The organism is Catenulispora sp. GAS73 (assembly GCF_041262085.1).
Classification (GTDB): Bacteria; Actinomycetota; Actinomycetes; order Streptomycetales; family Catenulisporaceae; genus Catenulispora.
The window spans coordinates 57,672-113,788 of the sequence record NZ_JBGCCM010000009.1 but is presented as its reverse complement, the minus strand read 5'-3'; the positions used below and the strand labels follow the sequence as shown (position 1 = coordinate 113,788).

The window sequence follows — 56,117 nt, the reverse complement described above, 5'->3', positions numbered from 1 at the left end:
TGGGAACCGCCATGAGCTGGTCGATCGCGCAGGTGGCGCGCATGTCCGGGGTGACTGCCCGTACTCTGCGCCACTACGACGACGTCGGACTCCTCAAGCCCGATCACGTCGGCGCTAACGGCTACCGCTACTACGAGGAACCACAGCTGCTGCGCCTGCAGCAGATCCTCGTCCTGCGCGAGCTCGGGCTGGCCCTGGCCGACATCGCCGAGGCGCTCGACTCCGAGCCGGACACGCTGGCCGCCCTGCGCCGGCAGTACGGCCGGCTGATCGTCGAGCGCGACCGGCTGTCGCGGGTGGCCGAGACCGTGCGGCGGACCATCGTCGAGCTGGAAGGGAAGACAGAGATGTCCGTGCACATCAACCGGCCGGAGAACCTCTTCGAGGGGTTCGACCAGTCGCAGTACGACGACGAGGCGCGTGAGCGCTGGCCCGAGGAGTTCGAGCGGGCCCAGGCCAAGCGCGTGACCATGACCGACGAGGACATGCGGCGCTGGCAGCGTGAGGCGACCGCGGCGATGATCCGGATGGCGGAGTTCATGGCCGCCGGCACCCCGGTCGACGACCCGGCGGTCCAGGAGGAGGTCCACCAGCACTACCAGGGCATCTGCATCTGGTGGACGCCGAACCGCAACGCATACAGGTGCCTGGGCCAGATGTACGTCGACGACGAGCGCTTCAAGGCGAACTACCAGAAGATCGCCGAAGGCCTCGCCGAGTACCAGGCCGCCGCGATGGCCGCCTATGCGGAAGCGCGCCTGAGCGACTAGTACAGAGCGAGTAGTACGGATCCGCTTAGCGGAACAACGCAAAGCGTCCCCTCCGCGGCCAGTGCGGAGGGGACGCCGCTCTATTCTCGCCCGAGCACCAACTCCACGTCTTCCGACTCTTCGTCTGTGCACAGCTCGTCGTAGAAGCGGTCCCTCCTACGGAGCAGTACTACAGCGACGAGAGCGGACACCAAAGACCCGAGCAGCACTCCGCCCTTGGCGAGGTTCAACACGGCCGCGGTATCGGAGAAGGCGAGTTCGGCGATCAGCAACGAGACCGTGAACCCGACACCGGTCAGCGCGGATACCGCCGCGATGTCGCGCCACCGCAGTTCGTCGGACAGCTCGGCTCGCGTGAAGCGCGCGGTGAGATAGGCGCCGCCGAACACGCCCACCGCCTTGCCGATGAACAAGCCGGCGGCGATCGCCAGCGGGATCCGGTCGCTGACCAGACTGCCCAGCGTCTTGCCACCGACGTAGACGCCCGCCGACATGATCGCGAAGACGGGGACGCAGAAGCCTGCGGAGAACGGCTGAAGTCGCCACTGCACCTTCTCCGCCGGTGACTGAGGTCCCTCCTCCTGCTCTCCGGAGTCCGCGTGATCGTCGCCGGTGTGCCCGCGCAGCATCAGGCCGATGGCGACGCCGGCCACCGTCGCGTGGATCCCGCTGGAGTGCACCGCGATCCAGATCCCCAGGCCGAGCGGCACATTCAGCCACAAGCTGGCTATCCGCATCCGTTGCAGTACGTAGAAGGCGACGATCAGCACCGCCGCGATCGCCAGCGCGACGGTGTCGATCTTGGCGGTGTACGCGATCGCGATGATGATGATCGCACCGAGGTCGTCGACGACGGCCAGGGTCAGCAGGAACGCGCGCAGCGCCGACGGCAGGTTCTGGCCGACGACCGCCAGGACCGCCAGTGCGAAGGCGATGTCGGTGGCGGTGGGCACGGCCCAGCCGTCTCCCGCGTTCGCGTGTCCGGCGCTGACCGCGAGGTACACGCCGATCGGGACCACCATGCCGCACAGCGCAGAGACGACCGGCAGCACCGCGGCGCGCGGGTTCGACAGCTCGCCGGCCTGCAACTCGTGCTTGAGTTCGATCCCGGCCACGAGGAAGAAGAACGCGAGCAGGAAATCGGCGGCCCAGTTCGCCAGCGAAAGGTCCAGATGCCACAGGTGCGGCCCGATGACGGTGTTCTTGACGGTGTCGTAGGAGGCGCGCCAGGGGGAGTTCGCCCACAGCAGCCCGACGATCGCGAAGACGATGAGCAGTGCGCCGCCGACCGTCTCGGTCCGCAGGACCGCTGCCACGTGCCTGCGCTCTATGCGCTTCAAGCGCGCAAAGACGCGTATAGGTGCGGCGGGGCGTTCCGGGGGCGTCATCAGGCGTCCTCATGGCTCGGGGGTCGGCGTCGGACGGGTGGTGATCAACGGACCACTACCCATGCCGACCAGACTTCCCGGCGCTCCTAGGCTGTTCAGGCTACCGGAATGTGAGGAACCCGTGTGCGACCGTCCGGCTCCTGAGAACGCGGAACCGCCGGGTGCACGGGCCCTGAGGCCAACACACCCGGCGGTCGGTAACGCGCCCGCGGACGGGAACGGACTGGATCAGTCCTCGTTCGCGTGCGGCAGCTTCGCCTTGATCAGGTCCATGACCGTGGAGTCGGCCAGGGTCGTGGTGTCGCCGACCGCGCGGTCCTCGGCGACGTCCTTCAGCAGCCGCCGCATGATCTTGCCGGAGCGGGTCTTGGGCAGCTCGGCCACGATCTGGATCTGCTTGGGCTTGGCGATCGGGCCGATCTCCTTGGAGACGTGCGCTTTCAGCGCCGCGTCCAGGTCCTCGGTCTCCTCCTGGCCGGCGCGCAGGATGACGAAGGCGACGATGCGCTGTCCGGTTGTCTCGTCCTTGGCGCCGACCACTGCGGCCTCGGCGACCGCGGGGTAGGAGACCAGGGCCGACTCGACCTCGGTGGTGGAGATGTTGTGGCCGGAGACGAGCATGATGTCGTCGACGCGGCCCAGCAGCCACAGGTCGCCGTCCTCGTCCTTCTTCGCCCCGTCGCCGGCGAAGTAGTACCCCTGCTCCGCGAAGCGCGCCCAGTAGGTGTCGACGAAGCGCTGCTGGTCGCCCCAGATGCCGCGGGCCATGGAGGGCCAGGGCTGGTCCAGGACCAGCAGACCGCCGTGGCCGTTCTCGACGATGGTGCCGTCCTTGTCGACGACGTTCGCCGAGATGCCCGGCAGCGGCCGCATGGCCGAGCCCGGCTTGGCCTCGGTGACGCCCGGCAGCGGGGAGATCATGATCGCCCCGGTCTCGGTCTGCCACCAGGTGTCCACGACCGGCGTCCGGTCCCCGCCGATGTTCTCCCGGTACCAGATCCAGGCCTCGGGGTTGATCGGCTCGCCGACCGAACCCAGCAGCCGCAGGGAGCTGAGGTCGAACTTCGCCGGGATGTCGTCGCCCCACTTGGCGAACATACGGATCGCGGTGGGCGCGGTGTAGAGCAGCGTGACCTTGTACTTCTGGACGATCTCCCAGAACCGGCCCTGGTGCGGGGTGTCTGGCGTTCCCTCGTACATCACCTCGGTGGCGCCGTTGGAGAGCGGCCCGTAGACGATGTAGGAGTGCCCGGTGACCCAGCCGACGTCGGCGGTGCACCAGTAGACGTCCGTCTCCGGCTTCAGGTCGAACACCGCGTGGTGGGTGTACGAAGCCTGCGTCAGGTAACCACCGGTGGTGTGCAGGATCCCCTTCGGCTTCCCTGTGGTGCCGGACGTGTAGAGGATGAACAGCGGGTTCTCGCTGTCGAACGCCTCCGGGGTGTGCTCGGTGCTCGCGGCGCCGACGGTGTCGTGCCACCAGACGTCCTTGGCGCCCCACGCGGCGTCCGCGCCGGTGCGCTTGACGACGAGCACGTGCTCGATGGTCTCCGCGCCCTCGGCGGCCTCGTCGGCGTTCGCCTTGAGGTTCACGGTGCCGCCGCGGCGGTGGTAGCCGTCCGCGGTGATGAGCAGCTTGGCGCCGGCGTCCTCGATGCGCGCGCGGAGCGCGTCGGGGGAGAACGCCGCGAACACCACGGAGTGCACCGCACCGATGCGCGCACAGGCGAGCATCGCTACAGCGGTCTCCGGGATCATCGGCATGTAGATCGCGACCCGGTCGCCCTGGCGCACCCCGAGCTCGGTCAGGGCGTTGGCGGCCTTGGAGACCTCGTCCTTGAGCTCGGCGTAGGTGATGGCGCGGGAGTCGCCGGGCTCCCCCTCGAAGTGGATCGCGACACGGTCGCCGTTGCCCGCCTCGACGTGGCGGTCCACGCAGTTGTAGGCGACGTTGAGCTTCCCGCCGACGAACCACTTCGCCACCGGCTTACCCGACCAGTCCAGCACCTCGCTCCAGGGGGCGCCCCAGGACAGGCGCTGGGCCTGCGTCTCCCAGAACGCCAGCCGGTCCGCCTCAGCCGTCGCGTACGCGTCAGCCTTGACGTTCGCGGCGGCGGCGAAGTCCGCGGGCGGCGCGAACCGGCGGTCCTCACGGAGCAAATTGGAAAGGGCCTCGTTCGACACCGTCTCTCCTCGTTCGATGCATTATGACAGCGGTCACACTTTATCCAGGCAGTAGCACACCAAGGGACGGCCCGGAACACAAGGCTTTCAGCCCTATTGGTATAGACCTTTTACCTGGAGACACCAGTACGCCGCCCACCGGGACCCGTTTCGGTGGGCGGCGTGCTCAAGGTGCCGCTTGATGATCAACGCGTGATGGACTCTTGAGGGCCCTGGGTTCACCGTAAGTAATCGCTGTCAAACTACGACAGAGGGGATAAGGGTTCGATCCCCGGACGGTCCGCCCGAGGCGTTCAACGGGTGACCAACGGAAGTCGAGCGGTCGGAGCCGCGCGGTCAGCGGTGACTGAGCCGTTCGCGCACTTCACGGGTGTGCCGGCGGGCCACGGGGATGGACGTCCCGCTGACGATGACGGTCAGGTGGCCGCTCTCCCACCGGGCCTCGGAGACGGCGTCCACGCGGACCAGGAAGCGGCGGTGGGTGCGGGCGAAACCGGCGCCTGACCAGTGCTCCTCCAGGACCGCCAGGGGGATGCGGACCAGGTGGCTGCTCTCGGTCGTGTACAAGCGCACGTAGTCGCCCTGGGCTTCCGCGTAGGAGACGTCCTGGCGCGGGACGAAGCGCGTGACTCCGGCCAACTCCACAGGGATGACGTCGTAGGGGCCCGGTTCAGGGGCCATACGCGGTACGGAGGCCGGTGTCATCCGGCGGAGGGCTTCGGCGAGGCGTTCCGCCCGGACCGGCTTGAGGAGGTAGTCGGAGGCGTGCAGGTCGAACGCCTCCAGAGCGAACTCCTCATGCGCGGTCACGAAGACGATCTGCGGAGGGGTGGCGAACTGGTTGAGGAGCGCCGCTATCTCCAGACCGTCCAGGCCCGGCATGCGGATGTCGAGGAACAAAGCGTCCACGGGAGAGTTCTTCAGAACCCTCAACGCCTCTTCTCCGTCATTGGCGGTCCGTACGGAGGAGACGCGATGGTCGCGGGACAGGAGGTAGGCGAGTTCGGCCACGGCCGGGGGTTCGTCGTCGACCACGAGCACGCGCAGGCCGGTCGGCGTCGCGATGGTCATGCGGTCTGTCGTCCCTACTTCTTGGGGATCCGGATCACCACGGTGGTACCCGCTCCGGGCTCGGACTCGATCGCCAGACCGTAGGCGGTTCCGTAGACCGCGCGCAGCCGCTCGTGGACGTTGGACAGGCCGACCGAGGTGCGCGTGCCCGGCTCGGCCGGCGCGAGGGCTTCGTGCAGGACGTCCGGGGTGATCCCGACGCCGTCGTCCGCGACCGTGATGCGGTAGTGGTGGCGGGTCGGTTCGGCGGTGATGGTGACGTGGCCGGGGCCGGGCTTGCCTTCCAGGCCGTGCCTTACTGCGTTCTCGACTATGGGCTGAACGCAGAGGAACGGAACTTCTACAGGAAGCACCTCAGGGGCGATCCGCAGACTCACCTGGAGGCGTTCCCCGAACCGGGCACGTTCCAGCAGCAGGTAGCGGTCCACGCAGCGCAGCTCTTCGGCGAGTGTCGTGAACTCGCCGTGGGCGCGGAACGAGTAGCGGGTGAAGTCCGCGAACTCCATGAGGAGCCCCCTGGCGCGCTCTGGGTCGGTGCGCGTAAAGGAGGCGATGGCGGTCAGGGAGTTGTAGATGAAGTGCGGAGAAATCTGCGCACGCAACGCCCTGAGTTCGGTCTCCATCAGGCGGGTCCGCGACCGGTCGAGCTCGGCCAGCTCGATCTGCGTGGCGACCCAGTACGCGACCTCACCGACGGCCCGCACCAGGGCTACGGAGGTGTTCGAGCTGTAGACCGACAGTGTCCCGATCGCGGTGCTGCTGCCGTCGCGGATCCCCCCGATGCTGCTCGGCGGGATGATCGGGGCGACGACCGCGTGGCGGATCATGCAGGAGTCGCTGCCGCAGTGCACTTCCTCGGGGCCGAGTACGCGGACGGTTCCGGACTTGAGGGCTTCTGTAGAGAGCTCATAGGAGTCCTGAGAATGCCGGTGTTGTCCGGCGCCGTCCCACGTGAGGGTGCGCTCGGTGTCGTTGAAGGCCAGCGCCGCGGTGCCGAGGAGCGGCCGCAGGTGCCGTGCGGCGCGGCGGGTGGAGTCCGGAGTCAGGCCGACCCGCAACGGGGGGCCGGCCAGGGCGACAGCGTGCATGGCCGCGTAGGCGGCGCGCTCGGCGGACGTCCCGGCCAGGCGGTGCCGCTGGACGGCACGGGACACCGCGACCGCCGGGGCGAGGAGCGCGGCCACGATGCCGACGGTGGCGGGGTTGGATGCCACATGTCCCAGTCTGATGCGGTCGGGGTGCGAAGTCGAGGGTATCGGTGGCCTGATGTCGATGCCGGCGGTGGTGACCGAGGCGACCGAGGCGACCAAGGCGATCGCGGCGTGAAGTCGGCGCGGGATCCGTCGAGCGACCGCTTCGGAGCGTGCCGGTCACGCCTGGATTGCGGTGGGGTCGGGTTGGGGTCGCACACTCCGAACGGTCGTGCTATTTTCGTCTCGTGAGCAAGGGCGAGGAGACCCGCAGGCAGGTGCTGGAAGCGGCCGTCGAGGTCGCGGCCTCCAGCGGGCTGGCCTCGCTCACCATCGGCTCGCTGGCCGAGCGGACCGGGATGTCCAAGAGCGGTCTGTTCGCGCACTTCAAGTCCAAGGAGACACTTCAGGTCCAGGTCTTGGAGTTCGCCAGCGAGGCGTTCGTTCAGGACGTCGTCCGACCGGCGCTGTCCGCCCCGCGCGGCGAGAAGCGGATCACGACGCTGTTCGAGAGCTGGCTCGCGGTGTCGCGCGACGGGACCGCGGAGTGCCTCTTCGTTTCCGCGGCCTGGGAGTACGACGACCAGCCGGGTCCGGTGCGGGACCGCTTGGTCCGCATGCACCTGGACTTCAGCGACTCGGTGGCGCAGATGTTCCGGACCGGGATCGCCGAGGGCTTCTTCGCCGCCGACGCCGATCCGGAGCAGTTCGCCCACGACCTGCACGGGATCATGCTCATCTACTTCCAGGCGCACCGGCTGCTCGGTGACGCCAGGGCCGAGGAGCGGGCCCGCCACGCGTTCTCCCGATTGATCGAATCCAACCGCTAGAGGGGGTCATCCCTATGACCGCGTCATCGTCGTCACGTAAAAAAAGCACGACCGTTCGTGCTAAAAAGGCGCTGGGTGCCGGCGCTTTGCGGACCGCGTTCGGGGTGCTGGAGGTCGTCGCGCCAGGACCCGGCGCGCGCTGGGCCGAACGGATCTGGCTGACCGTGCCCAAACGGGCCTGGCGGCCGAAGACACCGATCGCGGTGTCCGCCGGCGAGCCGTTCACGATGACTGTGCGGCGCAGCACTGTGCACGGCACTGTCTGGGGCACGGAGGGGCCGGCCGTCTATCTCGTCCACGGCTGGGGCGGTGTGGCCGAACAGCTCGATGCCTTCGTGGAGCCGCTTCTGGCTGCCGGATGCCGGGTCGTGTCCTTTGACGCGCCTGGCCACGGCAGGTCTACGCAGAGCTTCGCAGGACCTGGGCGCTCCACGCTTCTGGAGTTCTCAGAGAGCTTGTCCACAGCTGTGGACCGCTTTGGAGAAGCGCATGCGGTGATCGCGCACTCCTTCGGCGCTGCCGCGGTCGTCCTGTCGGCCCTCGACGGCCTCTCCATGGGGAGGATCGCTGTAGTCGCGCCGATGAGCGACCCGATCGGGTTCTCCTATGAGTTCGCCAAGATGCTCGGCTTCAGAGAGCGGATACGCAGGGGCTTCCTCAGGGTTCTGGAGAAGCGCGTGGGGATGTCTATAGACAAGTTCGACATCCCGCAGCGGATGCGTTCCGAGGACCTGACCGGCCTGCCGCGGCTGCTGATCGTCCACGACCTCGGGGACCGTGAGGTCCCGGTGGCCAACGGCGACCGTCTGGCGCGGCTGTGGCCCGGAGCGGAGCTCGACACCTGGACCAGCCTCGGCCATTTCCGGATCCTGACGGACCCGGACGTCGTGCGGAAGGTGACGGCGTTCAGCTCTGTGCCGCGAACGCTTCCGGTCCCATGACGAAGTCCGGGTCGACCTGCGCGCCGAGGTCCACGCCGGTCGCGCGGTCGCCCCAGGCCTGAGCGTTCTTCAGGTGGAAGTGGACCGCCTGCTGGGTGAACTTGGCCCAGTCCTGCGGGACGGAGTCCACTTCCAGCTGGAGGCGCGCCAGGGCGGTGCGGTTGGCCGGCTCCAGCGTGTCGAAGCCCTTGTCGCGCCCCTGCTCCTGCGCGCGGACGTAGTGCGAGGCGCCCAGGCAGGCCACGAGGTCGGCTCCGGTGTTCTCGCGCAGGTAGGCGACGTCCTCGGGGCCGGTCACCTTGTTGCCGACCACTCGGATGGTGACGTCGTACTCCTTCGCGTACTCCCGGTACTGCTGGTAGACGGACACCGACTTGCGGGTCGGCTCCACGACCAGGCAGGTCAGGTCGAAGCGGGTGAACAGGCCGGAGGCGAAGGCGTCCGCCCCCGCGGTCATGTCCATCACCAGGTACTCGTCGGGCCCGTCGACGAGGTGGTTCAGGTAGAGCTCGGCGGCGCCGATCTTGGAGTGGTAGCAGGAGACGCCGAGGTCCTTGTCCTCGAAGCCGCCGGTCACCATCAGCCGGACGTTCTCCATCTCGCCGGTCAGCCGCGTCGCGCACAGGCTGTGGACGGCGTTCTCCTCCTCCAGCCGCACCAGGCGCGATCCGCGTCCCGGCGGCGTGGTCTTCACCATGGCCTCGGCGCCGGCGATCCGCGGGTTGTCGCCGCGCAGGTAGTCCTTGATCTCCGCCAGGTGTGCGGACATCGGGGTCAGCGCGGCGGCCCGGTCCTCCGAAAGGCCGAGCGCCACCCCGAGGTGCTGGTTGATGTCGGCGTCGACGGCGACCACCGGGCGGCCGCCGGCCGCCAGGTGCCGGATCAGGAGGGCCGAGACCGTGGTCTTGCCGCTGCCGCCTTTGCCGACCAGGGCGATGCGCATGCCGGGACCTCCTTGCGCCTGGGGGGCGGAGCACGTCGCGGGCCTCCGGGGGAGGTCCGCGACTGATGACAACCGTTTTCAATAAAACGGGTACGCGCCGAGTCTCGACGGCGGCGCCTCGGCGCGTCAACCATGCGTCCTCCGATCGGGTGGCGGCCCCGCTACTGCTCGGTAGGTAAAGTCCCGGGCATGGACACCCGCTCCCCGATCCGCCGCCTGGCCGCCTCCCCGAACGCCGCCGAGGCGGCGGAGACCGCCCGGGAGGCCGTGGACCGCGTGCGCCGGCACAAGGTGCTGCGCAGCCAGTCGGCCCGCGTCACCGCCGAATCACAGCTGCGCGGCGCCCGCGCCTCAGCCGCCCTCGGCTCGCTGACCGAGGCCGGCACCGACTGGCCGCTGGAGGAGGTCCGCCGCCGCACCGACCTCGGCGACGAGGACGGCAGCGGCCTCCTGCGCGGCGCCCTGCGCATCTCCGGCGAACTGGGCACCCTCGCCCCGGTCTGGAAGCGCTCCCCGATCCAGGCCCTGTCGCGGATGCACCTGCTGGCCGCCGCCGGCCACCTCGACGAGGACAAGGTCGGCCGCCCCCGCGACCCCGAGGCAGCCGCCACACTGAACACCCTGGCCAACGAACTCCGCGACCCGTCCACCGCCGAAGTCCCAGCGGTCGTGGTCGCAGCGGCGGTCCACGCCGAACTCCTGGTGCACGAACCCTTCGGCTGGGGCGACGGCCTCCTGGCCCGCGCGGCATCCCGCCTGATCCTGGCCGACCGAGGCCTGGACCCCCAGTCCCTGGCCGTAGTCGAGGCCGGCCACGTGGACCTCGGCGTCGAGAAATACCTGGCCGCCGCCCGCGCCTACGCGACCGGCACCGACGAAGCCCTGGCCGCCTGGCTCGCGCAGTACGCGGAGGCGGTCGCACTCGGCGCCCGCGAGTCGCTGGCGGTGTGCGAAGCGATCATGCGCGGCTGATTCTCTGCCACGCGGCGCCGCGCTCCCCCTCAGCTCCGCGCGAGCGTCGTCCCGCCGTTTACATCCAGCACCACGCCGGTCGTGAAGCCGTTGCCGGCCATGAACAGCACGGCGTCGGCGATGTCCTGCGGCTGCCCGACGCGTCCCACCGGGGTGGCCGCGGCCTGCTGCGCCATGAAGCCGTCGCGCTGCTCGCCCAGGGGGTGCCACCAGGCGGTGTCGATCACGCCGGGGGAGACGGCGTTGACGCGGACCGGGGCGAGTTCGGCGGCCAGGGGGCGGACCGCGGCGTCCAGGGCGCCGTTGGCCGCTGCCAGGGCGGTGGTGCCGGGGAAGGCTGCGCGGGAGCTGCCGGCGCCTATGAAGGTCACCGAGGCGTTCGGTGCCAGGTGCGGGAGGGCTGCCTTCAGGATCCTGAGTTGGGCGAACACCTTGCCTTCGAAGCCTTCGCGGAGGGCCTCGTCGGTGAGGTCGGCCAGGGTGCCCAGGCCGACCATGCCGCCGCTGACCGCGAGGACGAGGTGGTCGATCTGCTTGTCCGCCGCGGCGAACAGGGCGTTCACGTCCTCCTGGCGGCGGGCGTCGGACTGGACGACGCGGACCGGGTGGCCGATGCGTTCGGCGGCCGCGTCGAGGCGCTCCTTGGTGCGGCCGGTGATCAGGACGTCGGCTCCGGCGGTGGCGAACGCGCCGGCGATCGCCTCGCCGATGCCGTGGCTGGCGCCGATGACGTACACGGTCCGGCCGGTGAACTTCCCCTGGGCGGCGTTGGTGGCGGCGTTGGTGGTGGGCGTGCTGGTGGACATGCGGGTCCCCTCCGTCGGATGACTCTTTGTCGAAACGATCCGTCTCGACAATTATTGCCGAGACGATGCGTCTAGACAAATCCGTTAGGCTGCCCGTCATGGAGCGCCCGCACACCGGAAGACGCCGCAACGAAGCAGCCCGCGAGGCGATCATCGACGCCGCGATCGCCCTGCTTCAGGAGGTCGGCTACGAGGGCTTCACGATCGAGCGCCTGGCCCGCGACGCGGGCGTCGGCAAGCAGACGATCTACCGCTGGTGGCCGTCCAAGGCCGCGGTGATCGCCGAGGCGGTGGGCACGCGGGCGCAGCACACCATCCCGCTGCCCGACACCGGCACGCTGGCGGCCGACCTCAGGGAGTTCTTCCAGACCACCTTCCGGCAGTCCGAGGACCCCAAGGTCCTGAGCGAGCTGAAGAGCATGATGGTCGCCTCCATCGAGAACCCCGAGGCGGCGCGGCCCTTCCACGACTTCCTGGCCAGCCGCCGCGCGACCCTGCGGGTCCTGCTGGAGCGCGGTGCGGCGCGCGACGAGGTCGCCGCCGACGCCGACCTGGATTTCCTCACCGACCTGGCCTACGGCCTGCTCTGGTATCGCGGTCTGGTCGGCCATCGGCCGCTCGACGAAGAGGCGGCACGCAAACTCGCCGGCGCACTTGTCGCAGCCGCAGCGAATTCGCAGTAATACCCGCGAAGAGGAACGAAACGGAAAAGGTCAGCGGTGCCGCTGCGCAAGCGGCACCGCTGTTACGAGTGACACCGAGAACGAGTTAACAAGCGTCTCTTGTCCGTAGTCGCCTTCCAGGTCCTCGCTGATCTCTCCGTCTGCCTGGCTGGCTGGCCCCTTAAGGGGTCGGTCTTTGCGTGGGTTCCCGAATCGATGTCGAGGTCTAGCGGCCTTGTGCCAAACCATTCCTTCTCTTTGAGTTGGGAGGTCGCCGGGCCTTGCTTTCTTTCTACGACCGATCAAGGTCGGTGCCAAGGGCTACTGGCCGGTTTTTACCCGTTGTCGCCTGAATGGGGGAGCAATGGCGCCTCACGCTGCACAGTGGTCTCAGACGTGCTCAGCAGTCCCGCTCGGAGCCGCCTGTTCGCCTGGATCCGCCCCTTGTGCACGCCTCTCGCTAGGGTGAAGTCATGCGTGCCATCACGATCGCGGAGCCGGGCGGACCGGAGCAGCTGGTGTGGACCGAGGTGCCCGATCCGGTCGTCGCGGCCGGCGAGGTGCTGATCCAGGTCACGGCGTCGGCGGTGAACCGTGCCGACATCATGCAGCGGATGGGCCACTACTCGCCCCCGCCGGGAGCCTCGCCCTATCCGGGGCTGGAGTGCTCCGGCCGGGTCGTCGAGGTGGGAGCCGGGGTCAGCGGGTTCGTGCCCGGGGACGAGGTCGTCGCGCTGCTGGCCGGCGGCGGGTACGCCGAGCTGGTCGCGGTGCCGGCCGGGCAGGTGGCGCCGTTGCCGAAGGGCATGAGCGCGATCGACGCCGGCGGGCTCATGGAGACCGTGTGCACCGTATGGTCGAACGTCTTCATGCTGGCCGGGCTCACAGCCGACCAGACCCTGCTCGTCCATGGCGGGTCCAGCGGCATCGGGACCACCGCGATTCAGCTCGCCCACGAGCTCGGCGCGCAGGTGATCGTCACGGCCGGCAGCGCCGCGAAGCTCCAGGCCTGCCGCGACCTCGGTGCCGATGTCGCGGTGAACTACCGAGACGAGGATTTCGTGGAGCGGGTACGCGAAGTCACCGAGGGCCGCGGCGCGGACGTGATCCTCGACAACATGGGCGCCGCCTACCTCAACCGCAACGTCGACGCGCTGGCGGTGAACGGCCGGCTGGTGATCATCGGGTTGCAGGGCGGCGTCAAGGGCGAGGTGAATCTGAACACGCTGCTGCGAAAGCGGGCCAGCATCAGTGCAACCACTCTGCGTGCGCGGCCGTCTGAAGAGAAAGCGCAGATCGTCGCGGCGGCGCGGGACGCCGTGTGGCCGCTCATCGAACAAGGCCGCTTCCGGGTCGTCGTCGACCGGGTGCTGCCGATCGACCGGGCGGCTGAGGCACAGCGGGTCGTCGAGGACAGCGGGCACGTGGGCAAGGTCCTGCTGGACGTCGCGGCGGCGGGAAGCGCCGGCTAGCCGGGAATGCCCGTGTGGAAACAGCATTTGAATCTAGGGACGGATACATGACGGGATTGAACGGCGACATCTTCGGAGCGATGAACATGAGCCTGAACAACGACCCCGACGCCGAGGACCACGGCGATCTGGCCGGCCGGGTGATCGTGGTGCCCGCCGAGGCGCACGGGGACGACGAGTCCGGCGAGAACCCGATGAACGTCGCCGAGATGGTCGAGCAGCCCGCGAAGGTGATGCGGATCGGCTCGATGATCAAGCAGCTGCTGGAGGAAGTGCGCGCCGCGCCTCTGGACGAGGCTTCCCGGGCCCGTCTGCGCGAGATCCACCGCTCCTCGATCGCCGAGCTGGAGAAGGGCCTGGCCCCGGAGCTGGTCGCGGAGCTGGAGCGGCTGTCGCTGCCGTTCGCCGAGGACGAGGTCCCCAGCGAGTCCGAGCTGCGCATCGCCCAGGCACAGCTGGTCGGGTGGCTGGAGGGGCTTTTCCACGGCATCCAGACCGCGCTGTTCGCGCAGCAGATGGCCGCGCGGGCGCAGCTGGAGCAGATCCGCCGGGCGCTGCCGCCCGGGTCCGTGCCGCCCGGCCCGGGCCTGGCCCCCGACGGCGAGCAGCCGGGGCGGATCAGCGGCGCGGGGCCGTACCTGTAACCGTCGCGGCGCCGTCCAGGAAGGCGTCCAGGACTTTCGCGTAGTTCTCCGTCCACCACGGCACCAGTGCCGCGGTGGCGGGGAACAGCGAGTCCGCGCGGTGGTCGGTGTGCCGGTAGTGCCAGGTCAGGATCCAGAAGTCGGTCAGACGCTCCCACCAGACGCGGCGTACGGAGTCGGTGAGCTCCCGAGCGGAGAAGTGCGGCCGAGCCGCGACATACCCCCCGACGAACGCCCGGACCAGATCCAGGTCGAGCTGACCTGAGTACTCCCCTGTGAAGAACACTAAAGCGGTGCTCACCACCTCGTCCCCACAAGGTGCGACCGCGGTCTTCTCCCAGTCGACGACCGCCGTGACCCGGCTTCCGGGTTCCATCCCCGACCACATGACGTTCCCGGCGTGGAAGTCGCCGTGGATGTAGCCGACGGTTCCGACGGCGTCGGGGGCCGGGCGTAAGTGGGCGACCTCTGGAATGAGCGCTAAGCGCTCCCGTAATCGGTGCGCGGAGAGCGCGTCCATCTCGCTCTGGACGGCATCGGTATCGGCATCGGCACCAGCGCCGGCGTCGACCAGGGCCAGAAGCTGTTCGGCCTCGGCGATGGCGCGCTGTTCGGAGGTGGTCGCGACGAACAACGGTTGCGGAACCTGCGGAAGAACTCGCGCCAGTCCCGTGTGGATGTCGGCCAGGACGCCGCCTAAGCAGAACGCGTCAATATCCTGCATATGTCTGCCGTGACGGTGTACTCCGTCGTTCCAGGGGAACACTGCAAAAGGGCGTCCCCGTACATATGCGACTGTACGGCCATGTGAATCCCTGAGCGGGGCGACTGCGGGGAGACCCGCCGCCTGTAATCGGATCACGGCTTCGTGTTGCCAGCGCAGTGTCCGGTCCGCGGAGCGCTTGCGGCCGTGCTCGTCAGGGAGCCCGGATCCGATTCCGCGCCAGGGCAGATAGTGCTTCAGGAAGTAGCGCCGGCCGGGCGAAGTAATCTGATATGACCGATTGAGAAGTCCGCTGTCCACCGGACGGAAAGCGGTCGGCGCCGGCAGCCCGAACCGCAGAAACAGCGCCTGGAGTGGCCCTGATGTCTCCGGCATGCGCGCACTCTACATTGCGGATCATCCTTAACCTGCGCTTTATGTGGGGTGACTAGCCTCGAATGAACCAGTGGACATGCGGCGTGCCCTCCGTGAGGGTGGCAGGGCGTGGCAGCGCCCCGGTCCGGGGCGTGGGGAGGCGGACGGACTATGGCGGCGAGCGCGGCGAGAGGACATCGTCGTGCGCCCAAGCGCAGTAGTCGGTCCCCGCTGCGGGCCGTCGCGCTGTTCGTCATAAGCACCGCGCTGGTCGTGGGCTCAGGAGTGGCGTTCGGCTACGCCACGCACCACTTCGGCGCGCATCAGAGCGCCGACGACGCCAGCATCGTCCCTCCCCCGACCGGTCCGCTCGACGAATCCACCGCCGACTCCGCGTCGGCCACGGACAACTCGGCCCCCGGCGCGAAGCCGGGCGCGGCCGCGCCGAGCACTCCGCGCCAGGCGCCGAAGGCCACCGGGCCGGGGACCGTGACGACGCTGAACGTGCCGTCGGCGGACGACGACATGAAGACGCGGCCGGTCGACGTCTACCGGCCCGCCGTCCCGGCGAACGTGGTGCTGCCGGTGGTCTACCTGCTGCACGGCGTGCCCGGCGAGCCGGACCGCATGATGGAGGCCGTCAAGGACGTGCTGGACCAGGCGTTCACCTCCGGTGCCGAGGCACCGTTCATCGTGGCCGCGCCGACCGGCGGCGGCAACGCGCACAACGACACCGAGTGGGCCGACGCGCAGGACGGCAAGGACATGGTCGAGTCCTACCTGATCAAGAACGTGATCCCGGCGGTCGAGGGCAACTCGCCGCGGCCGGCCAGTATGCGCGCGATCGTCGGCTTCTCGATGGGCGGCTACGCCGCGGCCAACCTGACGCTGCGGCACCCGGACCTGTTCAGCCAGTTCGCCTCGATGGCCGGGTACTTCCACGTCGACGACCCGGACGGGATGTTCGGCTCGGACAGCCGGGTGGAGGCCGCCAACACGCCGGACGACATGGTGCAGAAGGCGGCCGGCAAGCGAGTGCTGCTGCTGGAGGACCAGGACGAGACGGACTCGCTGATCCAGGGCCAGGCCGCCGAGTTCGCGCAGCGGCTGCACGACTGTGCCTGCGGCGTCGACCTGTCCTGGCACATCGAGCCCGGCGGGCACTCCTACGACTTCGTCACCGGGTCCTTCCCGAAGGTCATCACGTTCTTGGACCAGGGCTTCACAACGGGGAGCAGCGCCTCGCAGTCGCCGTCACCGGCCGGCCCGAGCGCCACGCCGTCGGCCGGGGCTTCGACGACGGCGTCCGGCGCCACCCCGGCCGGCGGGTGACGCCGAGGCGGGTGATGTTTCACGTGAAACATCACTCCCGGGTACTCAGTTCTGCTTCTTGGGCTGCGCCGAGGCGTCCTCGTCCAGACCGAGCATCTGGCGCTCTTCCTTGCTGAGCCGTTCGGTGCCGGTGCGTTCTGCGGGCCCTGCGGCAGGTGCCGCCGAGGCCGACGCGGCCGGTGCCGGGGTCGGAGCTGCCGGAGCCGCGGGGTTCTTGTCGACCGGAGCGGTCGTGGTGATCGCCGGTGCCCGGGACGTCGTCGCCGCGGTGCCGTACGTGCTCTGATCCGCCGTCTTCGCCGCGGGCCGCTCGGCCACCACGGTCCGTGTCGGCCGGCCGGCCATCATCAGGGAACCGATGATCATCAGCAGGCCGCCGGCGAACGCGTAGGCCGCGCCGGAGCCGAGCCCGCGGTTGTTCGCGCCGGTGACGGTCAGCTCGCCGGCCGCCTGGCCCTGGCGCACCATCCACAGGATCGTGAAACCAAGCGCGACCACGCCGGCGGAGCCCACCATCGCCCGGGAGCGAAGCAGCACGCCGGCCACCGCCAGCACCGCCGTGACCAGGAAGACCAGGAAGACCGAGTCCATCACCCCGGACCCCGAGGGCGTGATCCCGGACCCGAAGACCTCGTAGAACTTGTAGGCGCTCCCGTGCCGGTTGTTGTACCAGGGCTGCCAGGGGCTGACGAGCGTGGCCGCCGCGCCGATCAGCGCGAGCAGACCGCCGAGGACGTTCCGCATTTCCAGGCTCCTTCCACCGCCCCCACAAAACGACCGTAAGACGCGGGCCGGTAGCGTGCACCTCGACTCCCCGGTCGCGGGGCCGTCCGGGCGCCATGATCGCGGAATCTTTTTTGTGAGGTTTCCGCGCAGGCCAGAAGCGTTTAGCGCATCAAAGTTGAGTGCCATCCGCGCAACCTTTTGACTTCGACCCACCGCACCGTGCATCATTGAGCGAACTCGACTCAACCTGCCGCGGGCCTTCCCCACGCAACACGCGACGCACAGCAGACACGTGGCAGCAACGAAACGTCTTTCGCGGAGGAACCCCCATGGCACGTCCGGTCGGCATCGACCTCGGGACGACGAACTCCGTCGTCTGCGTCCTGGAAGGTGGCGAGCCCACCGTCATCACCAACGCCGAGGGCTCGCGGACGACCCCGTCCGTGGTGGCCTTCGCCAAGAACGGCGAGGTGCTGGTCGGCGAGGTCGCCAAGCGCCAGGCCGTCACCAACGTGGAGCGCACCATCCGGTCGGTCAAGCGCCACATGGGCACCGACTGGAAGATCAACGTCGACGACAAGGCCTTCACGCCGCAGCAGATCTCCGCGTTCATCCTGCAGAAGCTCAAGCGTGACGCCGAGTCCTACCTGTCCGAGAAGGTCACCGACGCGGTCATCACCGTCCCGGCGTACTTCTCCGACTCCGAGCGCCAGGCCACCAAGGAGGCCGGCGAGATCGCGGGCCTGAACGTCCTGCGCATCGTCAACGAGCCCACCGCCGCGGCCCTGGCCTACGGCCTGGACAAGGGCGAGGGCGACCAGACCATCCTGGTCTTCGACCTCGGCGGCGGCACCTTCGACGTCTCGCTGCTGGAAGTCGGCAAGGACGACGACGGCTTCTCCACCATCGAGGTGAAGGCCACCAACGGCGACAACCACCTCGGTGGCGACGACTGGGACAACAAGGTCGTCGAGTGGCTGGTGACCCAGTTCAAGAACGCGCACGGCGTGGACCTGTCCAAGGACAAGATGGCCATGCAGCGGCTGCGCGAGGCCGGTGAGAAGGCGAAGATCGAGCTGTCCAGCTCCACCGAGACCTCGATCAACCTGCCCTACATCACCGCCAGCGCCGAGGGCCCGCTGCACCTGGACGAGAAGCTCACGCGCTCGCAGTTCCAGCAGCTGACCGCGGACCTCCTGGACCGCTGCAAGACCCCGTTCCACCAGGTGATCAAGGACGCCGGCGTCTCGCTGAGCGCGATCGAGCACGTGGTCTTGGTCGGCGGTTCCACCCGCATGCCGGCCGTGGCCGACCTGGTCCGCGAGCTGACGGGCGGCAAGGAGCCGAACAAGGGCGTCAACCCGGACGAGGTCGTGGCCGTCGGTGCCGCGCTGCAGGCCGGTGTGCTCAAGGGCGAGGTCAAGGACGTCCTGCTGCTCGACGTCACCCCGCTGTCCCTGGGTATCGAGACCAAGGGCGGCATCATGACCAAGCTGATCGAGAAGAACACCACGATCCCGACCAAGCGCTCGGAGACCTTCACCACGGCCGAGGACAACCAGCCGTCGGTGCAGATCCAGGTCTACCAGGGCGAGCGCGAGATCGCGGCGTACAACAAGCGGCTGGGCATGTTCGAGCTGACCGGCCTGCCGCCGGCGCCGCGCGGGCTGCCGCAGATCGAGGTCACCTTCGACATCGACGCCAACGGCATCGTGAACGTCTCGGCGAAGGACCTGGGCACCGGCAAGGTGCAGTCGATGGTCATCACCGGCGGCTCGGCGCTGCCGAAGGACGAGATCGACCGCATGATGCGCGAGGCCGAGCAGTACGCCGACGAGGACCACAGCCGCCGCGAGGCCGCCGAGGTCCGCAACCAGGCCGAGTCCCTGGTCTACTCGACCGAGAAGTTCCTCAAGGACAACGAGGACAAGGTCCCGGGCGATGTGAAGTCCGAGGTCGAGGCCGCGATCGGCGAGACCAAGGAGGCCCTCAAGAGCGAGGACTCCGCCACCATCCGCTCGGCTTCGGAGAAGCTGGCGACCACCAGCCAGAAGCTCGGCGCCGCCCTCTACCAGCAGGCCCAGGCCTCCGGCGAGGCGGCCGGGGCTCCGGGCGGGGAGTCGGCCGGCGGCACCGGTGCCGGTCCGGAGCAGGACGACGTGGTGGACGCCGAGATCGTCGACGAGGGCAAGGGCGGCCAGGCCTGACGCAGGCCCGCCCCAGGTTCCACCTGACGAGCGAAGCACTACGGCTAGACGGGGCCGCGCGGGGCGCCGATCATCTGTGATGATCCGGCTCCCGCGCGGCGCCACCCCCAGCGACACTGAAGCCTTCCCGACTGTGGGGAAGCGGCGGGTTCAGGAGGACCTTTCGTGAGCGACGAGTACACGGCCGAGCCGGGAGGCGAGGGCGAACGCGCCAACCTCGCGGTGACCGAGCTGCTGGCCAAACTCGCCGAGCGGACCAATGAGCTGCAGGGTGTGCAGGCGGAGTTGGCCGAACGCACCAACGACCTGCAGCGGCTGCAGGCCGAGTTCAGCAACTACAAGAAGCGCGTCGAGCGCGACCGGCAGGTGGTCAAGGAGACCGCGGTCGCCGGGGCGCTGTCGGAGCTGCTGCCGGTGCTGGACGACATCGGCCGGGCCCGCGAGCACGGCGAGTTGGAAGGCGGCTTCCGGCAGGTCGGCGAGGCGTTCGAGGCCGTGGTCGCCAAGCAGGGCCTGGCCCGCTTCGGCGCGGCCGGCGAGCTGTTCGACCCGAACCTGCACGAGGCGCTGATGAGCACCACGTCCCCGGACGTGGACGAGGTGACCGTGGCGGTGCTGTTCCGCCCCGGCTACCGGATCGGCGAGCGGGTGGTCCGTCCGGCGCAGGTGCAGGTCGCCGAGCCCGGACCGGCCCCGGAGGCCGAGCCGGCCCCGGAGCCGGCCAAGCCGAAGCCCGGCCCCGCCGCGTCGGCCGCGAAGAGCGCGCCGAACGGGAACGGCGCCGGTAACGGCGGCGGCAACGGGAACAAGGCAGCGGCCGAGGCGGCTGTGGAAGTCGACGACGACGACGATTCGGGGCTGTGAGCCCGGGCCGGCGACGAGGGCGACGCGTGAACGACATGGCACAACCCGGACGGGAGGCGTGGGTTTAGGTGGCCGTCAACAAGGACTACTACAAGATCCTCGGAGTCCCCAAGGACGCGCCGGCTGCCGACATCAAGAAGGCCTACCGGAAGCTGGCGCGTCAGTACCACCCGGACGCCAACAAGGGCGACTCGGCGTCGGAGGAGAAGTTCAAGGAGATCTCCGAGGCCTACGACGTCCTGTCCGACGACAAGCGGCGCAAGGAGTACGACGACTCGCGCTCGGTCTTCGGCAACGGCGGATTCCGGCCCCCCGGCGGCGGCGCCCCCGGCGGGTTCAACTTCGACCTCGGCGACCTGCTCGGCGGCCTGTTCAACCGCACCGGCGGCCCGACCACCGGCACCGGCACCACCGGCCGCACCACCCAGGCGCGGCGCGGGGCGGACGTGGAGTCGGAGGTGACGCTGAAGTTCAGCGATTCCATCGACGGCGCCACCGTCTCGCTGCGACTGACCTCGGACACGCCGTGCTCGGCCTGTTCGGGCACCGGCGCCAAGGCCGGCACCACCCCGCGCGTGTGCCCGACCTGTTCGGGCACCGGCCAGGTGAGCCGGAACCAGGGCGGCTTCGCCTTCTCCGAACCCTGCCGGGACTGCAAGGGCCGCGGCCTGCTGGTCGACGACCCCTGCCCGGTGTGCCACGGCTCCGGCCGGGCCGCCAGTTCCCGGACGATCCAGGCCCGCATCCCGGCGGGGGTCCGCGACGGCCAGCGCATCCGGCTCAAGGGCAAGGGTGCCTCCGGCGAGCGCGGCGGCCCGGCCGGCGATCTGTATGTGGTGGTCCATGTGAGCCCGCACGCCGTCTTCGGACGTGAGGACGACAACCTGACCGTGACCGTGCCCGTCACCTTCCCGGAGGCGGTCCTCGGAGCGGAGATCCAGGTCCCGACCCTGGGCGGCATGCCGGTGACGGTGAAGCTGCCGGCCAACTCGCAGAACGGCCGGGTGCTGCGCGTGCGCGGCCGCGGCGTGGCGCGCAAGGACGGGACCAAGGGCGATCTGCTGGTGCGCTTCGAGATCGCGGTCCCGGCCGAGATCGGCGCCGACGCCCGCGCGGCGCTGGAGAAGTTCCAGGAGGCGACCGGCAACCACCACCCGCGGGCGGAGTTGCTGGACGCCGCGAAGGGAGAGTGACGGAGCGATGGCCAAGAATCCGTTCCTGCCGCTGACCGAGGAAACCCCGGTCTACGTGATCTCCGTAGCCGCGCAGCTGGCCGGGATGCACCCGCAGACCCTGCGCCAGTACGACCGGCTGGGCATCGTGTGCCCGGAGCGCACCGGCGGCGGTGGCCGCCGGTACTCCGCCCGAGACATCGACACGCTGCGCGAGGTGCAGCGCCTGTCCCAGGACGAGGGCGTGAACCTGGCCGGGATCAAGCGCATCCGCGAGCTGGAGGAACAGGTCGCGGCGCTGTCCCGGCGGATCGCCGAGCTTGAGGCCGTGACGCTCTACCCGACCGGGAAGAGCGCGGTCCCGGTCGCTTCGCCGGTGGCACCGCCGGTCTCGCCGCTGCCCCCGGCCCCGCCGGGCTATCGCGGTGACCTGCTGCCGGCTCTGCCGGCCACGTTCACCACCGCACTGGCGGTCTGGAAGCCCCAGAGCAAGTGACCCGGGTCGAGCGAGCCGGGTCGAGTGAGGGTCCGGCGCTCGGCAGAGCGCTGACCGCAGAGCGCTGACAACTGAATGTTCGGGGGGCTTTTCTCTTGGAGGTTTCACAGTGGATTCGCAGAAGCTGACGACCAAGAGCCAGGAGGCCCTGAGCGTCGCGATCCGCGAGGCCACGCGCGCGGGCAACCCGCAGGTGGAGACGGTCCAGGTGCTGCTGGCCCTGCTCGGCCAGGTCGAGGGCACCACCCGGCCGCTGCTGGAGGCCGTGGGCGTGGATCGCGCCGCGCTCGGCAAGGCGGTCGAGGCCGCCGCCGAGCGCCTGCCGTCGGCCAGCGGCTCGACGGTCTCGGCACCCACCCTGGCCCGGAACACCCTCAACGCCCTGAACGCCGCCGGCGACGAGGCCCGCAAGCTCGACGACGAGTACGTCTCGACCGAGCACCTGCTGGTCGGCCTCGCGCTGGGCGAGGACGGCACGGCCGAGCTGCTCAAGAAGGCCGGGGCCACCCCGCAGGCGCTGCGCGAGGCGTTCACCAAGGTGCGCGGCTCGTCGCGGGTGACGTCGCAGGACCCGGAGGCCACCTACCAGGCCCTGGAGAAGTACGGCGTCGACCTGACCGCCTCGGCGCGCGACGGCAAGCTCGACCCGGTGATCGGCCGCGACGCCGAGATCCGCCGGGTGGTGCAGGTGCTCTCGCGCCGGACCAAGAACAACCCGGTGCTGATCGGCGAGCCCGGCGTCGGCAAGACCGCCGTCGTCGAGGGCCTGGCCCAGCGCATCATCGCCGGCGACGTGCCGGAGAGCCTGCGCGACAAGCGCCTGGTGTCGCTGGATCTGGGCGCGATGGTGGCCGGCGCGAAGTACCGGGGCGAGTTCGAGGAGCGCCTGAAGGCCGTCCTGGCCGACATCAAGGACTCCGACGGCCAGGTCATCACCTTCATCGACGAGCTGCACACGGTGGTCGGCGCCGGCGCGACCGGCGACTCGGCGATGGACGCCGGTAACATGCTCAAGCCCATGCTGGCCCGCGGCGAGCTGCGGATGGTCGGCGCGACCACGCTGGACGAGTACCGCGAGCGCATCGAGAAGGACCCCGCGCTGGAGCGCCGCTTCCAGCAGGTCCTGGTCGACGAGCCGACGGTCGAGGACAGTATCGCGATCCTGCGCGGCCTCAAGGGCCGCTACGAGGCGCACCACAAGGTCGCCATCTCCGACACCGCGCTGGTCGCCGCGGCCACGCTCTCGCACCGCTACATCACCTCCCGCTTCCTGCCGGACAAGGCCATCGACCTGATCGACGAGGCCGCCTCCCGGCTGCGCATGGAGATCGACTCCCGTCCGGTGGAGATCGACGAGCTCCAGCGCGCCGTGGACCGGATGAAGATGGAGGAGCTGGCGCTGGCCAAGGAGCACGATCCGGCCTCCCGCGACCGGCTGGCCCGGCTGCGCCTGGACCTGGCCGACCGGCAGGAGCAGCTCAACGCCCTGAACGTGCGCTGGGAGCAGGAGAAGGGCGGTCTGAACCGGGTCGGCGAGCTCAAGCAGCGGCTGGACGCGATGAAGTCGCAGGTCGAGCTGGCGCAGCGGTCCGGCGACTTCGAGACCGCCTCCCGGCTGCTCTACGCCGAGATCCCGGCCGTCGAGGCCGAACTGGCCACCGCCGCCACCTCGGTGGACGAGGCCGAGACGGCCGCGCCGATGGTGAAGGAGGAGGTCGGCCCGGACGACATCGCCGAGGTGGTCGGCGCCTGGACCGGGATCCCGGCCGGCCGGCTGCTGGAGGGCGAGAGCGAGAAGCTGCTGCACATGGAGGAGCGGCTCGGCGAGCGGCTGATCGGCCAGGTCGAGGCGGTGGCCGCGGTCTCCGACGCGGTCCGGCGGGCCCGTGCCGGCGTCTCCGACCCGGACCGCCCGACCGGCTCGTTCCTGTTCCTCGGCCCCACCGGCGTCGGCAAGACCGAGCTGGCCAAGGCGCTGGCGGACTTCCTGTTCGACGACGAGCACGCCATGGTGCGCATCGACATGTCGGAGTACTCCGAGAAGCACTCGGTGGCCCGGCTGGTCGGCGCCCCTCCCGGCTATGTCGGCTACGAGGAGGGCGGCCAGCTGACCGAGGCGGTGCGCCGCCGGCCGTACTCGGTGGTGCTGCTCGACGAGGTCGAGAAGGCGAACCCGGAGATCTTCGACGTGCTGCTGCAGGTCCTGGACGACGGCCGTCTCACCGACGGCCAGGGCCGGACCGTGGACTTCCGGAACACGATCCTGATCCTCACCTCCAACCTGGGCACCGCCGGCTTCGACCTGACGGTCGACGAGGCCCTGGACCCGGCTCAGGCCCGGCTGGACCGGCGCCAGCGGGTGGACAGCGCGGTGCGCGCAGCGTTCAAGCCGGAGTTCCTGAACCGGCTGGACGCGCAGGTGGTCTTCGACCCGCTGGGCACGACCGAGCTCGCCCGCATCGTCGGCATCCAGGTCGGCAAGCTGGCCAGGCGTCTGGCCGACCGCCGGCTGGTGCTGGAGGTCACCCCGGGCGCGAGCGACTGGCTGGCGATCGCCGGCTACGAGCCGGCCTTCGGTGCCCGTCCGCTGCGCCGCCTGGTGCAGTCCGCGATCGGCGACCCGCTGGCCCGCAAGCTGCTGGCCGGCGAGATCCGGGACGGCGACACGGTGCGGGTGGACGTGGACGTCGAGAACGACGCGCTGGTCATCACCTCGCAGTCGCCGCAGTCACCTCAGCCGCCGCAGTCGTGATGGAGATGATCGAACGTCGGGGGTGCGTCTAGCGTGGTGTCTGTGCCTGTTGCCGCCACTCTGCCGACCGTCACCGCCACCCGGTACGTGACCCCGCTCCGCGAGGGCGGTTCGCTGCCCGGACTGGTCGAGGCCTCGGACCTCGGGACGTACGTGGTGAAATTCCGCTCGGCGGGCCAGGGCCGCAAGGCCCTGGTCGCCGAGGTGATCGCCGGGGAACTGGCGCGGGCACTGGGCCTGCCGGTGCCGGCGCTCGTCGGGATCGAGCTGGATCCGATCATCGGCGCGGCCGAGCCGGATCAGGAGATCCAGGAACTCCTCAAGGGGAGCGAGGGCCTGAACCTCGGTATGGACTATCTGCCGGGGTCGCTGGGATACGACCCCTTGGCGTTTCCCGTGGAGTCCGAACTCGCCAGCCGCATCGTGTGGTTCGACGCGCTGGTGCGCAACGTGGACCGGTCCTGGCGGAACCCGAATCTGCTGCTGTGGCACCGCAAGCTCTATCTGATCGACCACGGCGCCTCGCTGATCTTCCACCACAACTGGCCCGGCGCGCAGAAGGGCGCTCTGGCTCCCTTTGACGCGGGCGACCATGTGCTCGCCTCTTATGCGAAGGACATGCCGGGCGCCGACGCGGCCCTCGCGCCGCTCGTCACGGAGGAACTGCTGCGCTCTGTCGTGGCGGTCGTGCCGGACGAGTGGCTGGCCGACGAGCCCGGATTCGAGTCCGTCGGCGCGGTGCGCGACGCGTACGTCAGCTATCTGCTGACCCGCGTCATCGGACCGCGCGAGTGGTTTCCACAGGTTGTGGATAGTTCCGCGCAGGAAGCCGCGCGGTCCGTGCAGAACTCCGATCTCAAGGCGCGCCTGAAGGCGAAGCACCCGAACTGGATGCAGGGACGGGTGAAGTGAGCGTTCAGCCCTACGAGTACTCGGTACTGCGCGCCGTTCCCCGCGTCGAGCGCGGGGAGTACGTCAACGTCGGCGTCGTGCTCTACTGCCAGCAGCTCGACTTCCTGGGATGCGCCACGCAGGTGGACACCGTGCGGGTGCGCGCGCTGGATCCCACAGCGGATGTCGAGGGGATCGAGGCCCTGCTCGGCGCCGTCTCGAAGGTCTGCTGCGGCGGACCGGACTCCGGTCCCGCCGGCCAGGACGCGCTGGGCCGGCGGTTCCGGTGGCTGATCGCGCCGCGTTCCACGGTGGTGCAGCCCGGTCCGGTGCACACCGGCCTCACTGCTGATCCGGCGGCCGCTCTGGACAGACTCGCCGGCTCAGTCCTCGGCTGACGTCTTCTCCGCCCTGGCCGCCTTGGCCGCCTGTGCGGCCGCGCCTCCCGGACCGGTCAGCCGTGACGACGCCTCGGCCCCGCGCTTCTCGATGTCCGCGATCATCTCGCGGTCCGCCCGCGCGGTGGCCCGGGCGTTCGCCTTCTCCACCACCGCGGGCAGCATCCCGTGGATACGGCGCAGGTGGTTCACCCAGGAGGGAACGCATATAACGCGGCTGCGCTTAGCGATTCCCTCGGTAACCGCCTCCCCGACCTTCTCCAGGGGATACACACGGGACGCGGGTCCGGGAGCACTCTTACGGAACTTGCCCAGGACCGGATGCGCGTCCGCGCTCGTCACCAGATCGGTCTTGATCCACGAGAAGTACGCGACGCCGACGTCCACACCGAGGTGCTTCACTTCGGCACGCAGGCTGTCGCCGAACGCTTCGGCACCGGCCTTGGACGCTGTATAGGCGGCCAACGCAGGAGGATGAATGAGCGCTGCCGCAGAGGAGACCACGAGCACATAGCCCCTGCGCTCGATGACATGAGGCAGCGCGGTGCGGACCGTCCGCCAGACGCCGAGCAGGTTGATCTCGATGGTGCGCTCGAACGCCGCCGGGTCGATGGAGCGGATGAAGCCGGTCGGCGCGACACCGGCGTTGGCCACCACCACATCGATGCCGCCGTAGTGCTCGACGATGCCGCCGATCGCGGCGCCGAGCTGCTCCCAGGACGTCACGTCCGCATCCCACGCTGTCGCGTCGGGGCCGCAGGACTCTGCGGTCTTGCGCAGCTCCTCGGGCTCCAGCCCGATCAGCGCGACCTTCGCCCCGCGCCGCGCCAGACGGCGCGCGGTCTCGGCGCCGATCCCGCGCGCCGCGCCGGTGATGACCACGACTTTCCCGCTGACGCCGGGCGGTCCCCAGGTTCCCATGACCGAACCCTACCGCCGGTAACTTACTGAGCGGTAGGGGTGCTGCGGGGTCAGCTGCCGACCTGCTGGCCCGCGGAGTTGAAGCACAGTGCCGGCGCCGGTGCCCAGTCGGACTTGCCGTACTGGCCGATTGCCTGGACCTGGATGCACGAGGTGCTTCCCGCCGGAAGCATGTAGGAGGAACTGGTGCCGTTCACCGTGACGTACTGATCGCCGCCGCCGTCGATGTTGTAGTGCAGGACATAGCTGGTCGCGCCGGGGTCCGCGTTCCACGACGCGTCGACCGTGGCTTCGCCGAACCAGGCCGGGATGTCGGCGCGGACGCCGGAGACGGGTCCTGGCGGGTTGTGGGCCGGCTGCGGCGGGGGCGCGGCCGTGGTCTTGTGGGTCGTGGGGTGGCTGACCGGCTGCGATGCCGTGGAGGAGCCCTGAGAGGTGCCCGGGTTGTTCGGGCTGCCGTCGTTGACCGTCACCGTGACGGCCACCGAGCTGCCCTGAGCCGGAGTCGTGCTGCCGTTGCCGGGCTTCACCTGGCCGACCGGTCCGTTCGACGTCGGAGTCGGCTTGCCGCTTGCGGAAGTCTGTCCGCCGTCGCTGGAAGATCCGGGGGTGGCCGGGAACGAACTGCCGGCCGACTGGCTCCCGGACAGCGAGCTGCCCGTCCGCGGAGTGCCGCCTGCTGAGTTTCCCGTGCCGCCGCCGCTGCTGCCCTCGACGATGGCGATGCCGGTCAGGATGACCGCGGCGGCTGCGGCACCGGAGATCACGGCGATCCGCTTGCCGCCGCGCTTCGGCGCGAGGGCCACGGTCGGTGTGTCGGCTGACTCGTTCGCGGTGACCGGCAGTCCGACGCCGAGCGGCGGTTGCTGCCACACGACTCCGGGGAGCGGCTGCCAGGCGATCTCGCCGAACAGGTCGATGATCTGCTGTGGTGTGGGGCGGTCCTCGGCTTCCTTGGCCAGACAACCCTCGATGAGTCGACGCAGGACGTCATCGTTCTCGGCGACGCCGCTGAGGTCCGGCTCGTTGTTGACTACGCGATGCAGGATCGCCAGCGGCGCGCCGTCGCCGAACGCTAGTCGGCCGGTGGCGGCGAACACCAACAGCGAACCCAGGGCGAACACATCAGAGGCGGCCTGAACAGAGCGTCCGTCGGCTTGCTCAGGGGACATATACGCGGGTGTGCCCAGAGTCTGACCGGTGTTGGTCAACAGGGACGCGTCCAATGCGCGGGCCACGCCGAAGTCGATGACTTTGGGTCCGTCCGGACCGAGCAGCACGTTCGCCGGCTTGAGGTCGCGGTGTACGACCTCTGCGGCGTGAATGACTTGCAGCGCCTGTGCGATCGCCACCGCTAAGGCACGAAGCCGCGCGTCGTTGAAACCGCCGCCCTGATCGATCGCGTCCTGCAGTGTCGGGCCGGGGACGTATTCGGTGGCCAGCCACGGCCGTGCGCCTTCGGTCTCCGCGTTGTAGATCTCCGCGATACGTGGGGAGTGGATGCGTTCAGCGACCTGTAACTCCCGCGCGAACCGCTTGCGGAACGCCGGGATCTCAGCCAGATCGGAGCGGACCATCTTGACGGCCGCTTGGCGTCCGTCGGCGTCGGTGCCGAGGAACACCCGGCCCATGGCACCCGATCCGAGCTGGGTGACGAGCAGATACGGCCCGACCCGGTCGGTCGCCGCGGCATCCCCCCTATGTACATTGCCGTTCATATTCAACGTGCAGCCTCCCCTGTACGGCGTCCCGGCCATTATGGGGCAGCAGGTCGATTCGCCGTACCCCGGTCCTCAGCGCAGGCGGCGGTCGTTCAGAACCGGCAACGCACTCCGTGTCCGCGCGACCAGTGCCGGATCCACGTCCACCCGCAGAACCTCTTCACCGGTACCCGCTTCGGCCACGACATTCCCCCAGGGGTCGATGACGACGGAACGTCCCCCCAGAGCGACCCCTCCGTTCGTCCCCACACAGTTCGTGGCGAAGACGAACACCTGGTCCTCAATAGCGCGGGCCTTGAGCAACACCCGCCAGTGCTCGATCCGCTTCTCGGGCCACGCCGAGCAGACGACCAGGTGCTCCATGCCCTCGTCCAGGAGCCCGCGGAACAGCTCGGGGAAACGGATGTCATAACACGTAGCCAGTCCCAGCGTTCCCCAGGGAGAGGGAACAGTGACGAGCTCTTCTCCGGCGCCCATCAGGGTCGCTTCGCCCTCGCTGAAGCCGAACCGATGGATCTTGCGGTATTGAGCTTCCACATCGTCCGGGCCGCGGAAGACCGCGGTGTTGTAGAGAGTTCCGTCAGGCGCGCGCTCTACATAGGAACCGAAGTGCAGCCACATCTCCGGGCCTGCACCTTCGTGCGTCCGGACCTTCTCCAGAGCGGCGATCGGCCGGCTGTCGGCGATCGGCTCGGCGTGACCGGTCCAGTTCTTGTAGTCGAAGCCGCCCGCCACCCAGAGCTCGGGCAGGATCACCAGCTCCGCTCCGGTCTCCCGTTCGGCCTCGACCAGCTTCACCACACGGTTCCAGCGGTCCTCGGGCGTTTCCGCGTCGTCGACGGCAAGCTGCATGAGCGATACGCGCATACTGCCGATCGTGCCAGAGGCGCACCGGTTCTGAGAACCGGTGCGCCTCTGTGTCAGATCCCCGGCAGGGATCCCTCAGCCAATCAGCTCCAGGCCAGCGCGGTCAGCGGATCGGCCAGCACCGCACCGATGTCCCGCAGCACCTTCGAGCCCAGCTCGCCGTCGACCAGGCGGTGGTCGAAGGACAGCGCCAGCGTGGTCACCTGGCGCGGCTTCACCTTGCCCTTGTGCATCCACGGCTGCTCCCGCACCGCGCCGAACGCCAGGATCGACGCCTCGCCGGGGTTCAGGATCGGGGTGCCGGTGTCCACGCCGAACACGCCGACGTTGGTGATCGTCGCCGTCGCGCCGCTCATGTCGGCCAGCGAGGTCTTGCCCTCGCGTGCCACGTCGGTGAGCTTGTTGAGCGCGCGGCCCAACTCCACCAGCGGCAGCAGGTCCGCGCCCTTGACGTTCGGCACCAGCAGCCCGCGCGGCGTGGCCGCCGCGATGCCCAGGGTGACGTGGTCGAAGTAGACGATCTCGCCGTTCGCCTCGTCCCAGCGCGCGTTGATCTCCGGGTTCCGCGCCATCGCCACCAGGAACGCCTTGGCGACCAGCAGCAGCGGCGACACCCGCACGCCCTTGAAGTCCGGCATCTCCTTCAGACGCTGCACGAACTTCATGGTCGGGGTGACGTCGACCGTCAGGAACTCGGTGACGTGCGGCGCGGTGAACGCCGACTGCACCATCGCCGCGGCGGTCGCCTTGCGCACGCCCTTGATCGGGACGCGGCGCTCGCCGTTGACGAAGGGTGCCGCGGCGGCCGGGGCGGCCAGCGCGGCTCCGCCCGCGGCCGGCTCGGTCTGCGTCCCGGTCGCGGCCGCGTGTACGTCGTCCCGGGTCACCGTGCCGTTGACGCCCGTCGGGACCACCAGCGCCAGGTCGATGCCCAGGTCCTTGGCGAGCTTGCGGACCGGAGGCTTGGCCAGCGGCTTGGCGCCGATCGGCGCGGCCGGGGCGGTCGCGATGCCGGCGGCGCTCGCGGTCGCGACCCGGACCGCCGGAGCGGCCTGCTCCGGAGCCGTGGACTGGCCGCGGTACGCCGGGGCCGGGATGTCGTCGACGACCGGCTCCTCGCGGACCGTGGCGCCCATGACGTCGGCCGCGGACGGCGCCGCCGCGGACGTCTTGCGCGGACGGCGGCTGGAAGCGGCCTGCTTCACGCCGTAGCCGACCAGGACCGCCTCGCGCTTGTCGTCGCCCTTGCCCGAGGCGGCCGGCGCGGCCTTGGCCTCGGCGGTGGCCGCGACGCCCGCGGTCATGTCGTCCCCGCCGGCCGCCGGGGCGCTCGGTGTGCTCGGGTCGATGTCGATCCCGATGATCGGGGTGCCGACGTCGACCGTCTGCCCCTCGTCCACCAGCAGCTCGACGACCTTGCCGGCCCACGGCGAGGGCAGCTCGACGGCGGCCTTCGCGGTCTCGATCTCCACCAGGATCTGGTTGACCGTGACCAGGTCGCCCGGCTTGACCGACCAGGCCAGGATCTCCGCCTCGGTCAGGCCCTCGCCGACGTCCGGGAGGTTGAATCTCTTGATCTCACCCATGTGTGCTCCCAGATCCCTTAGAACGCGAACGCGCGGTCGACGGCGTCCAGCACGCGGTCCAGGTCCGGCAGGAACTCCTCCTCGACCCGCGACGGCGGGTAGGGGGTGTGCGGTGCGCCGACGCGCAGGACCGGTGCCTCCAGGGAGTAGAAGCACTTCTCGGTGACCTTCGCGGCGATCTCCGCGCCCATCCCCAGGAAGACCGAGGCCTCGTGCACGGTGATCAGGCGGCCGGTCTTGCGGACCGAGGCGTACACCGGCTCCAGGTCGAGCGGGGACAGCGTGCGCAGGTCGATGACCTCCAGCGAGCGGCCCTCGTCGGCAGCCGCCGCGGCGGCCTCCAGGCAGGTCTTCACCATCGGGCCGTAGGCGACCAGCGTCGCGTCCGTGCCCTGGCGCACCACGCGGGAGGCGTAGAGCGGGTACGGCGTGGCGGTCGGGTCCAGCTCGGCCTTGTCCCAGTACCGGCGCTTGGGCTCGAAGAAGATCACCGGGTCGTCGGAGGCGATGGCCTGCTGGATCATCCAGTAGGCCTCCACCGGGTTGGACGCGGCGACCACGCGCAGGCCGGCGGTCATGGCGAAGTACGCCTCGGGGGACTCCGAGTGGTGCTCGACCGCGCCGATGCCGCCGCCGAACGGGATGCGGATCACGATCGGCATGCTGACCTTGCCCAGCGCCCGGGCCCGCATCTTGGCGACCTGGGTCACGATCTGGTCGAAGGCCGGGTAGACGAACCCGTCGAACTGGATCTCCACCACCGGCCGGTAGCCGGCCAGCGCCAGGCCGACCGCGGTGCCGACGATGCCGGACTCGGCCAGCGGGGTGTCCACGACCCGCGCTTCCCCGAAGTCCTTCTGCAGGCCGTCGGTGACGCGGAAGACGCCGCCGAGCTTGCCGATGTCCTCGCCCATGAGCAGGACCTTCGGGTCGTCCTCCAGGGCCCGCCGCAGGCCCAGGTTGAGGCCCTTGCTGAGGGAGATCTGCTGTGTCTTGGAAGTCGACTCTGACATGTCAGTGAGCACCCTCGAAAGATTCCCAGTAAGCCCCGTACTCTGCGCGCTCCTCGTCCATCAGGGGGTGCGGCTCGGCGTAGACGTGGTCGAAGATCGAGATCGGCTGCGGGTCCGTCATGGCCACGCAGCGGGCCCGGATGTCGGCGGCGACCGCGTCCGCCTCGGCGTCGACCTCCTTGAAGAACGCCTCGTCGGCGTTGTCGCTCTTCTCCAGGAAGGCGCGCATGCGCATGATCGGGTCCTTGGCCTTCCACTCCTCCAACTCGTCCGCGCTGCGATAGCGCGTCGGGTCGTCGGTGGTGGTGTGCGCGCCCATGCGGTAGGTGAAGGCTTCGACCAGCATCGGGCCGTTGCCGCTGCGCGCGTGCTCCAGGGCGGCGCGCGTGACGGCCAGGCAGGCCAGGACGTCGTTGCCGTCCACCCGCACGCCCGGGAAACCGAAGCCGGCGGCGCGCTGGTACAGCGGGACGCGGAACTGGCGCTCGTTGGGCTCGGAGATGGCCCACTGGTTGTTCTGGCAGAAGAACACCACCGGCGCGTTGTTCACGCTGGCGAAGACGAACGCCTCGTTGACGTCGCCCTGGGAGGACGCACCGTCGCCGAAGTAGGCGATCACCGCCCCCTCACGGCCGTCGCGCTGCATGCCCATGGCGTAGCCGGTGGCGTGCAGCGTCTGGGAGCCGATCACGATCGTGTAGAGGTGGAAGTTCTTCTCGTTCGGGTCCCAGCCGCCGTTGTTCACGCCGCGGAACATCCCGAGCAGGTTCACCGGGTCCACGTCGCGGCACCACGCCACGCCGTGCTCGCGGTAGGTGGGGAAGGCGTAGTCCTCGGCGGTCTGCGCGCGGCCGGAGCCGACTTGCGCGGCCTCCTGGCCCAGCAGCGGGGCCCACAGGCCCAGCTCGCCCTGGCGCTGCAGCGCCGTGCCTTCGGCATCGATGCGGCGGACCAGGACCATGTCCCGGTACAGGCCGCGGTACTCCTCGGGCGTCAGGTCGATCGAGTACTCGGGGTGCTCGACCAGATCCCCTTCGGGCGTCAGCAGCTGCACGAGGTCGGGGTTCGTGGCCCCGGCCTTCTTCTTAGCAGCGGTCTTGCCACCCGCGCCCTTGCGTGAGGTCACCACTACATGTCTCCTCTACACGTATCTCAGTCGGACGTACGGCGGGATCGCCGCCGCGGTCAGCGAGGTGCGACGCCGGCCGCGGAGTTCGTGGTCGGGGTGTGACGTGGATCCCCCTCGGCCGTGCAGAGGCCACGTTACAGGGCGGAATGCGTGCGCGACGCCCCGCACCAAAGACGCGAAAGCTCCTGAGTATGGCTATGTTGTCGGTGTGCACTCTGATGTGGCCAAGTCGGGCATAACGGACTCGATCCGTGTCTTCCTGCTGGACGACCACGAGCTGGTGCGGCGCGGCGTGGGCGAACTGCTGAGCGCCGAACCCGATATCGAGGTGGTCGGTGAGGCCGGCAGTGTGGCGCAGGCTCTGGCCGCGGCCGAAGCCGCCCGTCCGGACGTCGCCCTGCTGGACGTGCGGCTTCCCGACGGATCGGGCATCGAGGTCTGCCGCGAGCTGAAGTCGCGGAGGCCGGATCTGGGCTGCCTGATGCTGACGTCGTTCTCGGACGACGACGCGTTGTTCGGCGCCATCATGGCCGGCGCGGCGGGCTACGTCCTGAAGGACATCCGGGGCTCCGCGCTCGTCGACGCGGTCCGGACGGTGGCGCGCGGGGGCTCGTTGCTCGACCCGACCGCCACCGAGCACCTTCTGAGCCGGCTGCGCGTCGGGATCGTGCCGGGGGAGGCCGATCGAGAGGACGCGGCGAGCAAACTGGCGTCGCTCACGGTGTCCGAGAAGCGGATTCTGGAGCTCATTGCCGAAGGCCTGACCAACCGGCAGATCGGCGAGCGGCTGAGCCTGGCCGAGAAGACGGTGAAGAACTACGTCACCGGGATCCTGGCGAAGCTGGCCATGCAGCGGCGTACGCAGGCTGCTGCGTTCGCTGTCCGGCATCTTCCCGGGCGCTCGCGCTGGTAACTGCGCGCTTATAGCGTGCCTCCGCATAGCGGTTCCGCTACTGCGCAGTGTCCTTGAGCATTCCGCGAAAGAGCTGCAGAAGGCCGGTGCGGATCTCCTCACGTGTCGGGGCGGCCCGGTTGCCGGCCCCGGCGACCGAATCGAACAGGATCCCTTCGCTGAAGGCGATGAACGTGCGGCCGTCGCGGTCCGGATCGGTCGAGCCGAGAGCTGCCATGAGACCGCGAGCCGGCTCGCGGAAGGCCACACCGGCTTCGTCGTAGATCGCGCGCAGTTCCGGCCGTCTCGTCGCCTCCAGCGCGAGCTCGAAGCGCGCCAGCGACGGGGCCCGGCGGAGCGTGAGGGTGTCATGGAGCTGAGTGGCCACCAGGTCGGCGGCTATCTCCGGGGTCGGATTCGCCAGCGCGAGCACGCCGCCGGGGTTCGCCGCGTCCTCGAAGACCTCCGCCTCCAGGCGGCACAGCCGGGCGAACGTCGTCTCCAGCAGGGCGCTGCGGGTCCGGGCGTGGTTGGAGGTGGACCCGGGCGGCAGGCCGGCGGCCTCGTCGACGGCGCGGTGGGTGAGCCCGCGCAGCCCCCGTTCGGCGAGCAGGGCGATCGCGGTGTCTCCGATGAGGTCCGGACGGGAGGTCATGGTCCGAGACCTTAGCAGTTGACGACTACGGCTGTAGTGGCGTAAAACTACAGCCGTAGTTGGAACTACGGATGTAGTGAGGAGCGGTCATGAAGGCGATCGTGGTGGGCGCGGGCTTCGGGGGACTCACAGCTGCGGCGAGGCTGTTCCAGCGCGGGTGGGACGTGACGCTCGTCGAGCGCGCGGCGGAGCTGCGGCCGGTGGGCTCGGGCCTGGCTGTTGCGCCGAACGGGTTGCGGGCGCTGGACACGCTGGGAGCCGGCGACACGGTGCGGAAGCTGGCGGCGTTCCAGGGGGACGCCGCGGTGACCCGCTCCGACGGCCGGGTGATCGCCCGCACGGCGAGCAAGGCCATCGTCCGCCGGTTCGGAGACGCGGTGATCCCCGCGACTCGGTCCTCGGTGATGGACGTGATCTCCGGGCTGCTGCCGACAGACACCTTCCGGTTGGGTGTCGAGGCGACGGGGATCGAGGCGGGCCACGCCTCCCAGCGGCCGCGGCTGCTGACGGATTCCGGACCGCTGGAAGCGGACTTGATAGTTGCCGCAGACGGAGTGAACTCGGTGCTTCGCAAGGCTCTGTTTCCAGAGCACCCCGGCGCCGTCTATAGCGGCATTACCGCATGGCGCCTTCTCGTTCCGACGCCCGAGGGCGACTTCCTGCCCGGCGAGGTGTGGGGCGGGAGCAGAGTCTTCGGGATCACGCCCCTGGCCGACGGTCGGACGTATGCCTATGCCGCCGACTACGCCGAACCCGGCGTCACGTATCCGGACGAGAAGGCCGAACTGCTAAGGCGTTTCGGTACCTGGCACTTCCCGGTCCCCCAACTCATCTCCGCCGCAGATCCCGAGACCGTTCTGCACAACGACATCTACGAGATCGCCCAACCGTTGTCCGCGTACCACCGCGGTGCCGTCGCGATCCTCGGCGACGCCGCGCACGCCATGACGCCGCACCTGGGTCAGGGAGCGAATCAGGCCATGGAGGACGGCGTTACCTTGGCAGCACTTGTGGGGCAGGCTAAGGGCTCTGCAGAGGTCGTCACTGCGCTCGCGCAGTACACCGCTCTGCGCGCCCCGAGAGGCGCGGACATGGTGCGCCGGTCGCATCGGATGGGCACTCTGACCCAGAGCACCTCGCGGCGCAAGGAAGCGTTGCGGAACCTGGGGATGCGACTCGCCGGGCGGCTCGTGCCGGATCTGGCGCTTCGGGCGATGGATCCGGTGGTCGCGTGGCAGCCGCCCCAGTGACCGTAGGCTAGGCCGCATGACCGAGAACGCGTCGCCTCCCGTCCTGACTCGCTACGGCTTCCTGGGCCCGGCGGGGACGTTTACCGAGGCGGCGCTTCTCAGCGTTCCCGGGGCCAGAGAAGCGGAGCGGATTCCGTACGAGTCCGTCCCGGCTGCGCTGGACGCGGTACGGCGCGGCGAAGTGGCGGGTGCGGTCGTCGCGTTCGAGAACTCGGTGGAGGGCGCGGTCCCGGCAACCCTCGACGACCTGTCCACCGAGGAGCCCGCGCTGCACATCGTGCGGGAGATCCTGCTGCCGGTGGAGTTCGCGCTCATGGGGCGGCCCGACACGGCGCTCGCCGACATCAAGACGGTGTCGAGCCATCCGCACGCCTATCCGCAGTGCCGCCGCTGGCTGGCCGAGAACCTGCCGGACGCGCGGTGGGTCGCGGCGTCGTCCAACGCGGACGCGGCGCGGCTGGTCTCCGAAGGCGTGCACGACGCCGCCCTGGCGGGGTCCTTCGCGGCGCCGTTCTACCGGCTCACGCTGCTCGCCGAGAACATCCACGACGTCAGCGGCGCGGTCACCCGCTTCGTGATGGTGGTGGCGGCCGGCGCGCCGCCGACCCGCACCGGCGCGGACAAGACGTCCCTCGCGGTCGTGCTGCGGGACAACCACCCCGGCGCGCTCCTTGAGATCCTTGAGGAGTTCGCGGTCCGGGGTGTGGACCTGATGCGCATCGAGTCGCGGCCCACGCGGTCGAAGCTGGGGACCTACTGGTTCTCCATCGACTGCGAGGGGCACCTCGACGACGCGCGGGTCGGGGAGGTGCTCACCGGCCTGCGGCGGGTCGCCGCCGAGGTCCGGTACCTCGGCAGCTACCCGCGCGCGGACGGGCTCGCCGCCGAGGTCCGCAGGGGGACCTCCGACGAGGACTTCCGCGAGGCCGCCGAGTGGTTGGCCGGCCTCAGGAACCGATGAGCGCGTTCAGCAGGGCCTCCCGCTCGGCGATCGCCGTGTAGAGCTGCTCGGAGATGGAGCGCAGCGCGGTCAGCGAGTCGTACTGGTAGGCCGCGAGCACGTCCGCCATGGGGTTCTCCATCAGCGTCTGCCGCTCCAGCGCCAGCTCCGCCTGCTTCGCGCGCAGCCAGATCAGCCGGCCGCGCAGCCACATCTCGCGCTGCGGGTTGTCCTTCGCCGGGCCCGAGGACGTCAGCGACCACTCCTCACTGAGCTTCTGCAGCCCGGGCAGGTCGTCCTTCTCGTAGGCGGCGTTCACGCGGGTGATGAAGGCGTGCCGGCGCGCGATCTCCGTCGGGTCCTGGACGAGATCGGGGTGGGACCGGCGGGCCAGTTCCCGGTAGAGGCGCTGTGCGGTCTTGCTGGGCCGTACCGGCGTGTCCGGGTCCGGCTTCGGGGCCGAGGGCTCCTCGCGGGGCCTGGGCGGCGTCTCGGACCGCTCTGAGCCTTCCTCCTCGTCGTTCAGCAGGCCGGCGTTCGCGGCGGCGAACAACACGGGGTCTTCGCCGTCCACGCGGGCCCGGGCCTCCACCGCACGGCGGATGGCTTCGGGGTCGCCGGTCATGGCGGCTTCGGTCTCGGCGGTGAGCGCGTCCAGTTCGTCCAGCCGGCCGTACAACGGGCCCAGTTGGATCTGGTGCAGCCGGGTGAACTGGTCCAACTCGGCACGCAGCGACTCGACGGCCACCTGCGTGTCGAGCAGGGCCGTCTCGGCCACCACGACGGCGTCTTCCAGATTCTGGAACAACGGCTCACTCATTGCCTGGGCAGTCTCCACGGTTGGTCCTCACAGATGTACTCAGGGCACTGCGGCAGAGAGGGTACAGGAGCGACAAGGGGTGACGGCTCCGTCTTCGGGCGTACTGTGGTGCGCAGGATGATCGACCTTAACGCAGATCTGGGCGAAGGCTTCGGCCGTTGGCGGCTCGGAGACGATGACGCCCTGCTGGAGCTGGTCACCAGCGCCAATGTCGCCTGCGGCTTCCACGCCGGCGATCCCTCCACCATGCGCCGGGTCTGTGCGGCGGCCATCGGCCGCGGCGTACGGGTCGGTGCCCAGGTCGGCTACCGTGACCTGGCCGGCTTCGGCCGCCGCGACATCGAGTACGACCCCCACGAGCTGGCTGACGATGTGCTCTTTCAGATCGGTGCCCTGGACGCCTTCGCCAGAGCAGCCGGCGACCGGGTGCGCTACGTGAAGCCGCACGGGGCTCTGTACAACCGTATCGTGCACGACGCGGTCCAAGCCGAGGCGGTCGTCAGAGCGGTGGTCGCGTTCTCCTCCGCGCACGACGTCCAGATCCCGGTCCTGGGCCTTCCCGGCTCAGTATTCCTGGAACTGGCATCCACCGCAGGCCTTCCGACCGTCGCGGAAGCCTTCGCCGACCGCGCCTACACGCCCCAGGCGACCCTGGTCCCCCGCTCGACCCCGAACTCGGTCCTGACGGACCCGGACGAAGTCGCGGGCCGCGCGGTGGAGATGGCCGTGTCCGGCACGGTGATGGCGATCGACGGAACGTTGGTGGACGTCGCGGCGCGATCGTTGTGCGTCCACGGCGACTCGCCGTCCGCGGTGGCCCTGGCGTCCGCGGTCCGCGACGGACTGCGCTCGGTGGGAGTCGAGGTCGGCGCGTTCACCTGAGCGCGGTGGGTTTTTGAGGTTCGGCGGGACGGCAGCGGTCGAATTGCCACGCGCAAGATCGATTCGCTGCACACGAGGGTTCAGTTCGCGGTCGCCTTCTCGGCTTCGGCGACGAGTGTTGTCCGGCCGACCATCCGGCGGCGGTGGGATATCCCGTGATCAGGCTGGGATCCGCCTGCCGGATGGTCGACGGCCGGGGCTGACGCGAGGCGTCAGGTCGCCGTGCCGGACTGGCCGCGTGGCGGGTTCATGTACGCGCCGAGTGTGGCTCGGGCCAGCGAGGATTGGGCGCGGGAGAGAAAGCGCGAACCGGGACTGGAACCGGGGTCAGAATCCTTCTCGGAGTCGCCGTCGGGCTTCGGCTCGGGCTGAGGGTTCGGGTCGGTGCGTTGACGGGGGACGCGCGGTGGGATCCGCGGGCGGTCCGGATTCGGCATGGCGATGTCGGCTGTGAGTGCCGATACCCCGGCAGGTGCGGCGACCGGGACCGCCTTCGAGCCGGCGACCGGAACTACGAACGCCGACATGTTCGGCGGGCCGGGATCGAAGGGCGGTGACGCGGCGGATCCGGCGGCGGTGTCGGCGGTGGTCTCGGCGGTGGTGCGGCTCGGGATGCCTGGCGCGGTGGGAGATTGGGCCTGCGCAGCTGCCGCGGCAGGATCGGCCGTGGTCTCGGCGGCCGCGTGGTGCGGGGCGATGGGCAGTGTCGCAGTGGTGGCAGGGGCTTCGGCCGGGGCGGCAGTGACAGTGCGGCTCGGGATGCCTGGCGCGGTGGGAGATTGGGCCTGCGCAGCTGGCGCGGCAGGATCGGCCGTGGTCCCGGCGGCCGCATGGTGCGGGGCGGTCGGCAGTGCCGCAGTGGTGGCAGGGGCTTCGGCCGGGGCGGCGGTGACAGTGCGGCTCGGGTCGGTCGGCGATGTGCCGTCCGCGGAGCGGGTGTCAGGCGCGGGCACTTCCGCCCGGGCCGAGGCGGCATCGGCGGCAGTGCTGCTCGGAGCGGTTGGCACTGTGGCGTCCGCGGAGCCGGCGTCCGGCGCGGGCACTTGCGCCGTGGCCCGAGGCGGGCCGGCGTCGGTGTCCTCCTCGACGATGCTGAGCAGCAACTCCGGCGTCGGGCGCAGGGTGTCGGGGTGGATCCAGCCCTGCTTGACGGCTTCCTGCTGGCAGCCGGTGCGGGAGCGGCCGTGTGCCAGGGAGATGGTCTTCCAGCTTTCACCGGCTCGGATGCGGCGGTGGAGGTCCGTGCGTTCCTCGTCGGTCCAGCGGGTGCCGTGTTTGGGCCATTGGGCCTTGCGGCGGGCGGTTTCGGGGTTGGGTTGTTTGGCGAACCAGGTGATCGAGCGGAGCTGGCCCTGGGCGGCCACGTAGACGACGTCGCCCTGGTGGTGGAAGACGAGTTGGTCGTCGTGGAACTCCACGCCGTCGGCGGGGATCATCAGTTGGGCGCCCGGGGTGGTTTCGGGGGCGGCTATGAGTTCCGCGCGGAGCCAGGGTTGGGTTTGGGTGGTCATTGTTCCCCCTCTGTGGTGGTTTGGAGCCTGTTTCACCAGAGTGGCAGAGGGGTCTGACAGGGTATAGGGCGTTTTGGGTGATCTGAGATAAGACGTCTTATATTACCGCTCGTGCTTCTGGCGCTTCTTGGCGCGGGTGCGGGTCAGCAGGAGGCTGGTCAGCATGCCGCCGAGGAAGGTGCCCGCCAGGGTCAGCCACATGGGGCTGGTCACCGTCACCACCCAGAAGGTGATGCTGGCCTTGTGGGTGTTGGCCAGGATGAACCAGATCGCCACCACGGCGATGACGATGCCGCCGATCATGCGGGAGCGCTGGGCTTTGTCGGCCGCGGTGCGCGGTGCCTGCGGGGCCGGTGGGGGCTGCGGCGCTTCGGTCGTCATGTCCGACCCTCTTACCGGGGCCGGGGGTCGGGAACCGTGCGTTGCCCCGAACAGGGGACAGAGTCGGGGACAGGGCCGGGGACAGGCGCGGGCGCCGTCAGCGGCCGTTGAGGGAGAAGACCACTGAGCCGAAGGCGACCTCGTCGCCGGGGTGGACCGCGGTGGGCGCCGTGATGCGCCAGCCGTTGACCCGGGTGCCGTTGGTGGAGCCCAGGTCGACCAGGAACCAGCCGGCGGGAGCGCGGCGGAACTCGGCGTGGTAGCGGGACACCGTGGTGTCGAACAGCTGGAGGTCGCATTCGGGCATGCGGCCGATGCGCAGGATGCCCTGGGCCCCGCCGGGCAGGGACAGGCGCGGCAGGGAGGGGCCGCGCCAGGCCGCCTTGACCTTGAAGCGGAAGTGCGCGACGGCCGACACCGCGTTCACCACGCGCTGGCCGAAGCCCGGCTCCTCGGGCGGGAGCGGCAGGTCGGACACGAGCTGGGTCAGCTCGGTGTGCGACTGCACCGCCAGGGCCCGGTCGATGCGCCGGGCGAACGTGTCGCCGGACAGCCGGCCGGCCTCGGCGCCGGCGGCCAGAGCCTCGATGGCGTCGTCGCGCTCGGCATCAGACGGCCGATGGTCCGGTGGCTGCCACGCCCCGTTCCCGAACGAAGGACCTCCCATGGAAGCGATTGTCCAATGGCGGCCGATCGGGTGTCCAGCAAGACCGCGGGGGTGGTCGAGCCCTGCGTTACCCGCGGGGGTCCGCCACCTGCCCGAAGAACAGGATCTGGCCCGTCACGGTGTCCCGGATGAGGAAGAGGAAAGGCCGGTCGACGTGCATTTCCGTGGTCTGCTCCGGGGCCCTGGCGGCGCCGGCCACCACCGTGACGCCCGAGGCGGCGGCCGCGGTGGTGCCGTCCTCGTCGACGGCGACGTGGGTCTTCTGCACGACCGCGCCCACGTGCAGCGGCTCGGCCTTGGCGGGGATGCCGCCGAGGTCCGCCGAGTTCGGATCGAACACGGAGGTCATCCCCAGGCTCTTCAACGCCGACCCCAGATCACGGCTGGTGTCGAAGCTGAACTTCGGCAGTTCCAGGTCCACCGGCGCCGGTGCGGCCGAACTCGTCATAGCCGTGAGCTCGCCGGACGTGAGCGACTTGCGGAAGGTGTCGAACGAGCCGGCCGCCGGGAGCAGGATGCCCATAGCCAGGTGGTCCTGCTCATAGGGCAGCTCCGCGTACTGCCAGCCACTGCCCTGCGCGTACGCATAGTTGGTCTCGTTGCTCATCATCGACACGTTCGCGGTGGTGCCGTTCACCAGGGTGAACGGTCTGTCCGCGGTCTCGCTCTTCTTGAAGGTGTCGGCCCACTTCGCCTTGAGATACAGAGCATCCGTGAGCGCGAGCCGGGTGTCCCCGGACATGGACCCGGGGCCGAAGAGGTCCTTGATGAGTCCGTTCGTCTGATCCTCGACGGTTTTGTTGATCGTCTTGCGCGCGGCCTCGGGGTCGGTGAAATCGGTCTGGCGGATACCGGCGTCGAAGGCTGAGGCCAGCGCCGATAGATACGACGGCTGGATGGCGTAGCCCTGCTGCGTCCACACGGTGTCGTACTGCTGGAGATCCGCCTTGTCGGTGAGCTCGCGCTGCACGGTCGCCGAGTCCAGGGCACCGAGCGCGTTCGCGAACTGGTCGGGAGACATGGTGGTGTGCATGGTCTTGGCCATCTGGGCCTCGGTCTGCCCCCTGGCGCCGGGCATCAGCATCGTCAGCACGGTGGCCAGGCTGGTCGGCGAGATCATGACGTTCCCCTCGCCGCCGTCGGCGACGGAGTGGAAGACGTCGACGCCGAAGGCGTTGACACTGGCCGAGGCGGCGCTCAGGTCGCCCTGCCCGACGGTCGCGCGCGCGGCGTCCGTGCGCACCAGCGAGCCGTTTCCCTTTCCCTGCGCGGTGCCGCCGGAGGACGAGCACGCCGTCAGAGCGGCGAGGGACGCGGCGGCGATCGCGGCTATCTGCTTGCGTGGCATGCGGATTGGACGCGGGCCGGGCCGTTTCGGTTTCGTCCCGATGGGGGTGACCGTGTCCGGGGTCGATCGTTGAAACGTTCATGAACGCGATGACCGTGCCCCCGATGGCTCCCCCGGCGATGCCCCAGAACCAGGATCAGGAAGTACCCGAGGAAGTCGTTGACATTCCGCAGCAGCAGGACGCCGAGCAGTCGGCGCGGAGCGCTGAGGAGGTGCCTGCGGAAGTCGCCGCCGAGACGGATCCCGAAACGGATCCCGGGACAGAGCCCGAGACGGACCCGGCCGGCGAGGTCAGCGAGGTCGTCGAGGAAAAGGGCGAGAAGGAAGAGAAAGAGGACAAGGACGAGAAGAAGGCGGCGGCCAAGCCGAAGCGCAAGAGCGCCCCGCGCAAGGCCGTCGGCGCCTCCAAGTCCCTGGTCGTCCTCAAGGAGGGCCGGGTCCAGTACGCCGACGCCGACGCGGTCGTCGTGGTGGACCTCGACGAGGCCGCCTCCCCCGACACCGACGTGCACGACGTCCTGGACCGCCTCACCGAGCTGCGCGAGGCGGCCGAGTCGCCGGCCAAGGCCGACGCGGTCAGAGCCCTGACAGACCTGATCCAGGAGAAGGCTCTCGGCTAGCCGCTCACGCCTCGGCGGAGGGCTGCCACAGCGGCTCGTCGACCGTGAAGCCCACCGGCTCGCCCCAGCCGTTCCGGTACGCGACCTCGTGTGCCGGACGGCGCGGGGCGACGCCCCAGCGGCCGGTCGGGTAGCCGAAGGACACGCAGCAGGACTGGGTCCACTTCTCCTCGGCCGGCACGCCGAGGATCTCCTTGACCCCGGCGTCATGGAAGCCGCCGAGGATCGAGGTGAGGGCGCTGCCCACACCCTGGGCCCGCGCGGCCAGCTGGGCGTTCCAGACCGCCGGGAAGATCGAGCCGCCGGTGCGGTCGCGCTGGACGAAGGCGAACAGGAACAGCGGGACCTCTTCGAAGTGGTCGCCGAGCCACTGCGAGGACTTCGTGACCTTCGCCATCTGCCGGGACTCCGGGCTGTCCGGGTCGGCCGCGACGGCGGCCAGCATCGGGGCGTAGACGGTCTTGTAGAGCTGGTCGAGGGCGTCGCGGTAGAGCGGGCCGATGAGGTTCTTCTTCTCCTGGTCGTCCAGGAGCAGGAACCGCCAGTTCTGCCCGTTGCCCCCGGAGGGTGCGCGGATCGCGGCGTCCAGGATGCGGGCCTGGACGGACTCCGGGATCGGGTCGGGCTTGACCCGGCGCATCGCCCGGGTGGTGTAGAGCGCTTCGTAAATGTCCATGGTGATCCGCAGGGTAGATTTCTTCCCGGAGCGGGGCAAGGGTGGCGTTACTCACAGCTTCACCCCTGGCGCAGCGCGTAGCTCAGCCGGGCCGCGACGGCGGCTCGGGCCAGCCGGGCGGCGGTCGCGTTGTCCACAGCCAGGAACACCAGACCGCCGTCGTCCGGGGCGGAACGGGTGAGCGAACCGGGGTCTGCGGAGTGCGCGATCTCAAGCACTGAGACATCGGCCGCGACCACCGTCTCACCCCGTGGCGGGTCCGCACCCGGGCCCGGGACGGCGCCGGCGATCGCGTCCGGCGGACCCGGCGGACCGCCCGGTCCGGCGTCCCGGGCCGCCAGCACGTCGATCCGGTCGCCGGGGCGCAGGTATCCGGTGCTGCCCGCGTCGGCGAACCGCACCGGGACCGCGACCAGGCCGCTCATCAGGGATTCCGCGGCGAATCGGGGCGGCCTGCGGGGTGGCGGCCCGGAATGTTCGGCGGTCAGCAGGGCCATCGAGACCCCGGCGAAACCGGCGGCCCCGAGGACGCGCAGCCGTCGGGTGCGGGACGTGTGGCGCCGGCCGGACATCCGGGCGACGAGCTTCGGACGGGCGGTGGCGGTGCTCGGCATGGCTCCCCCTTGCGTAGTCGGAACGCTTCGGGGAGTAATGATCCAAGCGCGCCGTCAAGACTGTCCACCGGTCGCGGGGCGGCCTGTGGATAACTGGCTTGGATCTGTGGATAACCCGGTGGACAACCGGGGGTGCGTCAGCTCTTTGTGGACGACGACGAGCCCGAGCTTGACGACGAGGAGGACGACGTGCCAGAGGACGAGGACGACGACTCGCTCTTCGCCGAGCCGCCCGATCCCGAGCCGCTTGAGCTGCCGGAGCCGCCCGAACCGCCGGCTCCGTTCGAACCTGAGCCGGAGGATCCGGACGAGCCGTTCGCCGCCGGCGGCGTGGACGAGCTCGACGCGGACCGGCTGTCGGTGCGGTAGAAGCCGCTGCCCTTGAACACGATGCCCACGGCGGAGAAGACCTTGCGCAGTTCGCCCTGGCAGTTCGGGCAGACGGTCAGCGCGTCGTCCGTGAACTTCTGCACGACCTCCAGCGCTTCACCGCAGTCCTTGCACTGGTACTGGTAAGTCGGCACGGGGAGACTCCTTCATCGACCTGGCACTCTGGCCGCCAGACTGCCAATTCTGCGGGATCGGCGCGTGGGCTGTCCAATGCGGTGGGGCAGCACTGTGACACACCTCACCGACGACGCCGTGAAACGGGCCTCGATCCCCGCGCTCACAGGGCTTCAGAACAGCGGGATCTCGAACCAGACGAACTTGCCGGCGTCCGTGGGCCGAGCGCCCCACCGCGCCGACAGCGCGTCCACAAGATACAACCCGCGGCCGCCCTCATCTGTTTCCGCGGCCTGCCGGATGCGGGGCAGCCGCACGTCCGGGTCGTGCACCTCGATCCACAGCGCCCGCAGACCCCGCCGCAGCACCAGGTCCAGCCGCCGCGACCCGCCGGGCGCGGACAGCGTGCCGTCCAGCATCCCCAGCTCGTCCAGCAGGCCGGGCTCGGCCAGCAGGTCCATCTCGTTGTCCTCGTCCAGGGCGCCGAGGTGGTCGGCGTACTCCCGGACGGCCGCCAGCTCCATCATGTCCTCGGCCATCGGCGGCGGCTCGGGCTCGGAGTACTGGTCGGAGTCGGAGAAGGACCACGGAGTCGGCCGCGGGCCGCTGGCGTGCCGCACCGCGTTGGTGATCAGCTCGGAGACCAGCAGCTCGGCCAGCTCGGCGTGCTCGCTCAGGCCCCACTCGCGCAGCACGGCCCGGGTGTGGTGCCGGGCCGCGAACGCCGCTTCCGGACGCGCCGGGAGGGCCAGACGCGACAGCGGCAGGTCGACCGTGGACGTCGCCATGGCGAGCACGGCCTGGTCGTCGTGCGCCTCGCTGCCGGCGGCCCGCAGCGCGGCCCGGCAGATCGCGCGCGGCTCGCGCACCACGCGCTCGATGGCCAGGCACAGGGTGCGCACGCCGGTGTCCACCGACTGGTCGCGCCGTTCCACGACCCCGTCCGTGTACATCACCAGGACGTCCCCCGGCGGGATGCTGAAGATGTGGTCCTCGAACTGCACCGCGCCCTTGCCGCCGCCCGGTCCGAGCGGACCGATGCCCAGCGGGACGTCCGGCGGGACCTCCATCGGATACGTGCCGTGCGCAGAGGCCAACAGCGGCGGCGGATGCCCGGCGTTCGCTAAAGCGCAGCGCCGCGTAAAGGGGTCGTAGATGGCGTACACACAGGTGACGAGGATCTCCTCGTTCAGCCCGCGAACCAACTCGTCCAGATACGACAGCAGCTGGCCGGGCTGTACGTCCAAAACCGCGTAAGCCCGCAGAGCGGCGCGCAACTGGCCCATCACGGCAGCAGCGTGCGCACCGCGCCCCTGCACGTCCCCGATGACTACGCCGATCCGTCCGGCGGACAGCTCGACGACGTCATAGAGGTCGCCACTCACTTCGGAAGCGGCTCCCGGCGCATAGCCGACGCGGATGGAGACACCGTCGGGAAGCGGCAGATCGGTCGGCAGGAGTGACTTCTGCAGAGCCAAAGCCAGAGTCCGCTGCCGGTCGAACATGGCCGCGTTCTCCAGAGCCAGTCCGGCCCGCGCCGCCAGCTCCTCCACAAGCTCCAAGTCCGCGGTGTCGTAGCGCGGCGTCGGATCGGCGTCCTCGGTCAGTGCGATCGCCAGCACGCCGCGCACTCCGCTCGGCGCCAGCAGCGGAACAGCGATGAGCGACTTGGCGTCCAACAGGAGCGCCTTGCGGTCGCACTCCTCATCCGGATCCAGCGCCTTCACACGCGGCGCGCCCTGGATGAGGACCGGACGTCCGGTCCGCAGCGCGCGGTCACAAGGATGACGCGCCGGGTAGTGGATCTCTGTACCGGCGCGCATAGGAGGACACGGAGAGGTGTCCGTACTGTGCACCGTCACCAGACGCTGCGCAGTGCCGTTCTCGTCCAGCAGGTCCACGACGCAGGTGTCGGCGAACGCCGGGACCAGGATCTCGGCCAGAGCGGCGAGCGTCCGGCCGGTGTCCAGAGAAGTCCCCAGCTGCATCCCCGCGCGGGACAGCACGGCGGCGCGCACAGCGGCCCGGGCCGCGGCGCGCTGCTGGTCGTCCCGGCTGGCGTCGGAGCCGAACAGGTCGATCGCGGTCACCACGGTGCCGGTGACCATGCCGCCGCTCATCATCGGCGCGGCCCGGACCCGGGCGAGCAGCGAGTCGCCGTTGCGCGTGGTGATGGGGAACGAACCCTCCCAGGTCCCGCCGCGCTGGACGGTCGACCCGATGGAGTCCAGGTGTGACAGAGCGTTGCCGTTGGTGCCGTCGACGACCACGAACTCGGTCCAGGGCCGCCCCAGGACCTCTTCGCCGTACCAACCGAACAGCTCTTCAGCGGCCGGGTTCCAGCCGGTGATCTGCCCCCGGTGGTTCAGCACCACGACGGGGTCGGGCAGGGCCTCCAGCACCGAGATCGCCGAGGTCTGGGTGCTGTTCGCGGGCACCAGTTCGGCCGACGGTTGCGGCCGGGCATGCGGGAGCTGTTCCCCGGTCCCCGGCTGACGTCGCATGTGAGGTACCCAACCGCTCTGCCGAACCCTGACGTTCTTTAAGCGCCGAGTCTGCCACTAGCGGTCCCCTCAGCGCGAGAGAACCCCGCCGGGAGATTGGCCCCAATGGCGAACGGTTTCGCCCGCGACCGCCATGTCGACCGGGCGGTCGTGGGGCTCCACGGGGACGTCCACGTCCAGCTCTCCGGGGTAGAGCAGGGCCGCCACCCGGGGGCGTGCGGGGCGCGGGGACGCCTCGATCCTGGCCAGCACCCGGTCGTAACTGCCGCCGCCGCGGCCCATGCGCATACCAGTGGGCGAGACCGCGAGGGCCGGTACGACGATCCAAGAGGCTGACAGCACAGCGTCCACACCCAGTGACTCGGCCGGCTCGGGGATCGGGCTCGGCCGGGAGCCGCCGGGCGGAATCCTTCGAACGAGTGAATCAGGGCCGGAGAACCACCCCCACGACAGGTCCATGTCATTCTCTAGAATAGGTAACAGGACGCGAATACCGCGCCCGCGCAATTCCGCCAGCAGCGGGCCGGTGTCCGGCTCGGTGCCGAACGAGGCGTAGGCGGCGACCACGTTCTCCCCACCGCTGTGCCCCACCATCTGCGCCACCATCTGCTCCACCAGCAGTTCGCACGCCGCAGCCGCCCACGCCGCACGCCGCTCCGGGGCGCACGCGCGCCGGGCGGCCAGCAACCGTGACCGGATCGTGCCCTTGGCAAGGCCCGGGTCGTTGGATTGATTCGTCATGCTGTGCTCAAGAATGCCAGGCCGGGAGAGGAGCCCCACCGATGTCCCTCACGGCGGTGGTCTTGGTGTTGCTGGCGGTGGCCTGCGCCGCGTTAGCCGGCATGAACCTGGCCCTGCGCAGTCGGATGGAGCGCCTGGAGGAGAACACCCGGACCGCTCTGGCCGAAGCCGCCATCGAGGTGACCGGATTGGAGCAGGGCCGAGAGGATCTGGAACGGCTCTCCGCGCTCGATCCGCTGACCGGCGTGTGGAACTACCGCTATCTGCAGGGCGCGCTGGCCCGGGAACTGGAGACCGCGCGAGCCACCGGCATAGGCGGTGCCTTGCTGATGATCGATGTGGATGACTTCCGCCAGGTCAACGCTGGTTATGGCCACCAGCGGGGGTCCGCGGTCCTTCGCGAGTTGGCCCAGCGTTTGGCGCTGGAAGTGCGACACGCCGACACTTTCGCCAGATACGGCGGCGAGGAGTTCGTGCTCATCCTGCCGGGCACCAACGCCGACACCGCCGCGAAGGTCGCCGAAAGGCTTTGCTACGCGGTACGCAAACATACCTTCGACGCAGGTCCGGACGGAGATCCCGAGCAGGGTCCGTTCCAGTTGACGATCTCCGTCGGCGGTGTGATCTTCCCCGATCACGGGACGCACGCCGCGACGCTTCTCCGCGTCGCTGATGAACAACTCATGGCAGCTAAACGAGATTCTCATGGAAGTTGGCACATCACCTGATAGCGTCCCGATCCATGGTGGAGGTTCGCAAAGCAGTCATTCCATCGGCGGGTCTGGGTACCCGGTTCCTGCCGGCGACCAAGGCGACGCCCAAAGAGATGCTCCCGGTCATCGACAAGCCGACGATTCAGTATGTCGTCGAAGAAGCGGTGACCGCGGGCCTGACCGACATCCTCATGGTGACCGGCCGCAACAAGCGGCCCCTGGAAGACCACTTCGACCGTGCCGCGGAGCTGGAGGAGGCGCTGGCCGCCAAGGGCGACACGGTCCGGCTGGAGCAGGTCCGCGCGTCCTCGGAGATGGCCAACGTCCACTACGTCCGGCAGGGCGATCCCAAGGGTCTGGGCCACGCCGTCCTCAAGGCGGAGTCCTATGTGCACGGCGAGCCGTTCGCCGTCCTGCTCGGTGACGACTTCATCGACGACCGGGATCCGTTGCTGCCGGCCATGATCGAGGTTCGGAAGCGCTACGGCGGTTCAGTGGTAGCCCTTATTGAAGTTCCCGAAGAGCACATCCACATGTACGGGTGTGCCGCGGTGAAGCCGGCGGCGGACGGTCCGGCGCTGGCCCAGGAGCACACCAGCCTCATCCAGATCACCGATCTGGTGGAGAAGCCCGCCAAGGAGCAGGCGCCCTCGAATCTCGCTGTGATCGGCCGCTATGTGCTGGACCCCGCGGTAATGGATGTCCTGCGGGAGACCCCTCCGGGACGCGGTGGAGAGATCCAGCTGACCGACGCTCTGCGGACCCTGGCCGGGGACCCGGACATCGGCGGCCCGGTCCACGGCGTGGTGTTCACCGGGCGCCGGTACGACACCGGTAACCCCATCGACTACCTGAAGACCGTGGTCCAGCTCGCGGTGGACCGTCCCGATCTCGGCAAAGAGTTCCGGGAGTGGCTCTCGTCCTACGTCCGCGAGGGCTTCCAGGACTGACGTGTTGATCTCCATCACATCGATGGAGATCAACACGCCGCTGACGTCCGTGTCCGCGGCATAAGGGATGATGGACGCATGTCCGATTCCGATAACGCGACGATGCGCAGTGTCGACGACCACCTGAAGACGGTCCTCGACACTGTGCAGTTGCTCGCCCCGATGGAGCTCCCGATCACCGATGTGAACGGGTTGGTGCTCGCCGACGACGTGGTCGCGTCCATCTCGCTGCCGCCGTTCGACAACTCCTCGGTCGACGGCTACGCGGTGCGGCTGGCCGATCTGGAGGGCGCCGCTGTGGACAGCCCCGCGGAACTGAGCGTGATCGGCGACATCGCGGCCGGCTCGGTCCACGAGGGCATCCTGGAGCCGGGCACCTGCGCCCGGATCATGACCGGCGCGATGGTGCCGCACGGCGCCGAGGCGATCGTGCCGGTGGAGTGGACGGACGCCGGTACCGAGAGCGTCCGCATCACCCGGGTCCCGGAGCGGGACCAGAACATCCGGATACTCGGCTCCGACGTGAGGACCGGCGACGTGGTGCTCAAGGCCGGCACCCGCCTGGGTCCGCGCCAGATCGGCCTGCTCGCCGCGATCGGCCAGGTCCACGCCCCGGTGCACCCGCACCCGCGGGTCGTGGTGCTGTCCACCGGCTCGGAGCTGGTCGAGCCCGGAACAGTGCTGGGCCCGGGCCAGATCAACGACGGCAACGGCCCCGCGCTGACCGCCGCGGTGAACGCCATGGGCGCCACCGGCATCCGGGTCGGCATCGTCGGCGACGACCCGCAGGGCGTGCTGGACGCCATCGAGGACCAGCTGATCCGCGCGGACATCGTGATCACCACCGGCGGGGTCTCGGTCGGCGCGTACGACGTGGTGAAGGAGGTGCTCTCGACGCTGGGCACCGTGGAGTTCACCAAGGTCGCGATGCAGCCGGGGATGCCGCAGGGCTTCGGCACGGTCGGCGAGGACCGGATCCCGATCTTCACGCTGCCGGGCAACCCGGTGTCCGCCTACGTCTCCTTCGAGATCTACATCCGCCCGGCGATCGAGAAGATGATGGGCATCGCGACGGGGCCGCGCAAGACCGTGACCGCGACCTGCTTCGGCGCCTTCACCTCGCCCGACGGCAAGCGCCAGTTCGCCCGCGGGGTCTACGACCCGCTGGGCCTGAGCGTCCGGCCGGTCGGCGGCCACGGCTCGCACCTGGTCGGCGACCTGGCCCTGGCGAACGCGTTGATAGTGGTGCCCGAGCACGTGACCGAGGTGGTGGACGGCGACGACGTCGAGGTGATCGTGCTGGACGGCGGCATCCGATGACCGAGGCGGCGCACAGCGAGCAGGACTCGGCGGCGGCCCCGGCGCCGGCTCCGGCCCCGGCGGCCGGCGGCGGCAAGTCCGACCGCCTGACCCACGTCGACGCCACCGGCGACGCGCGCATGGTCGACGTCACCGAGAAGCCGGTCTCCGCACGCCAGGCGCGGGCGACCGGCTTCGTGGAGGTCTCGCCGAAGGTGGTGGAGCTGCTGCGCGGCGAGGGCATGCCCAAGGGCGACGCCCTGTCGGTCGCGCGCATCGCCGGCATCATGGGCGCGAAGAAGACGCCCGAGCTGGTCCCGCTCTGCCACCCGATCGCGATCAGCGGCGTGAAGGTGGCCCTGGAGGTCGAGGACACCGGCGTCGCCATCGCGGCGACGGTGAAGACCGCGGACCGCACCGGCGTCGAGATGGAGGCGCTGACCGCGGTGGCGGTCGCCGGGCTGACCGTCATCGACATGGTCAAGGCGGTCGACCCGGCCGCGGTCCTGACCCGAGTCCGGGTGGAAACGAAATCTGGCGGTGTGTCAGGGGACTGGTCGCGCGAGGGTTAGGGCGCCCGCTCGATAACTCTTGCGAGTTCGAGGTCTCGGTGTCATGGTGCCCCGAACGCGGACTGTGAGCATCCTCACAGGTCGGGTTCGTACAAGGCCGATCAGACATCTCCCCGAGATTTCAAGGACGCGCCATGACCGATTCGAGTACAGCGGCGGCACTTCCCCCTGAGAACGACACAGGACGCCTGGACGACGCGTCCCGTGCGCGCATCTTCTCCGTCATCGTGGTCGTCGTACTCTTCGCCGAGGTCGCGCCGCTGCAGTACACGATGGTGTCGCCGGCGGCGCAGCTGATCGGGCGCAGTTTCCCGGGCGTGGGCAGCAACATCGCGTGGATGACCATCATCTTCGGGCTGGTCGGCGGGGCCGCCACGCCGATCCTGGGCAAGCTGTCGGACCTGTACGGCAAGCGCAACATGCTGCTGGCGGTAGGGGTGTCATTCCTGATCGGCTCGCTGATCTGCGCCACCACCAGCAACTGGACGCTCTTCCTGATCGGGCGCGCCTTCCAGGCGGTGGCGATCGCCGCGGCCACCGTCGCCTACGGCCTGATCCGCGACCTGATCCCGCGCAAGTACGTGCCGCTGGCGATCGGGCTGGTGTCCACCGGGCTCGGCGTGTCGGGCGTCGGCGGGATCATGCTCTCCGGCGTGCTGACCGACACCGCCGGCTGGAGCTACAAGGCGCTGTTCTGGTTCCTGGTGATCTACACCCTGGTGACGCTGCCGCTGGTGTTCCTGATCTGCCCGGAGACCAAGTTCCGGGCCCGCCAGAAGCTGGACCCGTTCGGCGCGCTGCTGCTGGCCGGCGGCGTGGGCTTCGCACTGCTCTACGTGTCGAACGGCGCGAACGTCGGCTGGACCGATCCGCTCTATCTGAGCTACCTGATCCTCGGCCTGCTCCTCATCGGGGCGTTCGTCGGGCTGGAGAAGAGAATCAGCCAGCCGATCATCGATCTGCGGCTGCTGTTCTCACCGAAGGTCTCGATGGTGCTGTTCATCGCCTTCTTCGCCTCGATCGTGGTCGGCATCCAGGCCTTCGCGATCCCGTACATGGTCTCCACCCCGACCCACAACGGCCTGATCGCCATGACCCAACAAGGCGCGGCGGCACGGTTCAAGGGACTGGTGCAGCCGGACCAGATCCCCGTGAAGGTGCTCGGCAACCTCAGCTACGGGCTCGGATTCACATTGCTCGGCTTGGCGTTCCGCGTCCAGGTCTGGGGTTCGACCGTCGCGATGTTCTCCGGCGCGGCCTCGGGCCAGTTGTCCGGGAAGATCGGCGCGCGCAAGCCATTGCTCGTGGGCATGTTCACTTTTGCCGTGACCAGTGGCATCTACGCGGCAGCGCATCACGGAGCACTGACGTTGGCGCTCGTCGGCATCGTCTTCGGCGTCGGATTCGGCGCCTACTACGCGACTACGCCGAACCTCCTTGTAGAGGCCTCTCCACCGGAGCAGCAGGGGATTACCGCAGGGATGCTAGGAGTGTCCAACTCCATAGGTACCGCGGTGGGAACCGCTATAGCGGCGGCCTTCCAAGCAGCCCATCCTGTGAAGCTGATAGTGGCCGGCCAGACGGTGCTCGCGGGTACTCCGGATCCGAAGACCGGTATAACGGAGCGCGCGGGAGTCTTCACTGACTCTGCCTATACGCAGATCTTCATAGCCTGTGCCATAGCGGGCGCGATCGCCTTGATCGGTACCTACTTCATGCGCTCCGGACGGACGGCTTCCACCGGTGGTCTCGGGTACCTGTCCGATGCGAAGCCGCCCGCCAAAGAAGCCGCGACTGCATAAGGGCAGAGGGCTGTCAGAAGGCTGCCTCGAAGGCCTTCGCCATCACCTGGTACCCCGCGTCGTTCGCGTGGATGTTGGGTCCGACCGGCGCCGGCGCGCACATCCAGGTCCACTGGCAGATGCGGGCCACGTTCAGCGGCACCGAGAGTCCCGGCTTCAGCGGCACCTGGTCGACGAAGTCGTTGCTCTGGAAGGCCGAGCCGACGTCCGCGACCCGGTCCCCGTACAGCGGGTACTCGACCGCGAAGACCGCGTTGAACAGGTTCGAAAAGACCGCTGACAGCACGGCGGTGCTCTGGCCGGAGGACCCGGTGAGCCACGACGCGAGGAACGGGTTGTAGTACGTCGCCCCGACGAACTCGGTCTTGTGCCCGGCCGCGGCGTGCAGCGTCTTCAGGATGACCGGCAGGTCCTGCGAAGTCTGCTTGATCCCGTTGAGACCGCACTGGATGTCCAGGCCGGTAGCGCTGGCGCAGCCGTCGACGTCGTTCGCGCCGATGTCGATGGTCACCAGCACCCGGTCGCCCTTGTGCGCCTTCAGGAACGAGGCGGCTGCGTCGAGTTGGCTCTTGTACGGCTCCGGGTACGAGCAGCCGCCGTGGATCATCGAGCCCGTGGTCTCGCCGGGGCACGCCAGGTTCACGTACTTGGTGCCATGGGCCTTCAGCGACGCGGCGATGTCGTCGGCGTAACCGTGGCCGCTGATGAAGCCCTGGCCGGTGACCGCGTTCGGCTGCCAGCCGGCGCCGAGCGAGTCACCGAGCGCCAGGTAGTAGTCGTAGGGCCGGTGCTTCCAGCCGTCCGACGCGCTCGCCGGGCCGGCGCTCACCGCCAGGCCGCACAGCGCGGCGGCCGTGACCGCGGCTGCCTTGCGCAGGCTGAGTTTGGGAACGTGCATGCTCTTGGGTCCCCTCCCGTGGAGATCGCGCCGCCTTCAGGGCTTCTTCGCACAGATGTGGCGGCGAACACCCGGATGCTACCGGCAGGTAGCCATCAGGGGTAGGGGGAGGTGACTCGTTGTTAACGGCGCGGAAAACATTGCCGGAGAGGGCAACCGCGACATCGCCGGATCCGCGTTTGAAAAGACCCAGTTCGTGTCGAAACAGCACCTGATGTCAGCGTTCGACGGGTTCAGTCGCCGATGAGATCAGTGCTCGAAGGAGCCAGAAGAATCAGAAGGAGCCAGAAGGAGTCAGTTGTCGAAGGGCAGGACCAGCGTCCGCAGCAGCCCGGCCAGGGCCTTGCGTTCGTCGGCGGACAGCCCGTCGAGCAGGTCGCGCTCCTGGGCCAGCAGTCCCTCGAAGGCGCCGTCCACGCGCTCCCGGCCGGTGTCCGACAGCTGCACCAGCACCCCGCGCCGGTCGCCGGGGTCGGGCAGCCGCTTGACCAGGTCCTTGGCGGCCAGCCGGTCGATGCGGTTGGTCATCGTGCCGCTGGTGACCAGCGTCTGAGTCAGCAGCTTGCTGGGTGTGAGCTGGTAAGGAGCGCCGGCGCGGCGCAGCGCGGAGAGCACGTCGAACTCCCACGGCTCCAGATCGTGCTCGGCGAAGGCCGTGCGGCGCGCCCGGTCCAGGTGCCTCGCCAGGCGCGAGACCCGGGAGAGGACTTCGAGCGGGGCCACGTCCAGGTCCGGGCGCTCGTGCCGCCAGGCCTCGACCAGCCGGTCGACCTCGTCCCGGCAGCCCTGCGGGTCCGGTCCGGGGAGCGAGCCGGCCGGGGCGGCGGCGCCGTTCTCGGCGGGGGTCGCGACGGCGTTCAGGTCGTGCGTGTGTGGCGTCTCCACCGCGTACCTACTCCTCGCCGTTGTTCCGAGATCCCAGCCTACCGGGAAGGTCGGCGCCGAGCATCTTGACATCGAGATTCTTGACCGGGCAGACTCTAGGTATCTCGATGTCGAGATACTTTTCCGAACATCCCACCGCCAGGAGGCGTCATGGCCGGCGACATCTGGAACGCCCAGCAGTACCTGCGCTTCGAGAACGACCGCCTGCGCCCCTTCCTGGACCTGATCACCCAGCTCGATCCGGACGGCGAGGTGCACACCGTCGTCGACCTGGGCTGCGGCCCGGGCAACGCGACCGCGCTGCTGGTCGACTGGTGGCCCGACGCCCGCATCGTGGGCGTCGACTCCTCCCCGGCGATGATCGAGGTCGCGCAGCAGCAGGCGGTGCCCGGCCAGGTCGAGTTCGAACTCGGCGACCTGCGGGACTGGCACCCGGACGGCAAGGTGGACGTCCTGCTGGCCAACGCCGTGCTGCAGTGGGTCCCGGACCACCTGGACCTGCTCCCGAGCCTGGCCGCGCAGCTCGCGCCCGGCGGGGTGTTCGGCTTCCAGGTCCCCGGCAACTTCGAGGCGCCCTCGCATCTGGCCCTGGCCGAGATGAAGCAGCGGTGGGGCGACCGGGTCCCGGCCGACCTGCAGAAGCCTGCTTCCCACGACCCGGCGGTCTACCTCGGGAAGCTCGCCGAGGCCGGGCTGGAGCCCGACGTGTGGGAGACCACGTACACCTATCTGGTCGCCGCCGACCCGGACCCGAAGGTGCCCTGCGGGGTGACCGAGTTCGTGCGCGGCTCCGCGCTGCGTCCGGCGATCAGGGCTTTGAACGAGAGCGACGCCGCGGACTTCGTGGCCGAGTACGACGCCCTGGTCCGCGCCGCCTACCCGATCCGCGAGATCGGCGGGCGCACCGTCCAGCTGCTGCCGTACCGCCGGATCTTCGCCATCGGCCGGGCCGCCTGACATTCTGGAC

General features: G+C 69.6%; 53 protein-coding genes. 26 read left to right on the top strand and 27 right to left on the bottom strand.

From position 1 onward, the window contains the following. The first annotated feature begins 11 nt into the window (after positions 1-11). Positions 12-770: a MerR family transcriptional regulator gene (locus ABH935_RS15660; RefSeq protein ID WP_370378609.1), complete on the top strand. Its 759-nt coding sequence runs from the start codon at positions 12-14 to the stop codon at positions 768-770. Positions 771-850: 80 nt separating this feature from the next. On the opposite strand, the gene nhaA is transcribed toward ABH935_RS15660, so the two are convergent. The 4 genes from nhaA to ABH935_RS15640 form a co-directional block, all read right to left on the bottom strand. Next, a complete protein-coding gene (nhaA, locus tag ABH935_RS15655) occupies positions 851-2,086 on the bottom strand; it encodes a Na+/H+ antiporter NhaA (protein WP_370378608.1) in 1,236 nt (411 codons plus the stop codon). Positions 2,087-2,386: 300 nt separating this feature from the next. After that, positions 2,387-4,342, bottom strand: a complete 1,956-nt coding sequence (gene acs / locus ABH935_RS15650) for an acetate--CoA ligase (protein WP_370378607.1) — start codon at positions 4,340-4,342, stop codon at positions 2,387-2,389. Positions 4,343-4,678: 336 nt separating this feature from the next. Then, positions 4,679-5,413: a LytR/AlgR family response regulator transcription factor gene (locus ABH935_RS15645; protein WP_370378606.1), complete on the bottom strand. Its 735-nt coding sequence runs from the start codon at positions 5,411-5,413 to the stop codon at positions 4,679-4,681. A gap of 14 nt (positions 5,414-5,427) precedes the next feature. Then, a complete protein-coding gene (locus ABH935_RS15640; protein WP_370378605.1) occupies positions 5,428-6,627 on the bottom strand; it encodes a sensor histidine kinase in 1,200 nt (399 codons plus the stop codon). A 224-nt stretch (positions 6,628-6,851) separates the two neighbouring features. Between ABH935_RS15640 and ABH935_RS15635 the strand changes: the two genes are divergently transcribed. Both ABH935_RS15635 and ABH935_RS15630 read left to right on the top strand, forming a co-directional pair. After that, positions 6,852-7,433 carry a TetR/AcrR family transcriptional regulator gene (locus ABH935_RS15635; RefSeq protein ID WP_370378604.1) on the top strand — a complete coding sequence of 194 codons (582 nt, stop codon included), beginning with the start codon at positions 6,852-6,854 and terminating at the stop codon, positions 7,431-7,433. Between the two features lie 86 nt (positions 7,434-7,519). Then, on the top strand, positions 7,520-8,374 hold the full coding sequence (locus tag ABH935_RS15630) for an alpha/beta fold hydrolase (protein ID WP_370378603.1): 855 nt from the start codon (positions 7,520-7,522) through the stop codon (positions 8,372-8,374). On the opposite strand, the gene ABH935_RS15625 is transcribed toward ABH935_RS15630, so the two are convergent. Then, positions 8,340-9,317 carry an ATP-binding protein gene (locus tag ABH935_RS15625; RefSeq protein WP_370378602.1) on the bottom strand — a complete coding sequence of 326 codons (978 nt, stop codon included), beginning with the start codon at positions 9,315-9,317 and terminating at the stop codon, positions 8,340-8,342. The genes ABH935_RS15630 and ABH935_RS15625 overlap by 35 nt on opposite strands. Positions 9,318-9,506: 189 nt before the next feature. Here ABH935_RS15625 and ABH935_RS15620 point away from each other — a divergent pair, with 189 nt between their 5' ends. Beyond that, a complete protein-coding gene (locus ABH935_RS15620) occupies positions 9,507-10,289 on the top strand; it encodes an oxidoreductase (RefSeq protein ID WP_370378601.1) in 783 nt (260 codons plus the stop codon). Positions 10,290-10,318: 29 nt separating this feature from the next. On the opposite strand, the gene ABH935_RS15615 is transcribed toward ABH935_RS15620, so the two are convergent. Next, positions 10,319-11,095 carry an SDR family NAD(P)-dependent oxidoreductase gene (locus ABH935_RS15615; protein WP_370378600.1) on the bottom strand — a complete coding sequence of 259 codons (777 nt, stop codon included), beginning with the start codon at positions 11,093-11,095 and terminating at the stop codon, positions 10,319-10,321. A gap of 98 nt (positions 11,096-11,193) precedes the next feature. Here ABH935_RS15615 and ABH935_RS15610 point away from each other — a divergent pair, with 98 nt between their 5' ends. From ABH935_RS15610 to ABH935_RS15600, 3 genes are all read left to right on the top strand, one after another. Further along, positions 11,194-11,778: a TetR/AcrR family transcriptional regulator gene (locus tag ABH935_RS15610; protein WP_370378599.1), complete on the top strand. Its 585-nt coding sequence runs from the start codon at positions 11,194-11,196 to the stop codon at positions 11,776-11,778. A gap of 452 nt (positions 11,779-12,230) precedes the next feature. Further along, on the top strand, positions 12,231-13,229 hold the full coding sequence (locus ABH935_RS15605; RefSeq protein ID WP_370378598.1) for an NAD(P)H-quinone oxidoreductase: 999 nt from the start codon (positions 12,231-12,233) through the stop codon (positions 13,227-13,229). An 80-nt stretch (positions 13,230-13,309) separates the two neighbouring features. Further along, positions 13,310-13,873: a bacterial proteasome activator family protein gene (locus ABH935_RS15600; protein WP_370378787.1), complete on the top strand. Its 564-nt coding sequence runs from the start codon at positions 13,310-13,312 to the stop codon at positions 13,871-13,873. On the opposite strand, the gene ABH935_RS15595 is transcribed toward ABH935_RS15600, so the two are convergent. Continuing rightward, on the bottom strand, positions 13,848-14,972 hold the full coding sequence (locus ABH935_RS15595; RefSeq protein WP_370378597.1) for a phosphotransferase enzyme family protein: 1,125 nt from the start codon (positions 14,970-14,972) through the stop codon (positions 13,848-13,850). The two genes, ABH935_RS15600 and ABH935_RS15595, sit on opposite strands and share 26 nt — an antisense overlap. Positions 14,973-15,122: 150 nt before the next feature. Between ABH935_RS15595 and ABH935_RS15590 the strand changes: the two genes are divergently transcribed. Continuing rightward, the gene (locus tag ABH935_RS15590) at positions 15,123-16,283 is read left to right on the top strand and encodes an alpha/beta hydrolase (protein ID WP_370378596.1); all 1,161 of its coding nucleotides are present in this window, start codon (positions 15,123-15,125) and stop codon (positions 16,281-16,283) included. Between the two features lie 45 nt (positions 16,284-16,328). On the opposite strand, the gene ABH935_RS15585 is transcribed toward ABH935_RS15590, so the two are convergent. Beyond that, positions 16,329-17,027, bottom strand: coding sequence for a hypothetical protein (locus ABH935_RS15585; RefSeq protein ID WP_370378595.1), 699 nt, complete (start codon positions 17,025-17,027; stop codon positions 16,329-16,331). Positions 17,028-17,338: 311 nt separating this feature from the next. Here ABH935_RS15585 and dnaK point away from each other — a divergent pair, with 311 nt between their 5' ends. The 7 genes from dnaK to ABH935_RS15550 all read left to right on the top strand — a co-directional run bounded on the left by dnaK (position 17,339) and on the right by ABH935_RS15550 (position 25,789). Continuing rightward, entirely contained in the window at positions 17,339-19,216 is a 1,878-nt protein-coding gene (gene dnaK, locus ABH935_RS15580; RefSeq protein ID WP_370378594.1) for a molecular chaperone DnaK, read from the top strand. Positions 19,217-19,381: 165 nt separating this feature from the next. Further along, entirely contained in the window at positions 19,382-20,080 is a 699-nt protein-coding gene (grpE, locus tag ABH935_RS15575; protein WP_370378593.1) for a nucleotide exchange factor GrpE, read from the top strand. A 68-nt stretch (positions 20,081-20,148) separates the two neighbouring features. Further along, the gene (gene dnaJ, locus ABH935_RS15570) at positions 20,149-21,273 is read left to right on the top strand and encodes a molecular chaperone DnaJ (protein ID WP_370346022.1); all 1,125 of its coding nucleotides are present in this window, start codon (positions 20,149-20,151) and stop codon (positions 21,271-21,273) included. Between the two features lie 7 nt (positions 21,274-21,280). After that, positions 21,281-21,748, top strand: coding sequence for a heat shock protein transcriptional repressor HspR (locus ABH935_RS15565; protein WP_370378592.1), 468 nt, complete (start codon positions 21,281-21,283; stop codon positions 21,746-21,748). A 109-nt stretch (positions 21,749-21,857) separates the two neighbouring features. Beyond that, positions 21,858-24,500 carry an ATP-dependent chaperone ClpB gene (gene clpB / locus ABH935_RS15560; RefSeq protein ID WP_370378591.1) on the top strand — a complete coding sequence of 881 codons (2,643 nt, stop codon included), beginning with the start codon at positions 21,858-21,860 and terminating at the stop codon, positions 24,498-24,500. A 42-nt stretch (positions 24,501-24,542) separates the two neighbouring features. Continuing rightward, on the top strand, positions 24,543-25,412 hold the full coding sequence (locus ABH935_RS15555) for a HipA family kinase (RefSeq protein WP_370378590.1): 870 nt from the start codon (positions 24,543-24,545) through the stop codon (positions 25,410-25,412). Continuing rightward, the gene (locus ABH935_RS15550; protein WP_194905111.1) at positions 25,409-25,789 is read left to right on the top strand and encodes a DUF3037 domain-containing protein; all 381 of its coding nucleotides are present in this window, start codon (positions 25,409-25,411) and stop codon (positions 25,787-25,789) included. The genes ABH935_RS15555 and ABH935_RS15550 overlap by 4 nt, the downstream gene beginning before the upstream one ends. On the opposite strand, the gene ABH935_RS15545 is transcribed toward ABH935_RS15550, so the two are convergent. From ABH935_RS15545 to pdhA, 6 genes are all read right to left on the bottom strand, one after another. After that, complete coding sequence (locus ABH935_RS15545) at positions 25,775-26,710, bottom strand: SDR family oxidoreductase (protein ID WP_370378589.1); 936 nt, start codon at positions 26,708-26,710, stop codon at positions 25,775-25,777. The two genes, ABH935_RS15550 and ABH935_RS15545, sit on opposite strands and share 15 nt — an antisense overlap. A 50-nt stretch (positions 26,711-26,760) precedes the next feature. Next, complete coding sequence (locus ABH935_RS15540) at positions 26,761-28,428, bottom strand: serine/threonine-protein kinase (RefSeq protein ID WP_370378588.1); 1,668 nt, start codon at positions 28,426-28,428, stop codon at positions 26,761-26,763. A gap of 75 nt (positions 28,429-28,503) precedes the next feature. Next, positions 28,504-29,298: a carbon-nitrogen family hydrolase gene (locus ABH935_RS15535; protein ID WP_370378587.1), complete on the bottom strand. Its 795-nt coding sequence runs from the start codon at positions 29,296-29,298 to the stop codon at positions 28,504-28,506. Between the two features lie 83 nt (positions 29,299-29,381). Then, positions 29,382-30,884 carry a dihydrolipoamide acetyltransferase family protein gene (locus ABH935_RS15530; RefSeq protein WP_370378586.1) on the bottom strand — a complete coding sequence of 501 codons (1,503 nt, stop codon included), beginning with the start codon at positions 30,882-30,884 and terminating at the stop codon, positions 29,382-29,384. Between the two features lie 17 nt (positions 30,885-30,901). Continuing rightward, positions 30,902-31,897 (bottom strand): alpha-ketoacid dehydrogenase subunit beta, encoded by a 996-nt coding sequence (locus tag ABH935_RS15525; protein WP_370378585.1) that lies wholly within the window; start codon positions 31,895-31,897, stop codon positions 30,902-30,904. Position 31,898: 1 nt separating this feature from the next. Beyond that, the gene (gene pdhA / locus ABH935_RS15520) at positions 31,899-33,026 is read right to left on the bottom strand and encodes a pyruvate dehydrogenase (acetyl-transferring) E1 component subunit alpha (protein ID WP_370378584.1); all 1,128 of its coding nucleotides are present in this window, start codon (positions 33,024-33,026) and stop codon (positions 31,899-31,901) included. A 208-nt stretch (positions 33,027-33,234) separates the two neighbouring features. On the opposite strand from pdhA, the gene ABH935_RS15515 reads away from it, so the two are divergent. Next, positions 33,235-33,939: a response regulator gene (locus ABH935_RS15515; RefSeq protein WP_370378583.1), complete on the top strand. Its 705-nt coding sequence runs from the start codon at positions 33,235-33,237 to the stop codon at positions 33,937-33,939. Positions 33,940-33,976: 37 nt separating this feature from the next. Here the strand turns inward: ABH935_RS15515 and ABH935_RS15510 are convergent, their stop codons facing one another. Further along, positions 33,977-34,573, bottom strand: a complete 597-nt coding sequence (locus tag ABH935_RS15510; RefSeq protein ID WP_370378582.1) for a TetR/AcrR family transcriptional regulator — start codon at positions 34,571-34,573, stop codon at positions 33,977-33,979. An 89-nt stretch (positions 34,574-34,662) separates the two neighbouring features. Here ABH935_RS15510 and ABH935_RS15505 point away from each other — a divergent pair, with 89 nt between their 5' ends. Continuing rightward, positions 34,663-35,823 carry an FAD-dependent monooxygenase gene (locus ABH935_RS15505; RefSeq protein ID WP_370378581.1) on the top strand — a complete coding sequence of 387 codons (1,161 nt, stop codon included), beginning with the start codon at positions 34,663-34,665 and terminating at the stop codon, positions 35,821-35,823. A 16-nt stretch (positions 35,824-35,839) separates the two neighbouring features. Further along, positions 35,840-36,784, top strand: coding sequence for a prephenate dehydratase (pheA, locus tag ABH935_RS15500; RefSeq protein ID WP_370378580.1), 945 nt, complete (start codon positions 35,840-35,842; stop codon positions 36,782-36,784). On the opposite strand, the gene ABH935_RS15495 is transcribed toward pheA, so the two are convergent. Next, positions 36,771-37,583 (bottom strand): hypothetical protein, encoded by an 813-nt coding sequence (locus ABH935_RS15495; RefSeq protein ID WP_370378579.1) that lies wholly within the window; start codon positions 37,581-37,583, stop codon positions 36,771-36,773. The genes pheA and ABH935_RS15495 overlap by 14 nt on opposite strands. 117 nt (positions 37,584-37,700) lie before the next feature. On the opposite strand from ABH935_RS15495, the gene ABH935_RS15490 reads away from it, so the two are divergent. Next, complete coding sequence (locus ABH935_RS15490) at positions 37,701-38,465, top strand: LamB/YcsF family protein (protein ID WP_370378578.1); 765 nt, start codon at positions 37,701-37,703, stop codon at positions 38,463-38,465. 212 nt (positions 38,466-38,677) lie between these two features. Here ABH935_RS15490 and ABH935_RS15485 read toward each other — a convergent pair whose 3' ends face one another. The 4 genes from ABH935_RS15485 to ABH935_RS15470 all read right to left on the bottom strand — a co-directional run bounded on the left by ABH935_RS15485 (position 38,678) and on the right by ABH935_RS15470 (position 42,372). Then, entirely contained in the window at positions 38,678-39,976 is a 1,299-nt protein-coding gene (locus ABH935_RS15485; RefSeq protein WP_370378577.1) for a hypothetical protein, read from the bottom strand. 102 nt (positions 39,977-40,078) lie between these two features. Then, positions 40,079-40,357 carry a hypothetical protein gene (locus tag ABH935_RS15480; RefSeq protein ID WP_370378576.1) on the bottom strand — a complete coding sequence of 93 codons (279 nt, stop codon included), beginning with the start codon at positions 40,355-40,357 and terminating at the stop codon, positions 40,079-40,081. A 97-nt stretch (positions 40,358-40,454) separates the two neighbouring features. Continuing rightward, entirely contained in the window at positions 40,455-41,024 is a 570-nt protein-coding gene (locus ABH935_RS15475; protein ID WP_370378575.1) for an FHA domain-containing protein, read from the bottom strand. Between the two features lie 67 nt (positions 41,025-41,091). Then, complete coding sequence (locus ABH935_RS15470) at positions 41,092-42,372, bottom strand: serpin family protein (protein WP_370378574.1); 1,281 nt, start codon at positions 42,370-42,372, stop codon at positions 41,092-41,094. A gap of 80 nt (positions 42,373-42,452) precedes the next feature. Between ABH935_RS15470 and ABH935_RS15465 the strand changes: the two genes are divergently transcribed. Beyond that, a complete protein-coding gene (locus tag ABH935_RS15465; protein ID WP_370378573.1) occupies positions 42,453-42,992 on the top strand; it encodes a hypothetical protein in 540 nt (179 codons plus the stop codon). Positions 42,993-42,996: 4 nt separating this feature from the next. Here the strand turns inward: ABH935_RS15465 and ABH935_RS15460 are convergent, their stop codons facing one another. The 5 genes from ABH935_RS15460 to ABH935_RS15440 form a co-directional block, all read right to left on the bottom strand. Next, entirely contained in the window at positions 42,997-43,668 is a 672-nt protein-coding gene (locus ABH935_RS15460) for a nitroreductase family protein (protein WP_370378572.1), read from the bottom strand. Positions 43,669-43,727: 59 nt separating this feature from the next. Next, positions 43,728-44,282, bottom strand: coding sequence for an RcpC/CpaB family pilus assembly protein (locus ABH935_RS15455; RefSeq protein WP_370378571.1), 555 nt, complete (start codon positions 44,280-44,282; stop codon positions 43,728-43,730). Between the two features lie 137 nt (positions 44,283-44,419). Beyond that, positions 44,420-44,806, bottom strand: coding sequence for an FmdB family zinc ribbon protein (locus tag ABH935_RS15450; protein ID WP_370378570.1), 387 nt, complete (start codon positions 44,804-44,806; stop codon positions 44,420-44,422). Between the two features lie 153 nt (positions 44,807-44,959). Beyond that, complete coding sequence (locus ABH935_RS15445) at positions 44,960-47,290, bottom strand: SpoIIE family protein phosphatase (protein WP_370378569.1); 2,331 nt, start codon at positions 47,288-47,290, stop codon at positions 44,960-44,962. A 69-nt stretch (positions 47,291-47,359) separates the two neighbouring features. Continuing rightward, entirely contained in the window at positions 47,360-48,031 is a 672-nt protein-coding gene (locus ABH935_RS15440) for a 5-formyltetrahydrofolate cyclo-ligase (RefSeq protein WP_370378568.1), read from the bottom strand. Between the two features lie 41 nt (positions 48,032-48,072). Here ABH935_RS15440 and ABH935_RS15435 point away from each other — a divergent pair, with 41 nt between their 5' ends. From ABH935_RS15435 to ABH935_RS15415, 5 genes are all read left to right on the top strand, one after another. Then, entirely contained in the window at positions 48,073-48,759 is a 687-nt protein-coding gene (locus ABH935_RS15435) for a GGDEF domain-containing protein (protein ID WP_370378567.1), read from the top strand. Between the two features lie 14 nt (positions 48,760-48,773). Beyond that, positions 48,774-49,694, top strand: a complete 921-nt coding sequence (locus ABH935_RS15430) for a UTP--glucose-1-phosphate uridylyltransferase (protein ID WP_370378566.1) — start codon at positions 48,774-48,776, stop codon at positions 49,692-49,694. 78 nt (positions 49,695-49,772) lie between these two features. Then, positions 49,773-51,014, top strand: coding sequence for a gephyrin-like molybdotransferase Glp (gene glp / locus ABH935_RS15425; protein WP_370378565.1), 1,242 nt, complete (start codon positions 49,773-49,775; stop codon positions 51,012-51,014). Continuing rightward, positions 51,011-51,565: a cyclic pyranopterin monophosphate synthase MoaC gene (moaC, locus tag ABH935_RS15420; RefSeq protein ID WP_370378564.1), complete on the top strand. Its 555-nt coding sequence runs from the start codon at positions 51,011-51,013 to the stop codon at positions 51,563-51,565. Before glp ends, moaC begins: the two co-directional genes overlap by 4 nt. A gap of 134 nt (positions 51,566-51,699) precedes the next feature. Further along, positions 51,700-53,367: an MFS transporter gene (locus ABH935_RS15415; RefSeq protein ID WP_370378563.1), complete on the top strand. Its 1,668-nt coding sequence runs from the start codon at positions 51,700-51,702 to the stop codon at positions 53,365-53,367. A 13-nt stretch (positions 53,368-53,380) separates the two neighbouring features. Here ABH935_RS15415 and ABH935_RS15410 read toward each other — a convergent pair whose 3' ends face one another. Continuing rightward, positions 53,381-54,265: an SGNH/GDSL hydrolase family protein gene (locus tag ABH935_RS15410; RefSeq protein ID WP_370378562.1), complete on the bottom strand. Its 885-nt coding sequence runs from the start codon at positions 54,263-54,265 to the stop codon at positions 53,381-53,383. Positions 54,266-54,559: 294 nt separating this feature from the next. Continuing rightward, positions 54,560-55,027 (bottom strand): MarR family transcriptional regulator, encoded by a 468-nt coding sequence (locus ABH935_RS15405; protein ID WP_194905229.1) that lies wholly within the window; start codon positions 55,025-55,027, stop codon positions 54,560-54,562. 273 nt (positions 55,028-55,300) lie between these two features. Between ABH935_RS15405 and ABH935_RS15400 the strand changes: the two genes are divergently transcribed. Further along, positions 55,301-56,107: a methyltransferase domain-containing protein gene (locus tag ABH935_RS15400; protein WP_370378561.1), complete on the top strand. Its 807-nt coding sequence runs from the start codon at positions 55,301-55,303 to the stop codon at positions 56,105-56,107. The last annotated feature ends 10 nt before the right edge of the window (positions 56,108-56,117 follow it).

What these genes read in the sequence shown, in the direction of transcription:
- ABH935_RS15565 (WP_370378592.1), top strand. Translation starts at nt 21,281, where the DNA reads ATGGCCAAGAATCCGTTCCTGCCGCTGACCGAGGAAACCCCGGTCTAC.
- ABH935_RS15625 (WP_370378602.1), bottom strand. Translation starts at nt 9,317, where the DNA reads ATGCGCATCGCCCTGGTCGGCAAAGGCGGCAGCGGCAAGACCACGGTC.
- ABH935_RS15660 (WP_370378609.1), top strand. Translation starts at nt 12, where the DNA reads ATGAGCTGGTCGATCGCGCAGGTGGCGCGCATGTCCGGGGTGACTGCC.
- ABH935_RS15470 (WP_370378574.1), bottom strand. Translation starts at nt 42,372, where the DNA reads ATGCCACGCAAGCAGATAGCCGCGATCGCCGCCGCGTCCCTCGCCGCT.
- ABH935_RS15490 (WP_370378578.1), top strand. Translation starts at nt 37,701, where the DNA reads ATGATCGACCTTAACGCAGATCTGGGCGAAGGCTTCGGCCGTTGGCGG.
- pheA (WP_370378580.1), top strand. Translation starts at nt 35,840, where the DNA reads ATGACCGAGAACGCGTCGCCTCCCGTCCTGACTCGCTACGGCTTCCTG.
- ABH935_RS15495 (WP_370378579.1), bottom strand. Translation starts at nt 37,583, where the DNA reads ATGAGTGAGCCGTTGTTCCAGAATCTGGAAGACGCCGTCGTGGTGGCC.
- glp (WP_370378565.1), top strand. Translation starts at nt 49,773, where the DNA reads ATGTCCGATTCCGATAACGCGACGATGCGCAGTGTCGACGACCACCTG.
- ABH935_RS15620 (WP_370378601.1), top strand. Translation starts at nt 9,507, where the DNA reads ATGGACACCCGCTCCCCGATCCGCCGCCTGGCCGCCTCCCCGAACGCC.
- ABH935_RS15460 (WP_370378572.1), bottom strand. Translation starts at nt 43,668, where the DNA reads ATGGACATTTACGAAGCGCTCTACACCACCCGGGCGATGCGCCGGGTC.
- ABH935_RS15400 (WP_370378561.1), top strand. Translation starts at nt 55,301, where the DNA reads ATGGCCGGCGACATCTGGAACGCCCAGCAGTACCTGCGCTTCGAGAAC.
- ABH935_RS15440 (WP_370378568.1), bottom strand. Translation starts at nt 48,031, where the DNA reads ATGACGAATCAATCCAACGACCCGGGCCTTGCCAAGGGCACGATCCGG.
- ABH935_RS15475 (WP_370378575.1), bottom strand. Translation starts at nt 41,024, where the DNA reads ATGGGAGGTCCTTCGTTCGGGAACGGGGCGTGGCAGCCACCGGACCAT.
- ABH935_RS15545 (WP_370378589.1), bottom strand. Translation starts at nt 26,710, where the DNA reads ATGGGAACCTGGGGACCGCCCGGCGTCAGCGGGAAAGTCGTGGTCATC.
- ABH935_RS15645 (WP_370378606.1), bottom strand. Translation starts at nt 5,413, where the DNA reads ATGACCATCGCGACGCCGACCGGCCTGCGCGTGCTCGTGGTCGACGAC.
- ABH935_RS15455 (WP_370378571.1), bottom strand. Translation starts at nt 44,282, where the DNA reads ATGCCGAGCACCGCCACCGCCCGTCCGAAGCTCGTCGCCCGGATGTCC.
- ABH935_RS15430 (WP_370378566.1), top strand. Translation starts at nt 48,774, where the DNA reads ATGGTGGAGGTTCGCAAAGCAGTCATTCCATCGGCGGGTCTGGGTACC.
- ABH935_RS15590 (WP_370378596.1), top strand. Translation starts at nt 15,123, where the DNA reads ATGGCGGCGAGCGCGGCGAGAGGACATCGTCGTGCGCCCAAGCGCAGT.
- ABH935_RS15595 (WP_370378597.1), bottom strand. Translation starts at nt 14,972, where the DNA reads ATGCCGGAGACATCAGGGCCACTCCAGGCGCTGTTTCTGCGGTTCGGG.
- ABH935_RS15525 (WP_370378585.1), bottom strand. Translation starts at nt 31,897, where the DNA reads ATGTCAGAGTCGACTTCCAAGACACAGCAGATCTCCCTCAGCAAGGGC.
- ABH935_RS15445 (WP_370378569.1), bottom strand. Translation starts at nt 47,290, where the DNA reads ATGCGACGTCAGCCGGGGACCGGGGAACAGCTCCCGCATGCCCGGCCG.
- moaC (WP_370378564.1), top strand. Translation starts at nt 51,011, where the DNA reads ATGACCGAGGCGGCGCACAGCGAGCAGGACTCGGCGGCGGCCCCGGCG.
- ABH935_RS15605 (WP_370378598.1), top strand. Translation starts at nt 12,231, where the DNA reads ATGCGTGCCATCACGATCGCGGAGCCGGGCGGACCGGAGCAGCTGGTG.
- ABH935_RS15535 (WP_370378587.1), bottom strand. Translation starts at nt 29,298, where the DNA reads ATGCGCGTATCGCTCATGCAGCTTGCCGTCGACGACGCGGAAACGCCC.
- ABH935_RS15480 (WP_370378576.1), bottom strand. Translation starts at nt 40,357, where the DNA reads ATGACGACCGAAGCGCCGCAGCCCCCACCGGCCCCGCAGGCACCGCGC.
- ABH935_RS15485 (WP_370378577.1), bottom strand. Translation starts at nt 39,976, where the DNA reads ATGACCACCCAAACCCAACCCTGGCTCCGCGCGGAACTCATAGCCGCC.
- ABH935_RS15415 (WP_370378563.1), top strand. Translation starts at nt 51,700, where the DNA reads ATGACCGATTCGAGTACAGCGGCGGCACTTCCCCCTGAGAACGACACA.
- ABH935_RS15540 (WP_370378588.1), bottom strand. Translation starts at nt 28,428, where the DNA reads ATGAACGGCAATGTACATAGGGGGGATGCCGCGGCGACCGACCGGGTC.
- ABH935_RS15610 (WP_370378599.1), top strand. Translation starts at nt 11,194, where the DNA reads ATGGAGCGCCCGCACACCGGAAGACGCCGCAACGAAGCAGCCCGCGAG.
- ABH935_RS15530 (WP_370378586.1), bottom strand. Translation starts at nt 30,884, where the DNA reads ATGGGTGAGATCAAGAGATTCAACCTCCCGGACGTCGGCGAGGGCCTG.
- ABH935_RS15435 (WP_370378567.1), top strand. Translation starts at nt 48,073, where the DNA reads ATGTCCCTCACGGCGGTGGTCTTGGTGTTGCTGGCGGTGGCCTGCGCC.
- ABH935_RS15410 (WP_370378562.1), bottom strand. Translation starts at nt 54,265, where the DNA reads ATGCACGTTCCCAAACTCAGCCTGCGCAAGGCAGCCGCGGTCACGGCC.
- ABH935_RS15585 (WP_370378595.1), bottom strand. Translation starts at nt 17,027, where the DNA reads ATGCGGAACGTCCTCGGCGGTCTGCTCGCGCTGATCGGCGCGGCGGCC.
- ABH935_RS15505 (WP_370378581.1), top strand. Translation starts at nt 34,663, where the DNA reads ATGAAGGCGATCGTGGTGGGCGCGGGCTTCGGGGGACTCACAGCTGCG.
- dnaK (WP_370378594.1), top strand. Translation starts at nt 17,339, where the DNA reads ATGGCACGTCCGGTCGGCATCGACCTCGGGACGACGAACTCCGTCGTC.
- ABH935_RS15615 (WP_370378600.1), bottom strand. Translation starts at nt 11,095, where the DNA reads ATGTCCACCAGCACGCCCACCACCAACGCCGCCACCAACGCCGCCCAG.
- ABH935_RS15600 (WP_370378787.1), top strand. Translation starts at nt 13,310, where the DNA reads ATGAACATGAGCCTGAACAACGACCCCGACGCCGAGGACCACGGCGAT.
- ABH935_RS15465 (WP_370378573.1), top strand. Translation starts at nt 42,453, where the DNA reads ATGAACGCGATGACCGTGCCCCCGATGGCTCCCCCGGCGATGCCCCAG.
- ABH935_RS15510 (WP_370378582.1), bottom strand. Translation starts at nt 34,573, where the DNA reads ATGACCTCCCGTCCGGACCTCATCGGAGACACCGCGATCGCCCTGCTC.